The sequence below is a fragment of the Actinobaculum sp. oral taxon 183 str. F0552 genome, assembly GCF_000466165.1.
Classification (GTDB): domain Bacteria; phylum Actinomycetota; class Actinomycetes; order Actinomycetales; family Actinomycetaceae; genus Peptidiphaga.
In genome coordinates this window covers 1-56903 of sequence record NZ_KE951439.1, presented here as the reverse complement: position 1 = coordinate 56903, position 56903 = coordinate 1, and the positions used below count along the sequence as shown (strand labels likewise).

The window sequence follows — 56903 nt, the reverse complement described above, 5'->3', positions numbered from 1 at the left end:
CCCTCCCTTGACGGGGAACATGTGGGGATAGCCGACTGCGACGACCGCGGCCTTGGGGGCGCGTGAACGGATGTCGGCCATGATCGCGTCGTAGCTGTGGATGCCTTCTTGCGTGCTTTTGCCGCGCAGGGCGTCCAGGGCGGCGTCGACCGGGTCGGTGATCTTCTTGTCGCCGCTGCACGTGACGAAGGGGAATATCCTCGCGCCCCCGATGCAGTCGGTGAGGGTCTTGCGGAAACCTGCGTCGTTGCCTCCGATGGAGAACGTCACCAGGCCGGTGGACGAGCCGACGCGGTCGAGTTGGGCGGGCTCGCCCCAGGCGGTGTTGGCCTGGTAGAAGTCCTTGGTGCGGGCCTCGGCGCAGGCGTGGAAATCCAGCGCCCTGTCGATGCGCTTGCCCACCTTGTGAGCGTAGGCGCCCTCGGAGCGCTTGCACCTGTTGCCGCCGACGACGTCGGTGCCTTTGGCATACGGGAGTACGCCGAAGCCTGAAGCGTAGGAGTCGCCGAGGGCCACGTAGCGGCCGGTCGGCACAGCAGCCGGCCGTTGAGCGGAGTGGGCCGTGGCACCGACGTCGGCCACGGTCAGGATCATCGCGATCGCTGAGAGAAGGCCGAGCCGGGAGGATCGAGGACGCGGGAAACGCCGACGCCGCCGAGCCCGCTGGAGGATTCGGATTCCTCCCAGGCCCCGGGCCTGTTGAAGGTGCTGGCCGACCGGGCGGACGGACGGGATCGGGGAGTGCGAATTGTTGAACACGGTGGATTCCTCAGGTTGTTCTGGCTGTGCGAAATGAGCGCTGGAAGTGGCTGCCAACAGGATGCGATCCGGAAGCCCCGCAGGTCAACCCCTCATACCCATTCAGAGTTACCCATACACATCTAATCCCCGTTCAGCTATGCGAGCCGCCGAAGGGGGTGCGCTCGCCGCGCCATCCGGTGGCGCGCAGGAACTGCTCCCAAGTGAGGGTGCCCGGGGTTAGGCGGCGGCTCCATTCCAAGTCGCGTCCCGGCCTGAAATACCCGTAGTTCACCGTGTAGTTGACCATGCCCAGGATCTCCTTCGCCTGCGATTCGGCGGCGAGTTCGGGGAAGTAGTGGAGCAGACCCTCGCGCGTGAACGCATCGCCGTACTCGGCCTTCACGCCGGTGACCCGCTGGAAGGTCTCGATCATCTCGCGGGGCGAGACGATGTCGCCGACGAGCGGGAGCGTTCGGCCCCGGTAGGCCTCGGGGTGGGAGAGGATTTCGAGTACCGCCGGGCCGGTGGCCGTCAGCGGGTCCACGAAGGGCGCCCGGAAATCCTCGGGAAGGTAGACGGGCAGAATGAGCGAGTCGCCTTCCCTGCGTGGCACGTAGTACTCCAGCAGATTGGTGAAGAAGAAGGAGAGCATGACGAAGGCGCAGGTCACGGGCAGCGTGCGGATGTAGTCGGCGATCCGGGCCTTATCGGTGAAGTGAGGGGCGAACCATTGCCCGCCTGAGATCTCGTCGACGTTTTCGAGGGTGCTGAACACGAGGCGTCCGACGCCCGCCCGCACGGCGGCGTCCGCCAGGCGGCACCCCAGTTCGTATTCGCGCGAGCCTTCCGGCGCGATGGGCGGGGTCATCAGGAAGGCGCCGTCCGCGCCGACGAAAGCGGCGAGCCACTCCTCGTCGTGCCCCAGCGCCAGCGGGGCGGAGACGACTTCCGCGCCGAGCCGGGCGAGGTTCTGCGCCTGAGAGGAGGAGGGATCGCGGGTGAGGGCGCGCACTCTGAAGCGTCCGTCGTCTATCAGCGTCCTGACGACGCTGCGACCTTGCTTGCTGGTGCCGCCGGCGACGGCTATGAGCGGTTCAGCGGGCATTGCGGCATTCTCCTTGAACTTCAGGGGGTTATGATCGTGTGCAAACGCCAGTATGGAACCGCGAGTCGACTGGAACAAGAACTATCCTTTCGGATAGGTACCCTGGGAAGGCAGGCGCAGGCCATGAGAACAGAATGCATCAGCGATTTCGTGAGTCTGGGTGGGAAAACCTACCCGTGTCCCATCAGCGTCGCCATGGATTTGGTGGGCGGCAAGTGGAAGGCGGTCATCCTCTACCACCTGCAGCACGGGCCCAAACGTTTCGGCGAGCTGCGGCGCGCCCTCATCTCGCCGACGGAGGCGGTGCTGAGCAACCAGCTCAGGCAGCTGGAGCGGGACGGGCTGGTCTCACGGGAAGTCTTCGGGAGCAAGCCGCCTGTGAAGACGGTCTATTCGCTCACCGAATTCGGGCGCACTTTCCTTCCCGCCTTGGCCGCCCTGACCGAGTGGGGCAATCGAGTGGTCTGCGAGCGGGGGCGCTTCGAATGAAGTTCGAATGAAGGCGATGACTGCCGGCCGGGGCCGGCTCCTTGTCAGCCGCCATCGTCCCTCGCCTCCGCCGGACAGGCGTTCAAGACAGTCGCCGGATGGCCGTTGACCAGCACCGGAACCAGCCGTGGCCCTTCGAATCCTGCACGTATCAGTTCATCTGCCACAAGCTGCTCCATCTTCCGTGAGACCAGTAGCACCAGCCGTCCCGTCCGCGGGTCGAGTACGCGGCGGAAGCTCGCCGCCATGGCCGCGTAGAACTCCTGGGCCGACCCGGCGAAAGACTCGAACTCCCCCCACGGCGGGTCCGTCGCCACCACGCTTGCCGAACCCGACTCCACCGAGGGCAGTTCGAGCGCGTCCTCGCGCAGGAACTCGATCGGCGCGCGGGCCCTCGGGCTGTCGAAACGAGGCTCGGCGTACAGGTCGACCCCGATGACCCGCCTGGCCGGCCATTCCGCGCGCGCCCTGCAAAGCGCTCCACTTCCAGCGAACGGATCCAGGAACACATCCCCGCCCTGCGGCTTCGACATCCGCACTAGCAACCGACTCAGCTCGGGGCTCAGCGACCCGGCCGGCCCCGGCTTGGCCGCTCGTGAAAGGCGACGCCCCAGCACGATGGTCCCCAAGGCGCGCCTCCCGATGAGCCATAGCTCGTCCCCGCCGCCGCGGGACATCACCCGCGCCCTTGTAGCAGACATCACGGCACGCTCCAGCGTCCCTTTCGCATGGCGATCCAACGGCTCCAACTGGCCATCTATCTGCGCCATGATCCGGAAACCGGACATGCGTTCCAAGCCAGGCGAGACGGATCGCCGTAGCCGTTGGGCGATAGCCTTGGCCGCACCGCTCAAAGAAGTCCGGGGCACTTCCAGAACCAGCTGAAAGGCATTCTTGACGTAGAGCAGCTTGGCCACCGACTCGGCCGGAGCCGACGTCGAAAAGAGCAGGGCGCTATCGTCCCTGTGAGACACTGAAACCAGGCGCAGATCGGCCCGAAGGCACTCCTCGACCAAAGCGGCGAGCCCCGCCGGGAAGGTCACAAGGTAGCGTTGGCGCTGGGGGCCGTCGCTCTGACCGCTCTGGATCCGGCGAGGGCCGCCTGTGGTTATCCTTCGACGCCCTCCAACACTGGACGTCCGAGCAGCGCTAGCCGCCTTGCGCGGATTTGCCATGCCTTGCACTCCCAATCTGACAGGAGCCTTCCGTCATCGGGGATTCTACCTGACTCGGTTCATGCCATACGCCGCGATGAGGCTCGCGGGCGGTGGCCGCCGAGATAGCCGTGCTCATCGGCACCCAGTTGAAGGGCGGTCCTCGCGAACGCCTCGCCTCGCGCAGATGCTGAAGGGCTTCGCTATGGTCGCGAGGCGCTCCACATGCGCGCATACTTGCCGCCGCGCGCGAGCAGCTCCTCGTGCGTGCCCTGCTCGGCGACCGCCCCGCCGTCGATGACCGCGATGCTGTCTGCCTTGCGGATGACGGAGAGCGTGTGCGCCACCATGACCACGGTCTTGCGCGAGGAGAGCAGGTTGGCGACGGCCTTGCGTACCGCCAGCTCGTTCTCCACGTCCAGGTTGGAGGTGGCCTCGTCGAGCAGGACGATCGGCGCGTCACGGAGAATGGCGCGGGCGATCGAGATGCGTTGGCGCTCGCCGCCCGACAGGAACCCGCCGTTCTCCCCGATCCGCGTCGCGTAGCCTTCGGGCAGCGCGCTGACGAAGCCGTCGGCGTTGGCCAGCCGGCACGCCTCGCGCACCTCCTCGTCGCTCGCTCCGGGCCGCGCGTACCTCACGTTGTCCATAACCGAGTCGTCGAAGAGGAACACGTCCTGGTCCACGAGCGCCACGTTGCGCAGCACGCTCTCGGGCGCGTAGGCGGCGGTGTCGGCGCCGCCGAAGGCGATGGTCCCGCGATCCGAGCGGTACAGCTGGGCGATCAGGCTGAGCACCGTGGACTTGCCGCAGCCCGACTCGCCCACGAGCGCCGTCAGCCTCCCCTCCGGCACGCGAAGGCTGAAGTCGGAGAGCACGCGCGGCCCCCGCCCGTAGGAGAAGTCCACATGGGAGAGGCTGATCGCCGCTCCCTCCATGGGCACGGCGTCGAAGCTGCCCTCCTCCTGAGGCTCAGCGAGCACGGCGGCGACGTTGTTCCTCGCGATCCTGAGGTTCCGGTAGGCGGTCAGGTCGATGAATATGCCGTTGACGAGCCTCAACGTCAACAGCGGCATCATGGAGATGAGCAGGAAGGAAGAGGCGGCGACGGCATCCGCCTTCCACGCCTGGTAGCACAGCACGACGAGTAGGGGCTGGCTCAGGCCCGCCAGGATCGCCAGAGCCACCCCCACGGGTATGACGGCCCGCTCGTAGACGTAGCTGACGCGCGAGAACTCCCGCATGCTGTCCACGATCGCATCGTTGCGCACGCCCGCCATGCCGTAGGCGCGCAGGGCCTGCATGCCGTCGACGTGCTCCATGATGGCGCTGGAGTTGCTCGCGCGCACTTCGTCCTTGTGGGGGCCGTGGACCTTGACCTGGCGCCATGACAGGGCGACGGCGGGGACGAGGAGGAGGAAGGACAGCAGCACGACCGCTCCGGCCGGGGCGTACAAGAATGCGACGAAGACGGTGATCACGCTCGCCAGGGAGACGTTCTTGAGGATGTCGCCCGTCCTGTGGGTGAGGATCTGCTCGTAGTCGTTGACGTTCACGGTGAGGGCCTGCAGGTATTCCCCGCTGGAGCGCTCGGTGAAGCGGGAGAGGGGGATCCGTTTGATGGAGTCGCCCAAGGCCACGCGCAGGTTTCGGCTGATGCGCGAGCCGCCGATCTGCCCGCGGACGTAGCCGAAGGAGTAGACGGCTAGGCGGAGGGCGAACACCCCGACGAGCGCGCCCGTGACCCCGAACAACGCCGCAAGGCTGACGGAATCGGAGAAGACCTGCTGTATCACCAGGTAGACGAGCACGAAGTTGAAGCCGCCCAGCATGCCCTCGACGACCGTGCACGCGCACGAGACGTAGAAGTCCCGGCCCTTCGCGAAGGGAGCCGCCTCAGCCGGCGCCGCATCCGCTGACGTCGCCGTCGTCGAAGCCGCCTTCGGGGCCGCTTCCGCGAGCGCCTCCCGCTTCCCGCGGGCGTCCATCGCATCGGAGTCCGCTGCTCCGACGCGATAGTTCATGGAACGGGACTGGTTGTAGTCCTCCCAGACCGTGCGGTAGTAGGGGCTGGACGCGAGCAGCTCGTCGTGGGTTCCCACGGCGGTGAGCGATCCGTCTTCGATCACGGCGACGCGGTCGCAGCCGGGTACCACGTCGAGCCGGTGGGCGACGATCAGCACCGTCTTGCCCTCGCACAGGCTGGCGATCGCCTCGTCGATGAAGGCCTGGTTCTCCGGGTCGGCCGAGCTCGTGGCCTCGTCCAACACGAGGATGGGCGCGTCCTTGAGGATGGCGCGGGCGATGGCGATGCGCTGACGCTCGCCGCCTGAGAGCCGTGCGCCCAGAGTGCCGATGACCGTGTCGTATCCGTCGGGGAGCGCCGCGATGAAGGCGTCGGCCTGCGCGAGGCGCGCTGCCGCGCGCACTTCCTCGAGCGTGGCGTCGGAGCCCATGCGGATGTTCTCCGCGATCGTCCCGCTGGTGAGGAAGGTCTTCTGGAACACCACGGATACGTGCGCCAGCAGGTCGTCGTAGTCGATGTCGCGCACATCCCTCCCGCCGATGGTCACGGCGCCCGAGGTTACGTCGTAGAAGCGCCCCACCAGCTCGACGAGAGTCGACTTCCCCGAACCGGAGGGCCCGACGAGGGCCAGCCGCTCGCCCGCCCCCACGGTGAGCGAGACGTCGTGCAGGACCTCGGGGGCGTCGTCGCCGTATGCGAAGGACACGCCGTCGAAGCGAATCGACGCGTCCTCGGGAAAGGCCTGGCCAGCCCCGAAGGCGGGAACGTCGAGGAGCTCCTGGACGCGTTGGGCGCCCGCCGAGGCTTGGGAGAGTTTGTTGGAGAAGTCCTGCAGCAGCCTGATCTCAGTCAGGTAGAGAGACCCCGCGAAGGCGAAGAGAAGATAGGTCGACCCGTCGACGGCGCCGTGGGTCAGCATCAGGGCGCCCAGGGGGACCATGAGGAGGAGGCCCGCCTCGATGACGACGACGTAGGCCGCGAACCCGGGGCCGGTCCGGCGCGACATCTCGCCCCACACTTCGTGCTCCTCGTCCACGGCGGCGCGGAACCGCCTGAACGAGCGGGCGCCCATGTCGAGCGCCTTGATCACGCGCATGCCGCTGACGTACTCCACCATGACCGAGTTCATGTCCTCCAGGGACTTCATGGCTCGGGGCATGACGGCTCGGGCGATCTTGAACAGGCGGACGAGCACCGCGAACGCGGCGATCGCGGGGACGAGCGTGACCAGCGCCAGCGGCGCGTTCGCGGTCAGGAGGAAGACGAATGCGGCGGCGGGCCCCGAGACGTACATGAAGGCCTCCGGCAGGTTGTGCGCGAGCAGGAGTTCGAGCTTCTCGACGTCGTCGGAGAGGACGGTCTTGATCCGGCCGGTGCTGCGGTCGTCCAGTTCGCCCAGCGGCGCCTTCGACAGGCGGTCGAGGACGCTGCAGCGCACGTCGAGCAGGGCGCCGTACGCGCCTTTGTGCGCGAGGGCGTTCGACACGCCGAACAGGATGTGGCGCAGCAGCGTGCCCGCCACTAGGACGGCGGCGTCGACGGCGACCACCCGGGTCGTGCACCTGCCCTCGTAGACGGCGCGCATCATGTCGAACACGGCGAAATAGGGCACCGCAACCATCAATCCCGACAGTGTCGCGCAGACGATGGAGGCCACCAAGTACTTCCTGTTCCTGCCCGCCCATCGGAGCACGAGGGCGACCGGGTTGCTCGTCTTGTTCACGGGTGCTTCTCCTCCCTCTCCGTTTGCACGGACGCGGACGCGCCCGTCATCGCCCGGACCGCGTCGAAGTCGTCGCGGACTGAGGCCTGGCCGACGACGCGCCCGCCGTCCATGTGCAGGACGCGGTCGCAGGCGCACGCTATGAGCTCCAGGTCATGGGTGACGACGAGGATCGCGCGGCCTTGGCCCGCCAATCGGCCCAGCAGGCGGGCGACGCGGCGCATCCCGTCCAGGTCGATCCCGCTGGTCGGCTCGTCGAACACGAGGAGCCGTTTGTCGGCCGCCAGGCACGCCGCTACGGCCAGGCGCTGCTTCTGGCCGCCGGACAGCGTGGCCGGGTGCCTGGCGGCCGCCTCGCTCAGCGCGAGTTCGCGCAGGACGGCGTCGACGTCCACGGCGGCGGCTTCGCGGCGCGGCAGGCCGAAGGTCACCTCGGCCGCGGCGGACTCGGCGAAGAGCTGGTAGTCGACGTCTTGGAACACCATGGAGGAGGCGCGCACCCGGCGTTTGCGCGCAGCGCGCCTCCCGTCGAGGCTGACCGCCCCCTTCGCCTTGCGCTCGAAGCCGCACAGGGCGCGGCACAGCGTGGTCTTCCCCGCGCCGTTGCGGCCGGCGAGGGCGACGACTTCGCCGGAGCGCAGGTCCACGTCGGCCTCGCGCACCACTGGGCCCCGGCCGTAGTCGACCGACAGTCCCCGTGCCGAGAGCGCGACGCCGCGGCGCCCTGGCGGGGCGACGGCGTCGTTCGCGGGCGCGACGTCGTCGAGGTCGCGCGTGCGCAGTCCCATGGAAACCAGCTCCTGCGGACTGAGCGCCGCGAACTCGCGGGCCTCCATGACGCGTGAGACGCGGCCTTCCTCGAGGTAGACGTAGGCGTCGGCGATGCCCGTGAGCCAGGCCAGCCTGTGCTCGGCCACCAGGATCGAACGGCCCGCGGCTTTCCCGTGCACGACGAAGGCCGCGATGTCCGCGATGGACGGCATGTCCAGGTTGCTCGTCGGCTCGTCCAGCAACAGGTTCGACGGCCGCAGGGCCCAGATGCTCGCGTAGGCGACCTTCTGGCGCTGCCCGCCGGAGAGGCGGAAGACGCTGCGTCCGGCCAAGTCCTCCAGGCCCAGCTCGCGGAAGGTCTCGCCGACGCGGGCGCGGATCTCCTCTCCCGGCCATCCGGCGCTCTCCAAGGCGAAGGCCGCTTCCCCGGTGGCGTCGACGTTGAAGAACTGAGTGCGGGGGTTCTGGAACAGTGTCCCCGCGCGCTCGGCGATCCGCCAGGTGGCCAGGTCGCCGACCTCCTCGCCGTCGAGTAGGACGCGTCCGGTTCTCTCTCCCGGGAAGAAGCGCGGGGCGAGCCCGTTGGCCATGCGCAGCAGGGTGGATTTGCCGCATCCGGAGCGCCCGCACAGGACCACCACTTGGCCGGAGCCCACGTGGAGGGAGACGTCGCGAACCCCGGCCTCGGCCGCGGCGCCTGAACGGTAGGCGAAGGATGCGTGCTCGAAGCGGATCATCCGATGGCCCCGCAGATGGGAGCGCCCGCCACGGCGCACAGGCCCAGGGCGAGCATGGCGTAGTCCACCGGGCGCATCGCGATGGGCAGGTAGCAAGTGCGCTCGGCGGGGTTCTCGATGCCGCGCACGATGGCGGCCATCGACAGGTCGTCGCAGACGCGGCTGGCGCTCATGAGCAGCGGAGCGTAGACGCAGTCGACGGTGCGCGCCGGAGCCTTGAGGAGGCTCATGGGGCTGGGAGAGATGCCGCGCATGCGCATGGCGTCCCTGATGAAGCTCCAGTCCTCGCTCACGGCGGGCGCGTAGCGCATGGCCACGGCCAGGGGGATGCTCAGCTGGCGTGGCGCGCGGACCCGCGCCAGGGAGCTCATGAGCTCGTTGACATGGGTGGTGGTCACGGTCGCGTAGGCCATGAGACCGCAGGCGAAGACCTTTCGCACGAGCAGGAAGAAGGATCCGAAGGCGGTGCGCAGGGCCACGCTGTCCAGGTACGGGACGAGCTGGGTGCCGGCGACCGCCGCCGCGTACAGGACGAGCATGACCGCGGAGGCCTTGGGCCTTCCCAGCATGACGCCGAAGCCGAAGGCCAGCGCCATGAGGAGCGTCTCGTAGGCGAGGTTCGGCGCGAGGGCCACCGCCGTGGCCGTGGCCGCGATGAGGATCAGCTTGGTGCGCGGATCCAGGTGGACGCCCCGCCCCGCGTGCCCGGCCTGCACAGGCAGGCCGAGGCTATGCGTCTGCGTCATCGGCGGCGGTCAGGCGGTAACGCCGGCGCGCTCGAACTGCCTGCGCAGCAGGCGCATGCCCACCAGGCCGCTGACGAGGGCGCAGACCACGGTCGCGAGGATCATGGCGGGCAGCATCCAGTCGACGGCCGTGTCCAGCATGGTGTCCATGTACGCCCGTTCGGTGCCCTTGCCGGTCAGGTACGCCGTGTAGGCGTCCGGGTCCACCCACAGCATGATGTAGGAGCCCATGGGGGCCAGCGAGTAGACGACGAAGGCGGTCAGGTTGAGCGGTTTGACCCTGAACCGGCCGAAGCCGGCGATGATGTCGGCCACGACGCCCAGGAGGGCGGAGCTCACCGCCCACCCCCAGTACATCCCGGTGACGAACATGATCGCGCCGATGACGACGCCCAGGATGGCCAGCGGGCCGTGCTTGGGGACCTTCGCGACGAGCAGCAGGTAGACGGGGCCGGTGAGCAGGGCCGACGCGGCGGGCATCCAGAACGTGAGGACGGGGTTGGGCGCGAAGAGGGCGCTCCCGATCATCATGAACACGAGGAAGACCGCGGTGAAGACGCCGGTCGTGATGAGGTCGCGCGCGGTGAGCCCGGCGAAGCCCCTCGTCGGCACCTGCTCGGTGGAGTTCGCCTCGGCCGGGCCCCTGTCACCGGATTCCTTCTCTCCGGGTCCTCCCTTCTGTCCGGTCCCTCCGTCGCCGGTCGACATCGCTGCTGCCTTGCCCACTTCCCGTCCTTTCCCAACTCAGGTATTGCTAACCTATCCGAGTGTATGGATGGGACGCCGGCCGCAGGCCGTCCGCTGGGCATTCCAGTCTCATCGGCGCATAATCGCGTCTCATCGTCATAGGCCGGGAGGACGTCGGCGTGAGGAAGTCATTGCAGAATCCGCTCTTGGAGAGCGAAGGTTTCGTGGAGGCGCCGCCGCAGGCGGGCTTCGGCGGGCTCTGGCGCTCGTACCGGTCCGAGGGTTGGGAGTGCACCGGCTGGTTTCACTTCCTCTCCCCCGAGAGGGCGCTGTGGAGCATCAGCATCCACGACTTCACGATGCGCCGCGACTTCATCATGGATGTCGAGCCGCCCAGCTATCTCACGGTCACGTGGTTCAAGTCGATCGCCGGGGAGGAGTTCAGCCCGTATCGCAGGCTCAGGCCCAACAGCGTGTGGGGGCAGAGCATCGGGGGCGGCCCGTGGAAGGGCGTGGCGCACGGCGGCATCCCCGTGCAGAGCGTCGCCATCGAGATCACGCCGGAGTTCTCGGCGCAGTTCCTGGACAGGGAATATGCGGGCGAGTTCCAGGACGTCGAGCGGGCCTTCGTCTCGCTCGGCTCGGACGGCGAATTCCCCGAGATGAAGACGCTGCTGTCCCGGCTCTGGCCGCGTCCGGGCGACCCCGAGCACTCCGAGCTCTACTACGAAGGCAAGGTCCTCCAGGCGATGGGGCTCATCGTGGAGCGTTCCCGACTGGGCTCGGCGGCCGGCGGCGTCAAGCACGTGAACTCGGCCGACCGCGAGCGCATGCACGACATCGTGTGCTACATCGACGACCACTGTTCGGCGGACCTGCGCATCGGCGATCTGGCCAGGATCGCGTGCATGAGCCCCACGAAGTTCAAGGAGACCTTCAAGCTGCTCAACGGGCAGACGGTCACCCAGTACGTGCAGGGGCGCCGGATGAGCCAGGCCGAGCTTCTGCTGCGCCAGCCCGATCTCACCATCGAGCAAGTGGGGCGGTCCGTGGGCTACGCGTCCGCCAGCCGCTTCTCCGCGCTGTTCAAGCGCGAAGTCGGCATGCTGCCCAGAGAGTACCGCAGGATGCTCGGCGTTTGAGACCCGCCCGCGTCGACGCTTCGGGCCGGACCTTCACGCAACGGTGCCGCCACCGGCATCGAGGCGGAGCTCGGCCCTCGGGCAAGCCTCAACCACGTCTCATCTCTTGTCGTGGACGCAGTTCTCCACTTCTGTGCACAGGAGAGAGAATGACGGGCAGATGTCCCCGTTCGACGTAGGCGGTGCTCCACTTCTACGCACAGGAGGGAGAATGGCTTTCATGGCAGAGAAGGATATTGACAGTGCGCGGACATCACAGCAAGACGCGGATCCCAAGGCAGCGAAAGGGAATGCTCGGCAGCCGCTCATCGTTCGCATGGGAGGCATACGGGCGGTTCTGGCCTTCGCCTTCAACGTCACGATGAGTCTGGCTCTCATCGCCGTTTTCCCCATCGTCGCGTTGTGGCCTTTCGGCAAGACTCACCATCCCACGGTGGAGATCCACGACGAGGCGGACGTCCTCCAGACCGAGCCCTTGGCCGACGAGCTCCAACGCCTGACGTTCCGTCGGAAGGTGCACGTCGCGGTGCTCACCGTACGCGGCTCCGATATCGTCAATCTCAACGACGAGGTGCTCAAGTACGCCCGCAAGCACAGCGACACCGACGTTCCGTGGATCTCTCAGTCGAATTCCAACTACTGGAGTGATGGTCTGGTGATCTTCGCCGTCGCCCCCGACGGGAGGAAAGTGGGCTGCTACTTCGGCGAGGACATCACGATTCCTCTCCGCCAGCAGGCCGCCGTCCAGAATGCGGCGAAGGATCAGTACCGCATCGGCGACTGGTATGGGGGCACGGTGTCGATGGCGAAGAAGACCGCGGACCTCATGGGCCGTCCCGGCAGCGGAGACGTGGGGACGACCTATGCCATGCCGGGCGTCGTCGCCATCGCGGGCCTGGCGTGGCTCTGCTGCTACCTATATCGCGGGTTGGCGGCCCGACGCCGCGCGCGGGAGGCGTTGCGCCACTACTCCCAGGTCACTCACGACTACGACACCACCGAGCTGCATGCCAGCACGATTCCCGAGGATGAGCCCCACGGCGCTCAGGTGATGGCGCGCTACCGATGGTTCCGCGGGGAGTACGCGAAGTTCACGCGGGAGTGGCAGGACTTCGGCGACCCCGTGGGCGCCCAGTGGTTCAACTTGAAGATGCTGGGACGGGTCAGCGATCTCAAGAAGCGTTCCGCCGCGTTGGATTCGCTCGACGACGTCATCGCCAACACCGCCACGCTCCTGACCATGTCCTCCGGCTGGGAGGGCGTCTGGGTCAACGAGCAGGGGCCGGTGATGGAGGACCTGCAGTCGCTCAACCGCCTGTGCGAACAGGTCGACGATTCGCAGGCGACGGTCGACACCGAGGAGACGCGGGCATGGGTCCGCTCTCAGCGCCAACGGCTGAACGCGATGACCTCCGAGCTGGAGGCCGGCGAGCTCAAGCCCTCGACAGCGCTCGACGAGCTGGACGGGATCGCCGACGAGACCGAGACCCGGGCCAGGCGGCTGGCGCGCCGAGCCATCGACTCCGACACCTCACGGTATGCCGATGAACGCCGTCGCCGCTTCAACGACTCGCTGTCCTCAAGCAACAACGCGTCCTACAGCGGCTACTGGCTCTTCAGCGGCACGCACGGATACTACGACCCGCATTCGACGATCCGCCTCAACCCCGACTCCCCCGCGCTCTCAGCCGTCAGCTCGGGCGACGGCGGGGGAAGCCTATCCGACGACAGCGGGTCGTTCAGCTCCTTCACCTCGATCTCCGACCTGGTGGTGGGCTATTCCTCCGCGTCGTCCTACGTTCCGGGCAGCTCCAGCGGGGGTGGCAGTTCCTCCGGCGGCTCCTCCTCCAGCGGAGGGTACAGCGGGGGCGGTTTCTCCGGCTCCGGCTCCTCATCGAGCTTCTGATCCCACCGACGTCGACGCTCCTAGAACGGGAGAGTCCATGCACTCCGCCAGCATCGGAGCCGGTGCCGAGGCCGCCCGGGAGCAGATCAATCCACCGCCGCTCGCGCGGCGCGATCGACGCTTCGGAGTGGTCAGTGCCCTGCTTTCGTGAGGATCCTTGTGGAGATGAGGGAATCGAGACGCCGAACGTCAATGCCTCGGCCGAGCTTGACCTTGATATGCCCGGCGTGCGTCCACAGCTCGAGTTCGGAGTTGAAGTCGATCATCCCCGCATTCTCCGACGACCACATGATGATCGAGGAGTACGGCAGGGAATAGATCTCGACTTTCTTCCCTGTCATCCCCTGTGCATCGCGCACGATCAGACGCCGGTCCGTGAAGACGGCGGAGTCACGCAAGGTCTTATAAGCGGCGATCGGCTCCTCGCCGTCTATGAGAACCGGTCCAATGTCCCGGGGGATCGGGCACTCCGAGACGAATGTCCACATCGTCAGCACTGACAGTTCCTGCGGCATGGTGCTCCTTTGAAACGGCGATGACCAGATTATACAGCCCGCTGTCAGCCGGGCAGTCCGAGGAGGCGGCGGGTGTAGACGGCCTGGCCGGAGTGCTGGGCGGCGTCGTCGACGATCGAAACCAGCCGCGCGGCGAGGGTTACGGGCGGGTCCCAGGAATCGTCGACGACGGCGTCCACATCGTCTTCGCCCACGGTGCGAAGGTAGCCGGCGGCCATGGCGTAGGCGTCGTCGAGGTAAGCCGTGAGCACGGAGATGTCGCCGACCACCACTTTGGCCGCCTGCTCGGGGGTATGGCGCCAGTCCTCGGTGTCGTCGGGGAGGTCCAGGGCGAAGCGCTCCTTGTGGCGCCCGGTGATCCACACCGGCTCGACGCCCGCAAGCGGCGCGATCTGGAAGTCGATCTCCCGGGCGGTGTGCCAGGCGAGCCAGCTCAGCGAGTCCACGCGGGGCGCCTTTTTCGGGGTGGGCTGCGTGTTGGCCTGTTTCACGGTGACGCCGGAGAGCGCGCGGTCGAAACGCTCACGCGAGCGGGACAGGCCGTCGATGAGGAAATCGGAGAATGCCATGGCCGAAACGCTACCACCGCACGGTCGAATCCAGACTGTGGCCGGCGGTCGCCGACTATCGGCCACAAGAAAGGCCACACGCCGCACTTCGAAGAATCGAGTGACGACCTCGGCGCGCGCCAGCAGCCTCGAGCGGAATCCAAAGCACTCACGATTCGACTCACGCCGAATAATGCGCCCCGTATTCTGGGCGTATGAATATGCGACGCCCTGCCTACCGCGACGAGTCCCTCCCGGACATCGCGAGGGTCACGGCCGCGCTGGCGCATCCCTCGCGCACGGCCATGTGCAGCGCGCTCATGGACGGGCGCGCGTGGACCGTCGGCGAACTGTCCTCCTATGCGGGTATCACACGGTCGACGGGAAGCGAACACGTGAACGCACTCGCGGGAGCCGGGCTCGTCCGCAAGATCCGCCAGGGCAGGCACACCTATGTGGTGTTCTCCGGCGACGACGTCGTCCGCATCGTCGAGGGCCTCGGCGTGATCGCGGCGACCCAATCCCCTTCCGCGCGGAGTCTGCGGGCGTGGACGCAGAATCACAACCTGCGCGAAGCCCGCACGTGCTATCGCCATCTCGCCGGCCGTCTCGGGGTTCGCCTCGCGGATCGGATGCGCGCACGGGGATATCTGGATGGCGCCTGGCAGCTGTCGCCGCGGGGGCGGAAGCTGGTCACCTCGTGGGGTTTGACATTCGAGGTCGTGCCCCGAGGAGAGGCGTGCATGGATTCGATCGAACGTCGCTTCCATTTGGGCGGAAAGCTCGGCGCCGCGCTCACTGAGCTCTATCTCGAGCACAGGTGGATCGTGCGCAAGGGGCAGACCCGTGCGGTGGAACTCACCGAGTCGGGCGAGAAGGCGTTGGAAGGCGCTTCGCTCGCCGAGCGCTGGACCACCGCCCGCTGAAGAGGAGAACACCCACACAGGTCCTTGATAAACTTATCAAAGCCATAACCCGTTGATAAACTTATCGCCGTGAGGACCCCACTCGATTCGCCTTTCAGCCCGGGCTCCGACACCGTGCCCAAGGTGTGGGCTGGCCGCACCAGTCAGCTCAACGACTGGAGGGACGTCCTTCGCCCACGCCGTCTGGCGGGCATCCATGAGCGAGGCCGCACCATTCTCGGGGAGGCCGGCTCCGGCAAGTCCTCGCTCGTGCGAAGGATCGCACGCGAGGCCACCGAAGCCGGCGACTGGGCGACGCCGCAGCTTCGCATCCCCTCTGGCACGGATCCCATCAAGCGGGTCGCCTCCGCGCTCCTCGACCTGTCATCCACAGCCGGCCTTTCCTCTGCCCGGGAGAAACGCATCGGCGATCTCCTGCGCAGGGTCGAGACAGTCGCTGCCTCGGGCATCTCGCTCTCCGTGCGCGCGCAAGACGGACCCGAGCCCTACACCGCCCTCACCGAACTCCTCATCGAGATCGGGCGCGCGGCGATGCGGCGCCAGAACGTCATGGTCATGCTCCACATAGACGAGGTGCAGAACATCGCCGACGAGCATGCGCGCTCACAGCTGCTCATCGCCCTCGGCGACGCCTTGGCCTACGAAGAGACGGTCGCTCTCCCGGGTGGGCCGCAAGTCGACCTCGCCCTGCCCATAGCCGTATACCTGACGGGCCTGCCCGAGTTCGAGGGCATGGCCGGCGCACAGGCGGGCGCCGCTTTCGCGCGTCGATTCCAGACCGTCACTCTCGACGCCATCGACGACGCCGATCTCACGGCCGCACTTCAGACGTTCGTCACCGAAGGCTGGCCGGTCGCCACCGAAGCCGGCGGCGCCGAGCGGGTGTTCCTGGCGGCGGACGCTCAGCGGGCCATCGTCGAGAGGGCTCGCGGAGAGCCGTTCCTCTTCCAACTCGCCGGAGAACGCGCCTGGTACGCGGGAACGGACAACCTCATCACGGCCGAGCACGTCAAGGCCGGGTGGCGGAATGCCGCTCCCGAGGCCGAGGCACACGTGCAGCGCATCCTCGACCGGCTTCCGGCTCGCGAGCGCCAGTTCATCGAGGCCATGGCCGAGCTTGCGCCGGAAGAACGATCGCTGACGAACATCGCACGGAAAGCAGGCTGCGAGAAGGCTACAGACGCGGGGCCGACCGCGCAGCGCCTGGATCGCACCCGCAGGATCATCCACCGCGGCAGGCCCTATCGCTTCCAACACCGCGCCGTCGAGGCTCGCCTCACCTCGAACTGGCCCTGGTGAAGCGCGCATGCCGAGGGGATGCGCCAGCGCAATCCGGCCATCACTGACGGCTTACCCAGTCGAAAAGGGCAGTGGCCTCATCGTCGGCGAGAATGCTTTCACGCGCGCCGGCGACGAGGAGATGTACACACGTCTGGGCTCCGAGATCAAACAGATCCACGTCACCCCCGAGGCGACTCACTTCTCCATGTACGACCAGGAGCCCTACGTCAGTGAGAACACGGGGCGCCACACACAACAGTGAGGGTCGCCAACGCGGGAAGCAGCAGAAGGCGATTCACCGGTGACCAGCAGCACTCTCATCGCCGATGTCATCGGCAACCCGCTGCTAGAGGACTACGGCCGTTTTCTGTTCCCCATCGCCTTCAACCCACCCTGGCCCGGCGACACCTTGGCCGACGTGGCCGGCCTGCTCACCTGGTACTCCTTCGTCAACACGGACACCACGGTCGACGTCGTGGGCGACCTGCTCGGGCGGCGTGAGCGCGGCGAGGTCGTCTTCCACAGCATCTACACCGAGGCGGAGAAGGCCTCCGATCCCACGCTGAGGGACACCGGGATCTTCGTTTCCTCGGCTCAGGGGAGCACTGCGGGCGGGCGCCCGCGGGTGGCCGTGTGCAGCGCGGGCGGTGGTTTCGCCTACGTGGGCTCCATCCACGACTCGATGCCGCACGCCCTGTGGCTCTCCCGCCACGGCTACACGGCCTTCACACTGCAATACCGCCCGGATCTTCGCAGCGGTTGCGCGGACCTGGCCCGGGCCATCTCCTTCATCCACTCCCGCGCCGACGAGCTCGACGTGGACCCCGCCTGCTACTCGCTGTAGGGCGGCTCCGCGGGAGCGCGCCTGGCCGCAGCCCTCAGTTCCTACGGTCCCGCTCGATTCGGAGGTGGCGACGTGCCCGGTCCCGGCACCGTCGTCATGCAGTACACCGGGCACTCGGAGATCACCGGGACGGAACCTCCTAGCTACGCCTGCGTCGGCACGGCTGACGGGATCGTCTCCTGGCGCACCATGCAGGCGCGCACCGACGCCATCGCGGCCGCGAGGACGCCGTCGGAGTTCCACGCCTACGACGGTCTGCCCCACAGCTTCGGGCTCGGCATCGGCACCGCCGCCGAGGGCTGGATTGAAGACGCCGCCGCCTTCTGGCAGAAGCAGATCGACGCTGCCAGCCCAGCCACCGCCGATACCCCGCCGTGCGCGTGGGTGACCGACGGGGCCGTTGAGGCCGAGCTCGCTCAGCAGTGGGTGCGCCACCTGGCCTCCCGCTTCGGGGACACCGGCCTGTGGCCGATCGCGGTGACGGGGTACGACGACGGCTTCGGCGCGCTCCGCTCAGGGCCCCAGCGCCCCCAGCGGGAAGGTTACGGCGCCGTCGGAAAGCGGCATCGTGGGCCCGTCCGCGGTGACGACGGCGGTGAACGCCGGGGACGGCGTCCGCGCGGTGTCGACGTCGGCCACGAAGGCGGCGAGCGAGGCCTGCGCCGTCGGGATCTGGCGCCGGCCCAGCTTGACCTCGAAGGCGGCCCAACGGCCGTCGTCGAGTTCCACGATGACGTCCGCCTCCTTGCCGGCCTTATCGCGGTAGTGGTGGACGTGCCCGCCGAGAGCCTGGGCGAAGACCCTCAGGTGCTGCACCACCTGGGACTCGAACCACAGTCCGGCGGTCTCCAGGTCCTCCAGGAGCCGCTCGGCGGACGTGTCCGTCACCGCGGCGGCGAGCGCGGGGTCGACGAAGTGCAATTTCGAGGAGGTGCGCACCGCGTAGCGCGACCGCAGGTGGGGCGCCCAGGGAGGCTGCTCCTCGATGATGAACAGGCGTTTGAGGGCGTTCACGTAGGCGACGGCGGTCTGGGCGGTCAGGGACTGCCCAGACACGTCCTTGGCGATGGTGCTGAAAGACGCCTCCGTCCCCACGTGCCGGGCGAGGGAGCGCATGAGCGCACGCAGGCGCACGGGGTCCCTGCGCGGTTCGCCGTCCAGACGGCCGACGTCGATATTGATGACGTCCTCGACGTAGTCGCGCAAGTGGCGCTGCGCCTGGCGGGTCGTCAGGTCGTGGTCGCCCGGCCATCCGCCGTGCACCAGGTCGTCCAGGGCCTCGGGCACGTTGGTCCCCGAGTCGAGCACCGGTTCCGGAGCCCGGCCGTCGAACAGGCCCGCCAGGCTGACGCTGCCGTCGCCCCGGCCTCGTTCGAACAGGGTCATGGGCCGCATCCGGATCCGTGAGAGCCGGTGCGCGCCGGAGTGACGGGAGGCGTCCTCGGCCGGGACGGAGGAGCCGGTGAGGATGAACTGGCCCGGAAGACGGCGGGAGTCGATCTGCCTGCGCACGAGGTTCCACAGCGAGGGCTCGATCTGCCACTCATCTACGAGTCGCGGCACGCCGCCTCTCAGGAGGAGCGACGGATCGACCTCCAGGGCGGCGCGGATCTGCGGCAGCCCCGAGTCCAGTGCGACCTCGGAGGAGGCGTGCTGCCGCCCAGTCATGGTCTTGCCGCAAGCGCGGACGCCCTCGATGAGGATGCCGCCCGAGTAGCCGAGCGAGTCGTCGATGAGCCGGTCCACGACCCGCGGCAGATAACCCTTCTGCTCCATCTGCCTCTCCCCTCAGCATGGCCGCACGGCGCCGACCCGGCCCGCGGCACCTCCGCAGTCGTTCATCTGGCGCAGTTCCAGTCGTCCATCTGGCGTCATTGTAATCGTTCATCTGGCGTCGTTCCAGCCATTCATGTGGCGCCGTTCCAGTCGTTCATCTGGCGCCGGAGCCTCCGCTGCCTACCCGGCCCGCGCGGACCGGTAGTACGCCACCGCGACCTGGGTCCGGTTGCGCAGCCCCAGCTTGGCCAGGATCGAGCTGATGTGATTGCGCACCGTCCCCTCGCTCATGAAGAGCCGCCGCGCCACCCCGGCGTTGTCGAGGCCCTCCGCCACGGCCTCGACCACCTCGTACTCGCGCTCGGTCAGGGGCGCGAACACGACCCCGCGCGGCGCGCCCGACCACCCCAGACCCATGGCCGCGTTGCGAGAGAGCACCTCCCCTCCAGCACGCACACCCCGGCCATGACGCTGCGCAGCGCCGGGGCGTGGGTCCCCAGCGGCTGGCTGCCCGACGCCGTTGCCGCCGTCTCCCGCGTCACGCCCGGCTATTGGGCGGTGCGGGCGATCTCCGGGGCGGCCCGCCGCCGAGTTGACCGCCCCGGACTCCGGTCCCGGTCAGGCGAAGCGGGCGTCGAAGAAGCCGGTGAGCCGGTCCCACGGGATGGCGTTCTTGCCGCCGCCGTCGTACAGGTCGGTGTGGACGGCGCCGGGAATGGTCACGAACTCCTTGTTGTCGCCCGTGAGCCGGGCGAAGGCGTCCCTGCCCATGTAGTAGGAGTGGGCTGCCTCGCCGTGGACGATCATGACGGCGCCCTCGATCTCCTCGATGTAGCCCAGCAGGGTGGCGTTGGTCAGCGAGGACCCGCCGATGACGGTCCAGCCGGCGTTGGAGTTCAGGGACCGGGGGTGGTAGCCGCGCGGCTTCTTGTAGTAGTCGTAGTAGTCCTTGACGAGGGGGGCGCGTCCCCGGGCAGCGGGTCGACCACGCCGCCGGCCATGGCGTAGACGCCGGAGCGGTAGTCGGCGGTGCGCTGAGCGGCCACGGACGCCCGGGTCCGGTTGCGCTCCTGGACGGAGTCGGCGGAGTCGAAGTAGCCCTTGGCGGCCACGCGGCTCATGTCGTACATGGTGGAGGCGACCGTAGCCCTGATGCGCGGATCTGCGGCCGCGGCGGCCAGGGCCATGCCGCCCCAGCCGCAGATGCCGATGATGCCGATGCGCCCGGGGTCGACGTCGTCGCGCACGGACAGGAAGTCGACGGCGGCCTGGAAGTCCTCGATATTGATGTCCGGGGAGTTCATGTAGCGGGGCTCGCCGCCGGACTCGCCGGTGAAGCTGGGGTCGAAGGCGATGGTGAGGTAGCCGCGCTCCGCCATCGTCTGCGCGTACAGGCCGCTGCACTGCTCCTTGACGGCGCCGAAGGGGCCGGCCACGGCCAGGGCGGGCAGCTCGCCCTCCGCCCCCTTGGGCCTGTACAGGTCGGCGACCAGGGTGATGCCGAAGCGGGTGCGGAAGGCGACCTTCTCGCGGTCTACGGCGTCGGACCGCGGGAAGACCTTGTCCCACTCGGCGGTCGGTTCGGGAGTCTCATGAGTCATGTCAGTTGTCTCCTCGTTGTGCGTCCGGGCGCGGTTCACCGCGGTGAGACGTCCCGCCCGGCGGACGTCACCCGATCGGTCGTCGAGCCGGCCAGCGGAGCGTCCCCGGGCCGGGCCAGTGGGCCCACGAGCTCGTGGGCGCGGTAGGGCTCCTCGAGGAAGGCGATCTCCTCCTCGGTGAGCGTCAGGTTCAGGGCGCGCACGGCGTCGTCGACCCGACTGGGCCGCGAGCAGCCCACAATGGGGGCGGTCACGCCCCTGGCCCAGTGCCAGGCCAGGGCGACATCCGCCATCGCCACCCCGTGACGTCCGGCGAGCTCGGCGACGCGCTCGATGATGGGCATGTCGGTCTCGCGTTCGCGGTCGTACTTGCCGCGCATGGTGGCGTCGGTGGTGGCCCGCATGGAGTCGGAGTCCCATGTGGGTCGGGTCAGGTGCCCGGAGGCGAGCGGGCTGTAGCGCGTGAGCGACATGCCGTACTGGCGGCAGACGGGGATCGTCTCCCGCTCGTCCTCGCGGTAGAGCAGGTTGTAGTGGTTCTGCATAGAGGAGAACCTGGTCCAGCCGTGAGCGTCCGCGACCACCTGCATGGTGTGCAGCTGGTAGGCGTACATGGCGCTCGCCCCCAGGGCCCGCACCTTCCCGGCGCGCACGAGGGAGTCGAGGGCCTCCATGGTCTCCTCGATGGGGGTGGCGTAGTCGAAGCGGTGGATGATGTAGAGGTCGAGGTAGTCGGTGCCCAGCCGCTTCAGCGTGCCGTCGATCTCGCGCTCGATGGCCGCGCGCGACAGGTGCCCCTTGTTGAAGTAGACCTTGCTCGCCAGCACCACGTCCTCGCGCTTGATGCCGAGGTTCTTCAGCGAGGCCCCGATGAACTCCTCGCTTGTGCCGTGGGCGTAGACGTTGGCGGTGTCGATGAAGTTGACGCCCAGCTCCAGAGCGCGGGCGATGACCGCCTGGGTGGCCTCCTGGTCGATGACCCACTGGTGGAAGTCCGGGAAGACCTTCCCGAAGCTCATACCCCCGATGCACAGTCGAGGAATGGCAATGTCCGTGGCGCCGATGTCCTTTCAGGTTTCGGGCGGTTCCCGCGTCTGCACGCCGACGAATGGGCGACTGCCTCCGCGGGTCACAGCCAAGCCCGTCGTGTTGTGTTTATTAGTCATTGGCAACACTACCATGAGCCTCGCTAGGGAACTTGGCTCTTGTTTTCGAGTATGTTGCATGTTGATTAAGGCGTCACCCTGCTCCTCTCGACGATCAACACTCGCGGCCAGGCGGTCGGCGCCAATTCACTCCGGCATTCGGCGTGATCAGTCCCCGCTTCCCACCCGCAGCCGGTATTCCTCGGAGCCGTCGAGGATCGGCTTGGCCGCCTCGGGCACATAGACGCTCAGACCGCCGTCGCTCACGGGAAGCTCGGCCGTGCCGTCGTCGCCGACGGTGACCGGTTCGTGGCCGCCCAAGACGCAGACCCACCGCTCCCCCGCGTGGCGCGCTCCGACGTGGAGGCGCTTGGTTCCGGCTAGGCGGTCGGAGAGCACCACCGCGAGCCCGGAGCCGGGGTGGGCGGCGTCCCCCTCGCGTGCGAAGCCGACGACGTCGGGCGCGTCGAGGGCGTCGTGCTGCGGCCCGTGCGCCAGGGCGCGGCGCATGGTCATGAGCATCGGCAGTTCGGTGACGGCCGGCAGGTCGCCGGTTTCGGGAGTGCCGAACAGGTCGCCCCAGAAGACGCAGGGCGTTCCGGCGTCTCGCAGGAGGATGAGGGCGTAGGCCGAGGGCTTGAACCACGGCTGGATGGTGGAGGCCAGCGACTGGCCCGGCTGGGTGTCGTGGTTTTCGACGAAGGTGACAGCGCGTGCCGGATCGGCTTCGACGAGGGTGCCCTCGAAGAGGCGGGAGAGGTCCACGTCGCCGTTGGAGGTCGAGGCGGCGTGCAGGTGGAAGTGGAGGGGCACGTCAAACAGGCTCGTGGAGGGGACGGCCTGGAGGTATTCCTTCAGCTCGGCCACGTTCTGAGACCAGTATTCGCCGACGGCGGGGAGGGCCCGCCCGGTGGCGCGGCGCAGCTCGGGCAGCCAGCTGGCGAAGAAGTCCGCGCCGACGTGCTTGACGGCGTCCAGGCGCAGGCCGTCGACCCCGGTGGTCTCGACGTACCAGCGGCCCCACCGGTCGAGCTCGGCGCGCACCTTGGGGTCCGTGGCGTGGACGTCGGCGCCCATAAGATAGTCGTAGTTGCCGAGTTCGTCGTCGACGTTCTCGTTCCACTGTTTGCCCTCGAAGAGCCATACGCCGGCGAGCTGGCGGGCCTCGTCCCAGTCGATGCCGTGGAAGCAGGTCCAGTCCCAGGCGAAGTCCGAGTACGCCCCCGCCCGGCCCGGGAAGGTGAAGCGGGTCCAGGCGGTGATATCCTCGGGCTCGCCGATGGGGCGGCGCCGGTCCGCCGGGTCGACGGGGGTTGCGCGCACGGTCTCGGTGGCCTCGCCTCCCATCCGGTGGTTGAGAACGATATCGGCGACCACGGCGATGCCTGCGGCGTGCAGGGCCTCGATGGCGGCGAGGTATTCGTCCTTGGTGCCGTACTTGGTTGGCACGGTGCCCTTCTGGTCGAACTCGCCCAGGTCATAGGTGTCGTAGACGCCGTACCCGACGTCCTTGACCCCCGCCTGCCCCTTATAGGCGGGTGGGAGCCACATGGAGCTCACCCCGCAGGCGGCCAGGAAGGCGGCGTTTTCCGCCAGGAGCCGCCAGTGGCTGGAGTCCGCGTTCAGGTCCCAGGCGAAGGCCTGGAGCATGAGGGGGTTGGCGGCCTCGGGCGCCCGCTCGGCGCCCGTGCGATCGCGATTGTCCATGCCATCGGTCCTTTCAAAGTTCATCGATCGGTCCTTTCGAAACTCGCGCTGGCGATCCCATGCCGCCGATTGTCTCGAAGAATCCTTACAAACCGCTGGAGGACTCGGCAGGGGCGGTAAATCGGCATTGGCGAGGGGCCGCCCCACGGCTTCAGCCCATCGGCGACGGTGTGCGGGGTAAACCCGCCACAGGCGTGGAGCAGTCGGTGTAGCAAAATGCGGGCTTAAGACGGCATAGCGCTGGCTGTCGATGGCGGCTCGGCGTCGGGGGTTTCGCCGTTGCTCGAAAGGACCTTGTGCCATCGGCCTGCGATGGAGAATCGAGAAAAGCGTTCGGAACACCAACCGATTCCCTCAGGGCCCCGCGTTCCCTCAGGGCCCCGCGGCGCTGGCCTTCCTATGTGAGGAGCAGCGCGGCGGCGACCACAGCGTAGAGGGAGCCCAGAAGGATGTGGAGCGGCAGGTTCCATCGGAGATATGTGGCGATCTGGCGCTCGTCGTCGATAGGATGCCCCGAATTGACCTGCTCCTCGAGCTTCGCAAACCCGGTGGGTATGTGGGCGAGGGCTAAGTAGAGGGGAAAGAAGACGACGGCGAGCACCTGCGGCAGCAGGGCATGCCGGCCGTGGTTGGCGATCAGGGAGAGCACCGCCACAAGCAACGGCCCCACCGGAAGGAAGGCGAAGTAGGTCCTCCTGACTTTCAGCTTCCGCCTGAACGGCGCGTACTGCTCAGTGAAGAACTCCCAGTTTCGCCGGCGGATAGTCCATTGCAGGAAGGATCCGAAGACGACGACGTAGGAGAAGGCGAAACCGGCCGCAATGGCCTGCGAAAGGACGTTGACCGTCCAGAAAACCTGCGCTATCGAACTCACCATCTTGTCTAGTAGGCTGCCCATCTAGCTAGGCAGGCTGCGGTTTCAGCACGTCGTTCAGCGGATTGTCGCCGCGCCGTCCGCTGTCGCGAGGCTATGGCGCGACGACGGCGAAGTCAACGGTGCACCGGAATCGAACGCCATCGGCGCTTCCATGGGCGCTTCGTCGATCAGAATCGGCGGAGGGCCCCGCCCCTCCCCAAAACTGCAAAACCCCCACTTCGAGCCCTGTAAATCCCCCTTTTCAGATCCTGCAAATCCCTCATTTCAAGCCCTGCAAATCCCCCAACAAGGCCTCTGCGCGCCCCGGAATGCGTCTAGACTGGCCCCGTGGACACCAGCGAGATCACGGGCGTCAGCTATCTTCCGCGCGCCGTAGACCCTCTCATGGTTCGCGTGCTCGAGTCGACCGGCGCAGCCATTCTGGAAGGCCCTCGTGGTTGCGGCAAGACCATGACGGGTCTCGCGCACGCATCGTCCTACACGCTGCTCGACACGCCGGAGGCGCAAATGGCCGCCGAGGTCGATCCGCGTCTGCTGCTGGCCGGGGCGAGCCCTCGCCTCCTCGACGAGTGGCAGATCGTCCCCCAAATCTGGAACCTGGCACGCAGGGAGGTCGACTTTTCTCCAGAGCCCGGACGTTTCATCCTCACCGGCTCGGCCGTGCCGACCGCCGATCCCATCCGGCACACCGGCGCGGCGCGGTTCATCCGAGTCCGTCAGCGCACCATGACCTGGGCGGAGAAAGGCGGCTGTCTCAACGCCGACGGGGTCTCACTGAGAGCGCTGTTCGACGGCGCCATACCGCACCCCTCGATGTCCGCGGCTCCACTTGAGCAGATCGTCCACGGCATTCTGCATCCCGGCTTCCCCGGCCTGCTGAGCGCCCCATCGGACATCGCCGCCCGCAGCATGGAGAGCTATATCAAGGACATCGCGACCACCGATCTCAACCGGCTCGCGAGCCTGCGCTCCGAACCGGCAGTCGTCGAGCAGCTCATCGCCTCGCTGGCCCGTTCCACCGCGAGCGAGGTTTCCCAGGCGACGCTGCGCAAGGACATGTCGCGGACGCTCCCTGCGCCTTCGGAGGGCACAACCGCTAAGCTCCTCGAGCTGTTGGAGCGCGTCTTCCTCCTTGAGACGATCCAGCCCTGGGCCGTTTCCCTGCGGTCCAAGGCTCGCTTGCGCCGTTCGTCCAAATACCATTTGGCGGATCCCGCGCTGGCCGCCGCGGCGCTGCACGCCGACGCCAACCGTCTAAGCACGGACCTGGCGACGCTCGGTTTCCTGTTCGAGTCCGCCGTTGTCCACGACCTGCTCGTCTACGCGGAGGCCCTGGGCGGGCATGTGTACCACTACCGCGACTCCAACGGGCATGAGATCGATGCGGTTCTGACGATGCCCAACGGAAACTGGGCGGCGATCGAGGTCAAGCTCGGCGGCGCGCAGGCGCAGCGAGGCGCCGGGAGCCTGACCTCCGCCGTCGCCCAGATCGACACCGCACCACCAACCTTCAAAGCGGTGATCACAGGAACCGGCTTCACGGCAACCCTGCCCGACGGCACGATCACCTTCCCGCTGCACGCGCTCCGGCCATGAATGCAACCGCATCGTCTAACTTTCCGTAAAAAGTATTATGCTCACTTAAATCTATCAAATTTCCTTAATCGACAAATTAATCTTAAACTTGATTCAGTAGTCATCTTGATTGAGACGAATTCGTAAAACTGTTCGATTTTGAGGATTAGATAGGCACAATTTTAGACAAAATGTGTTATATACAACTATAATGAAGTCTTCCGATTTATAGACAAATATCTAGATTTTTAACAATCTAAATTTCCGTAAATGGATTATTTGTAAGTTAACGACATTAGATTAAATTAACATTAATATTTCTCCATAGTAAGGAAAGAATTCGTTGTTTCCAAGGAAGAAATGTTAGAAAACCCGTAACACCAATGCGAGTACTTTTCTATCGGACAGCTATCTAACTACCGAGGCACTTTCTAGGTCGACGACACTATCCGTTCCATATTAACCATTAACGCTCGCCATTCGCTGCATGTTCGTCTCTATCAAATCCCTACCCTGAGCACACATACGAAGGACTTCGACAAACACGGAACCCCACACACTCTTGCACTAGCTTGAAGGAAGACCAAGTTTGTCGAAAAAGGCACGATTTCGCTCTACAGCAGCGTTTAGCAGCCTGTCGAAACTAATGACCTCAATATAGGCTTTGTGTGGTTCAATGAAACCAAAATAACCCATTCCGTCATGTGTCATGGTTAAATTGGACAGTTTACACCGGTTGACCATTGTCGGCGTGAGGTCAGCGATGACGTAGCAGAAAGCTGGGGACTCATCCGTCCTCGGAATAGGTCTTCCCCTGGCGGTTTTCGCGTTTCCCGCCCGCACCCGCCCGACGTAGTTCAAGCATTGCTCAATGGGGTTCTTATCCTCAGTCGCGTCATCGCGCATCGGCCGCTTGAGTTCCACTACAACGATCGATTGCAACGGTAACTTCTTGCCCTCCGCAGTGAGCACAGGGGAATCCGGCTCAATAACGCGTGTAGCGAGAACGTCAGGCCTGTTCAGGGAGTCGTCGTCGACAATGTCGATCTTCCTGAAAGGCTTGTCCGAGGCGAGGTAATCATGGAACACAAGCCGCTCGTCCAGGATCCAGAGGTTTGAGGCGTCACGGTCGACCTCGTTCGAATCCTTTCGCATTGGGAAAAGCAGCTTGTGAATATCCTCCTCGCGAGCATAGTTACTGTCGCCGTCAGACTGAATCAGTTTATCGAGAATGTCGAGCGTCATCCGCCGCCGGAAGACGTAGTTCGCCAAGTCCGACTGATTGAACTCTGTGACCGTCTCCAAGTACTTGGTGAGACGCTCGTCGTACCCCTCGAGCCTCTCCCCGGTAGACTCCGCAAAGATAGCCTGGCCTTCGGCTAGCATTTCGGCTTCAATCTTCTGACTGTAGCGATGAAGCTCGAGTTCCAGATCCTGATCCTTGATCGAGGGGTCTATGGTGATACCGCACGACTCGATCTTATTTATTAGCGGGCGATACTTCGGGGCCTTGGCGCTGACGAATTGCTGAATCCGTTCGCGGCCTGCCTGTTGAGCGGACGCGAGCGGCCCGGCGAGGCTCCGGGAGATCTCCGCGAACACTCCCTGTCTAATGTCGTCTAGCGACGGCTCATCAATCAGAGCTTCCCCAGGAACCCGCTCAGGAAGATCGAACTCTGTACGGTCGGAACGAACGTGATCGTCGAGAAACTGAGAAGACAAATAGCAAACATACCTGAATTCAGTCGAATCTTCATCCTTCAGTCGCCCATACAGCCCTGGTATCTTACCGGAAATGCTCTCATCCTTGACAACACGGTTCGCAGCGCACCAGTGCAAGCGGGGACTCAAGTTGCGCGCCGATGACTTTAGCCTAAGACCAAGCAGATCGAACTGCTTCCCTTTGATGTCCAGTGTCGCTCGCGTCGTCTTCGAGTAGCCCGAGTCGTCAAGCAGGCCCCTGAGAGAAATCGAGTCGTCGTCATCCGAGACGATCACGTCCGGCGCGCCGCCAGGACGAAGAAAATACCAGATGCAGTGTTCGAAGACTTCGCGTGCGATTGCCTCCACAGTTTTCGCAGCGCTCTGTTGATAATACTCCTTAAACCCGATCAATCTCACAATCGAACCAGTATCGGAGACGTTCTCGGGAGCCGCATCCTGCTCGACCTCGCGCATCACCGAGAAACTGAACTTACGCCCTTGGAGCGACCCATCGTCATTGCGATACGCGCTCGTGACCTCGACACGGTCGAAAGCTTTGAGCCATAGGAGCCTTCCAACCCCGCGGCATCCAAGCTTAGACTTAAAGTCGCTATCGAGCGTTTCAAAAGAAGACATATTTTCAGGAGTGAAACCCACACCATTGTCTTGGATAGCAAAACCAATGATTGGTCTCAGTGGAGAGCGTCCCCTACCCACCTCCAAGATAGCCAACTCTTCCTGAAGCGATCTATTTATCAAGATTTTCAGAGAACCGCGACCTACATCATCACCGTAGAGAGCATCGATCGCCTGAATACCATTGACGACCGCCTCTAGGAGAGGTAGCAGAGCATGAGTCTTGGGCAACGACGTATTCTGCACACGACCAGCCAGTGATGTTCTCAGCACCGTTTTCCTCCTAAATTGCACTGCCTCAAAAATGGCAAGCTGCTGCCATCTGGGTGTGTATGGAAATGATTACCCTACCTCTTACCGCCGGACGTAAGCCCTGTCCGGAACTCCACGACGTCGCCGTCAGCCATGACGTAGTCCTTGCCCTCCATGCGGACACGGCCGTGAGCGCGGGCCTCGGCGATGCTGCCGTACTCGACCAGGTCGTCGTAGCTGACGATCTCGGCTTTGATGAAGCCGCGCTCGAAGTCGGTGTGGATGACGCCGGCGGCCTGAGGCGCGGTCCAGCCCTTGTGGATCGTCCAGGCGCGCGCCTCCTTCTCCCCCGCCGTCAGATAGGTCTGCAGGCCGAGGGTGTCGAAGCCGACCCGCGCCAACTTGTCGAGCCCGGCCTCGTCCTGCCCGGAGGCCTCCAGCATCTCGCGGGCCTCATCGGGCTCCAGTTCTGCGAGCTCGGCCTCGAACTTCGCGTCGAGGAAAATCGCCTCGGCCGGAGCCACGAAATTGCGCAGCTCGGCCTGCATGGCCTCGTCGGCCAGGCCGGCGTCGTCGGTGTTGAAGACGTAGATGAAGGGCTTGGTGGTCATCAGGCCGAAGCTCTTGAGGACCGCCGGGTCGAGGTCCGCCCCGCCCGAGGAGAGCACCCTGCCCTTCTCCAAGAGGGTCAGCGCGGCCTGCGCGGTCTCCAGAACGTCCTTGGGCGTCTTCTTTCCCGTCACCTCCTTGACCAGACGCGGAACCTGCTTCTCCAACGTCTGCATGTCCGCCAGAATGAGCTCGGTCGTGACGGTTTCGATGTCCCCCTTCGGATCGACGCGGCCCTCGACGTGCACGATATCCGGGTCGGAGAACGCGCGGGTGACCACGCAGATCGCGTCCGCCTCGCGAATGTTGGCCAGGAACTGGTTGCCCAGGCCCTCCCCTTGGGAGGCGCCGCGCACTATTCCCGCGATGTCCACGAAGCTCACGGTTGCGGGGACGACCTTGCGTGAGTTGAACAACCGTGCCAGCACGTCCAGGCGCGGATCGGGCAAGGGAACGACACCCACATTCGGCTCGATCGTGGCGAACGGATAGTTTTCGGCCAGCACAGTGGCGCGCGTCAAAGCGTTGAACAGAGTCGACTTGCCGACGTTGGGCAGGCCTGCGATTCCGATAGTGAGTGACACACTGCCATTCTAGCGACCCGGGGACGGGGGAACGTTACCCCTCGATTCTGTTGGAAATCTAGCACGCACCGCCCCGATAATAACGGCGGACATCCAGACCGACAGGAAGGCGCCATGGGATTCTTCTCCCGTTCCCGCACGCACACAGACCCCTCGACAGCACGCACACCCAGGGAACTCGGCGAAGCCGGAGGATACCTGGCCGACCACGGGTACCATCCGCAGGCCATCCAGGCGTGGTCCCGTGCACTCCACATGCTTCCGGCGGACGACGAGACGGCGTGGTGGTACTTTTCGTGCATCGCCGACAGCGCCGGGGAACTCGGCGACTGGGTCACGGAGGAGAACTGCGCGCAGCATGCGATCGCCCTGGGCGCCACCGACAATCCGCTCGTCTGGTACCGGCTGGGCCAGGCCCGTTTCGAGACGGGCCGCCACGCCGAGGCCGTGGACCCGTTCATGAGCGCCTATATGATCAACGGCACGGATGTCTTCGAAGGCGGTGAGAAGTATCTGACGTTCCTCGGCGCGCACATGCCCCTGGGATCCGAGGCGCTCCTTCACCAGGCGTAGGCGGGCAGCGAGGCGACCAACCAGACATCACATCCTTCGCCAGGCGTAGCGGGCAGACCTCGGCCAGTGCAGAGGTCCGCTAATGGTTCGTGGCCTTCACATGTCCGCGATGGCCTCCGGGGACTCCGGCAGGATTTGGCCGCCGTCCACCACGATCGCCTGGCCCGTGATGTAGCGGGCGCCGTCGGAGGCGAGGAAGGCGACGGCCTCGCCGATGTCGCGTGGCTCGCCGAGGTATCCGAGCGGAACCGCGGCGGCCATCCGCTGCATGTACTCCTCTCCCAGCGCGGTGAGCCCCGGTGTGACCACGTTGCCCGGCATGACGGCGTTGATCGTGATGCCGTCCTTGGCCAGCTCCATCGCCGCCGATCGCACGAAGCCCATCTGCGCGGCCTTAGTCGCCCCGTAGTGCGACCAGCCGGGGTATCCCGTGACGTTGCCCGTGATCGAGGAAGTCACCACCACGCGTCCGCGCCCGGACTCCCTCAAGGCCGGCGTCGCCGCTTGGACCATGTGGATCGTGCCCGTGACGTTGACGCCGAAGATCGCGGCGATGTCCTCGTCGGCCATGTCCGAGATGCGAGTCTGGGGGTAGACGCCGGCGTTGGAGGCGAGCACGGACAGCCCGCCCAGGTCGCTCACGGCGCGTGCGACGGCTTCGTTGCAGGCCTGCCGGTCCCGCACGTCCAGGCGATAGGCGGGGAAGCCGGCCGCGCGGGCGTCCTCGCATCTAGCCTCGGTCGCCCCGGTGACGGCGACTGCCGCTCCGCGCATTCGCAGGACCTCGGCGATGCCCCGCCCGATTCCGCTCGTGCCGCCCGTCACCAGGGCCGTGCGGCCTTCCAGTAATTCGCTCATGCTTCCTCCTCGTCGAGTCGCTGATCCGAGTCTAGCCAGTGCGCCCTGACCAGTGTGTCTCTGTGAGCCCGAATCGGGGATCTGAGCCGGCGTCTGGGAGGGCGCGCCTGGCCGTGCTGGACAGGTACGCCTGGGCCGACGCATCTCGGCGATGCGTCTCAACCGGTGCAGCCTGAGTCAGTGCTGACCGAATGGGCGTTGCCTGAATCATTGCTGCCTTGAACGGGTACCGATCAAACGGGTACTGATCAAATGGAGGCTGGCCGAGCCGGTGAAACCTCGATGAAACCAGATTTCACCGGTCAAATACCCGGTGAAATCTTGAATTGACCTGAGTTTCACCGCCAGTCGGGCTTCCTCACTCCCCCTCTGCCGCTCGCTTCTCCTCCGCCGCTTGTTTCCCCTCCGCTGCGTCGAAGCGCGAGAAGAAGAAACAGGCCGCCCCGCCGAGGGCGAACGGCAGGAGGATGCCGATGCGCAGGCCGACGGCGTCGGAGATCGTCCCGATGAGCGGGCTCGTGACCACCGCACCCGTTCTCATGATCCAGCCGACCACCGTGAGCGCCGTGCCGTCCCGGAAGCCTGGGGCGGCGTCCGCCACCGCGAAGGCGGCGGGAACGATGGTCGCACTCCCGAACCCCGCCAGGGCGAACCCGGGGATGACCGCCCAGGAGTAGGGGAAGGCCGCTGCGATGGACAGGCCGGCGGCAGCCATGGCCATGCCCGCTCGCGCAACCCGACCTCTCCCTCGCCTGTCCGTCATTGAGTCGCCGGCTATCCGGCCTACGACCTGCGCGACCATGGTCACCACGTAGACGACCCCGGCCTCGGCGCTGGGCCAGCCAACTCTGTCGTTGAGATAGTTGGCGCTCCAGTCCATGCCGACGATCTCCACCTGCATGCCCGCTATGCCGACGATCGCGATCGGGAGAAGGCTGATGAGCCTGGCGGTTCCACCCCCATTCGCCGCACTCCCCGATGCCTCCGCGTGTGGCGGCCGGGAGGCGGCCGCCGGCAGGCGCGAGAGGCGTGTGGCGAGTGCGGCGAGGCCGAAGCACACCGCCGACATCGCCGGAAGGTGAACGGCCAACGGAACCCCATGCGTGGCGGCCAGGGCTCCGACGGCGCCGCCGGCCACCGAACCGACGCTCCACAGGGCGTGCAGGGAGTTGATGATGGAACGTCCGCAGGCCTCCTGGACTCGCATCGCATGGGAATTCTGCGCGGTGTCGACGATCGCGTCGCACACACCGCCGAGAAAGAGGGCCACCATGAACAACCGCGTGTAGCCGGCGTTCGCGGCGACACCGGCCACACCCATGGCGAGCGCCAGGGCCGCGGTCCACCACAGCGACGTCGCCCGAGCGCCCAGCCTCCGGATGAAGAGCGAAGGCAGGATCGTCGCGGACATCGCGCCTATCGAAAAGGCGACGACGGTCAGGCCGAATGCCCCGTCGGACATGCCCAAGCGGTGCTTGATCTCCGGATAGCGGGCGACCATCCCCGCGAAGACGGCCCCATTCGTGAAGAAGAACAGCGAGATGCCGAACCGGGCCCGCAAGGCGGAGTGCATGGGCGGCGGAGCCGACGACGAGGTGACCACCGGGCCATCCTAATCGCACCCGCCCCGACCGCGGCGATGATGCACTCGCGCGGAAAACAGGCGCGCCTCGCGGAGCCGGCTCCATACGGGATGACGACGCCTACACCGGAGGGCGCCGGGCCTCCACCCGACGCACGATCCCCGATCCCGAAAACCGTCGGAGGCCGGGACGACAATGGTTGGCATGGAGATACCGACGCTTCTGCTGCTCATTCTGCTGGCTCTGTGCCTCTTCGTGGGTTTCGTCCTCGGGTACGCGAGGGCGATCCTGCGGTCCACCGAACGCGAGCGCTCGGGGCAGGCCCAATCCCAGGCCGCCGAATGGCAGGCCAAGGCGGCCGAAGCCTCCGGCCGCGCGGACGTCCTCGAGCGCGAGAACGCCGAGTTGGCCGAACGCGCCCGCTCGGATCAATCCCTGGCCCAGATGATCACGCCGCTGTCAGCCCAGTTGAGGAGTATGACGGAACAGGTCACGGCGATGCAGACCCGGCAGGCCTCCCACGACGCCGCGATACGCGAGCAACTGTCCCACGCGGCGCAGACCAGCGAGAAGCTCGCTCACGAAACGGCCTCGCTCAGCAGGGCGCTCACATCCGTCTCGGCCCGCGGCACGTGGGGGGAGGTCGAGCTGCGTCGGATCGTCGAGGCCTCGGGCATGCTCCCCCACGTGGACTTCTCCGAACAGCAGCGGGTTTCGACCACGACACGAGGGTCCTCCCACGTATCCGACTCCGCCTCGCGGCCCGATCTGACGATCCACCTTCCAGGCGGGGCGCACATCGCCGTGGACGCGAAAGTCCCGTTGTCCGCTCTGCTCGAAGCCTACGAAATCGAAGGCATCGGCGAACAGGATCTGGCCAAGCGCAGCGAACTCGTGCAAAAGCACGCCGACGCCTTGCGCACCCACGTCAAGGAGCTCGCCAAACGTAACTATCCCGGTGAATTCGCCGGTTCGCCGGAGATCACCGTCCTCTTCCTCCCCGCGGAGTCCCTGCTCTCAGAGGCTTTGACGAATGACCCCTCCCTGCTGGAAGACGCGCTCCGCCAGAAGGTGGCCCTGGCCACCCCGAGCTCTCTGCTCGCACTCCTGCGCTCGGTGGCCGCTGTATGGTCCTCGACCCAGATCACCCAGGAGGCCCAGGCGATTCTCGAGCTCGGCAGAACGCTCGCCGAACGGCTGGGGAAAGTGGCCGAGCACCTGGACAGCCTCGGCTCGTCGCTGCGGACCACGGTCGACCGGTACAACAAGACCGTCGGCTCGCTGGAGAAGCGCGTCCTCGTGACGGCCCGGGACCTGACCTCGCTCGACGCCAAACTGGATCCGCCCCGCCCGATCGAGGGCGACGCCGCCCAGGTCAGGAAGATCGCGGCGCCCCAGCTGCAGTTCGACGCCTCTCAGGAGCCCCTGTAGAGAGGAGCATCCCTTGAGAGATGTTCGAAGACGCCTTTCGTGTGAGAGTAGAGAGGCCTTGCCGGATGCGCGGCGAGTCGAGCCCGAATGATTTAGCCTGAATCTTTGGATCAGTCCGGCCCGAACATGGCTGAGTCCGAGCCCAGTTGAGCCTGAGTCTCGAGACCGGTTGAGCCCGGCCCTTGAACGCGCGATGCCTGCGCCTAGAGGTATTTGCTCGCCTCGCGGATCGACAGCGCCGACATCCGTCCGCGGTGGTCCTCGATGAAGCCGCGGACCCATTCGGGAGACGTCTTCGAATAGTCGCGGAGCGCCCAGCCTATGGCCTTGTCGATGAAGAATTCCCCGGATCCGAAATTGGCTTGAAGGATGTCGGCGAGCAGCTCCGTGTCGGTGTCGCCCTTGCGGAGCAGCTGATGGTCGATCGCTATCCGCCGCACCCACATGTTCTTATCGCGCGCCCATTCGAGAATGGTCGGCCGCGCATCGGGAAACCTGCGGATCACGTCGCCGACGGTACGGTCCAGGGAGTCGACGGTGTCCCACCACGATTTGGACGTCGCCAGGGCTTTCAGCCGCGGCAGGTCGCCGGGGACCAAATGCCTGCGCACGATCCGCAGGTAGTCTGCGCCCACGTACTGGAACTCCCGTTCCTCGCACTGCCAACAGGCATCGACGAACGGCCAGTCGATGCGCCCCTCCTTTTTAACCCCGGCGAAATGCGGCTTGCACACATCGCGCCTCCGCGTGGCCGAGATCCCCAGGAAGGGAAACTGATTGCGCATGTAGGAGGACATCGGCCCGGCCCTGCCGGGATCCGACGCCTCACGGAGATCGCGGAAGAGCGCATCCGCGTCGATCATGTTTCCTCCTCGCCTTCCCTGACTGAAGTCCCTTTCCCCTGCCGGAGCCCCTCGAGCTCAGCTGGCTGGGCCCTCGATCTCGACCACCGGTTGAGATCGACGGCTGGGCCCTCGATCCCAATCACCGGCTGACGCCTCAGGCTCAACCGGATGACAACCGGATCCTCACGCGGCGCCCTAACCGGGATCTTACGCGGTGTCCTGTATCGGGCCCTCACGCGGTGTCCGCACGCCGACGGCCGGAGGCAGGCTCAGCGCGTTCGGTTTGTGCGCCGCCGTCGAATACCCTCCTGTTGCGGGCGCCGGCGTTGCGCACCCGCCTGCCAGGCGACCTCTCCGCGGCCGTGCCGGCCCCGCCGGCCTTTTGTTCCCGGACTTTGTGGGGCCTGTCAGGCTGGATCCCGGTTGCCTTGAGGTCCGCCCGGAGGTTCTTCGGCAGGGTGAACCGGATGTCCTCCGACACCGTCTCGACGCGTTCGACCTGCGTGTATCCGAAAGACCTCAGACGTTCGACGACGTCGCGAACGAGGATCTCGGGCACGGATGCGCCAGAGGTCAGGCCCACCGTCGTCACACCTTCCAGCCAGGCGGGGTCGACCTCCTCGGCGCGATCCACCCGGTAGGCGGTTCCCGCACCGGCCTCCAGCGCGACCTCGACCAGGCGCACCGAGTTGGACGAATTCGCCGATCCCACCACGATGACGGCGTCGCACTCGGGAGCCATCGTCTTGACCGCGCCTTGGCGATTCTGAGTCGCGTAGCAGATGTCGTCGGACGGCGGGTCGATGAGGTTCGGGAACCGCTGCCTGAGCAGCTCGACGATCTTGAGGGTCTCGTCGACCGAGAGCGTGGTCTGGGAGATCCACACGACCTTGTTCGGATCGCGGACCTGGACCGCGTCGATCTCCTCGGGGCCGTTGACGACCTGGATGTGCTCGGGCGCCTCTCCCTGCGTGCCCTCGACTTCCTCGTGCCCGGCGTGCCCGATCAGGAGGATGTCGTAATCTCCCTTGGCGAAGCGCACCGCCTGCTTGTGCACCTTCGTCACCAGGGGGCAGGTCGCGTCGATCGTGAGCAGGTTCCTGGCGGCCGCTTCGGCGTGGACGGCGGGCGACACGCCGTGCGCGGAGAACACCACTCGCGCACCCTCGGGGACTTCCTCGGTTTCGGAGACGAAGATCGCCCCGCGCCTCGTCAGAGTTTCGACGACGAACTTGTTGTGGACGATCTCTTTGCGCACGTACACGGGCGCCCCGTACAGCGCGAGGGCCTTCTCCACGGCGTCGACCGCGCGATCCACGCCCGCACAGTACCCGCGCGGCGTGGCCACGAGGATCCTGCGCCCGTCGGGAGAGGGAGCCGACGGGATCTCAGACGGGAACGCCGAAGCCCCGGCGAGGGAGGCGGCCGGCCCGTTTGATCTTTCAGTCACCCTCCAAGCCTAGTCGGCGGGTCACAGCCGCGCGAGAGTGAGCCCGGACTCCCCCGGGCACCGCGGGACGCCGGACGAAGACCTCGACAGCCCCACTCGTCGCGCCCGCCCGGGCGACGGCTCTCAAACGCGCGGTCCCGGGCGAAAACGCGCGCAATCGCGACGGCCTGCCGGGGAAAGGACACGTCTCACTAGGTAAAAGGGCACATCACCCGGGAAAGCGCGTGTGGAAGCATGTACGCATGGCGCAGAAAATCCCGGTGCCGCCGGAGCTGCCCCAACTCGCGGCACAGACGAGTCCGCAGCGGCCGTGGCCGCTGCGGGTCCTGTCGATGAAGATCCGCGAATACGTGGCCGCCATGTCGCGTCTGTGGGTCGAGGGAGAAGTCATCACCCTGCAACGCCGCCCAGGCGCGAGGGTTCAGTTCTTCACCCTTCGCGATTTGGAGGCCAAGGCGTCGATGTCGGTGAAGATCTCGACGCACCTGCTTCCCCTGGGAGTCGAGTCGGGCACGAGGGTCGTCGTCTGCGCCAAGCCGGATTTCTACGAGGCCAACGGCTCCCTGTCCCTGTGGGCCGACGAGGTCCGCCCCGTGGGAGTCGGGGACATCCTTGCACGGCTGGAGCAGCTGAGGGCGCGGCTGGCGGCGGAGGGCCTGTTCGCCGCGGAGCGCAAGAAGCGGCTTCCGTTCCTTCCGCGGACGATCGGGCTCATCTGCGGGCGCAACACGAAGGCCAAGGAGGACGTGGTCGTCAATGCGCGAACCCGGTGGCCCGCTGTGGGCTTCGATGTACGGGAGGTGCAGGTTCAGGGCTCGGGGGCCGTCGACGCCATGCTCCAGGCCCTGTCCGAGCTCGAAGCGGCTCCCGGCGTCGACGTGATCGTGCTGGCTCGCGGAGGCGGCAGCGTGGAGGACCTCCTTCCCTTCTCCGATGAGCGGCTGGTGCGCGCCGTCGCGGACGCCGTCACTCCCGTCGTCTCGGCCATCGGCCATGAAGGCGACAGCCCGATTCTCGACCTGGTCGCCGACCTGCGCGCCTCCACGCCCACGGACGCGGCCAAGCGAATCGTCCCCGACGTCGCCGAGGAGGAGGCGGGCCTCATGCAAGCCCTGCGACGGGGACGGGCGGCCGTCTCCTCGATGCTCGACCGCGCCCGAGCCGACCTGGAGGCTCTGCTGGCCCGCCCCCCGCTGGCCCGCCCGTCGACCATGATCGACGTCCGCGAATCCGACCTCGCCTCTCTGACACAGTGGCTTCACGCGCATGCGTCGCGCGCTCTCGACCGCGAGGAGGGGACGCTCTCAACCGTCGTGGCCAACCTGAGTGCGCTGTCCCCCAAGCTGACTCTCGAGCGCGGATACTCGATTCTTCTCGACGCCGATGGCGCCGTCCTGTCCGACGCCTCGAACACCGGCCGCGGAAAGCGCCTTCGGGCAGTCCTGTCACGCGGCCGGCTCGACCTGGAGGTGACGTCCCCAACACCACGAGGAGGCGAGAGTGGGAGGAAGAACAACGGACGAGGATGACGTCGACCCGGGCGTGGAAGGCCTCTCCTACGAGGACGCGCGTTCGCGCCTGGTCGAAATCGTCACCCGGCTCGAACAGGGGTCCATCCCTTTGGAAGAGGCCCTGCGGCTGTGGGAGGCGGGCGAAAGGCTGGCCCGGCACTGCCAAGCCTGGCTGGACGGCGCCCGCGAACGCCTCGCCGCCGCCCAAGCGGAGACGGACGGCCAGCGGTCTCAGACCCGGGCGTCCGGACCGAGCGGCGGATCGCGGGCGGACGGCGAGGAACCGGAAGAGGACGCCCTCGGGGAGCTGACATGAGTACGCTCGTCATCGGCGAAGCGCTCATCGACGAAGTCGCCTTCGCCGACGGATCGTGCCTGCGCGGACCGGGAGGCTCCATGCTGAACGTGGCGATCGGGTTGAGGCGACTGGGCCGGACGGTCCGTCTGGTCACCGACTTCGGGCTGGACCCCGACGGAGAGATCCTCGCCGAGTACACGGCCAGCAACGGTTTGGAACTGTGGCTTCGCGCCGACGCCGAGCGGACCAACCCGACGTCCGTATCCCGCACGGTCATCGGCGAGGACGGCGTCTCATCCCAGTCTCTGACCTTCACCTGGGACATCCAGGACATCCCCGAATCGGGCGCCTGCAAGCTGGACCTCCAAGTCCTGGCACCCACCTGCCTCGCCTTCGGCTCGGCCGCCTGCCACGTCGAGCCGGGCGCGAGCAAAGTCCGGAACTGGGTGAGCCACCTGCGCGACTCGGCGACGATCGTCTACGATCCGAACGTCAGCGCCTGCCTGATCGACGACCGCGCGAATGCGCGCGACAGGGTCGAGGACTTCGTCGCACTCGCCGACATCGTCAAGGCCTCCGACGAGGACGTCGCCCGCCTGTACGGCGCGCGGGCGGACAGCGGGGACATCGCGGCCGGATGGCTCAGCCTGGGCCCGTCCCTCGTCATCGTCACTCGCGGCACTGCAGACACGCTCCTCTACCCCCGCTCCGGCAGTCCCATCCGCATACCGTCCCAGCAAGTCGACGTGATCGACACCGCCGGAGCGGGCGATTCGTTCTTCGCGGCGCTCATCGACGGGCTGACGCGGATCTCACTGGACGGAGCCGCCCATCGCGACAACCTCAACCATATCTCGCGCACCCATCTGCAGAGCCTGGGGGCGTACGCGTCCACCGCCGCTTCCCTGACGGCCTCGCGGAGAGGGGCCGTTCCGCCCACGCGGGAAGAGCTGGCCGCGGTGAACGGCAGGTACCGCGCCATGTGACCGGCGCGAAGCTGCCTGCCTTGACCGTCTCCGTCAAGAGGCAGGCAGCTCGGTTACACCTGGTATAAACGGTAAGGACACACGAAGGCAAGGCCTGTCCATTCGGCGTGGGGTCCGGACTTTTCCTTGCCGCATCAATGCTTTACGGATTTTCCGATTATGCAATGGGGAATATGACCCCAAAATCCGAGGCGCCGGGAATTGACTGAAAGATAAAATAACAATATGATAACAATGTGGTTGCAGTCACAAGACATGTGACTGCCGACCGGAAAGGAACCACGGTGTTGTCGCGCCTCTCAATGGCAGGAAAGCCACTTCGGCTTCCCATGGTAGTCGCTCCGACTGCCTTTGCGCCAGGGGATGTGCGCTTGCCGACGCCCCGTCGAGGCGGCCGCGAATGCCGCCGCGCGACAACTCAATATCTGCGCTGCGGGACCTGAGCTGGCACTCCCGTCCCGTGGTGACGCTCCGAGAAGGAGCGGGCACCGCAGAGCAACCGAATATCACACACGCATGGCGTGGGTCACGATTTCATCCTCGTGGCCCACGCCGTCTTTTCAGATGGATTCAGATGGCGCCGACGGCGGTGCCCGGCCCTACGCCAGACCCGGCGTCACCGTCCCAGCCGGCGTTCGCGCTGGGTGTAGTCGCGAAGCGCGCGCAGGAAGTCGGTGCGGCGGAAATCCGGCCAGTACGCTTCGCAGAAGTAGAGCTCGGTGTGAACCGTCTGCCACAGCATGAAACCGCTCATCCGCTGTTCGCCCGACGTTCGGATGACGAGGTCGGGGTCGGGCTGGCCTTTCGTGTACAGGTGCCTGGCGATGCCGTCGACGCTGATCGACTGGGCGACGTCTTCGAGCGATCGGCCGCAGGCCGCCTCCTCCCTCAGGAGGGAGCGGACCGCGTCGGCTATCTCCTGGCGTCCGCCGTAGCCCACGGCGATGTTGACTTCCACGCCCCCGGCCTTCGCCGTGGCGGCCTCGGCGGCGCGCAGCCGCCTGGACAGACTCTCCGGGAGCATGTCGAGGTTGCCGACCATCCGCAGGCGCCAGTATCCGCTCGCCGCAAGGGTTTCGACGGCGCCCGCGATGATCTCGGCGAGCTGCCCGATCTCCTCGGCGGAGCGCTTGAGGTTGTCCGTCGACAGCAGCCAGAGGGTGACGACTTGGATCCCGACTTCGTCGCACCATCCGAGGAACTCGCTGATCTTGTCGGCCCCCTTGCGATGCCCGAAGGAGGCCGTCTGGCCGAGTTCGCGAGCCCAGCGGCGATTGCCGTCGAGCATGACGCCTATGTGCCGGGGCAGAGCTGTGGCGCCGAGCTCTCGCATGAGGCGACGCTCGTAGAGCTTGTACAGGAATGCCGGTGCGGCCAATGAACACCTCCTCGGGTCTCGGATACTAGGTTAACCCGGTGAGAACGATCCCACCTGCCGCAGGGGCCTGTGAGCCGGTGGACCTCGCACCTAGAATCGGTGGGGAACAAGGAGGACGAATGACCACAGTGATATCCCAGCGCAAGCTGCGCCTCAACGCAATGCCGAAGCCCAAGGCGCGAGGCTGGATCCACGCCGCCACAGCGCCCCTCGCGCTGGCCAATGCGATCGTGCTCCTCGTGCTCGCCCCGACGGCGCAGGCCAAACTCGCCTGCCTCGTCTTCGGGATCTCCTCCGTCGTCCTCTTCGGCCATTCGGCGGTCTACCACCTGGGCACGTGGTCGCCGAAGGTCGAGACGGTGCTGCGCCGGCTGGACCATTCCAACATCTTCTTGCTCATCGCGGGCACGTACACTCCCCTGGCCGTCTCGCTCCTGCCCGGCCGAACGGCCATCTTCGTCCTCAGCGTCGTCTGGGTGGCCGCTCTGGGCGGCATATACCTCGCGGTCGCCAAGCCGGGCGCCCCGCGTTGGCTCACCACGGGGCTGTACGTGGCCCTGGGATGGTTCTCCGTCTGGTACCTCCCCTACTTCTGGGAGACGGGCGGGCCGGCCATCGTCTCGCTGATCCTCACCGGCGGCATCGCCTACACCGTCGGGGCGCTCTTCTACGGCCTGCGCTGGCCCAATCCCTGGCCGCGGGTGTGGGGTTTCCACGAGTTCTTCCACGTGGGGACGCTGATCGGCTACACCTGCCAGGCCATCGCCGTGTGGCTCACGGTCATATGGCTGCCTTGAGGGGAAACGCCGGCATGGGGCATTGTGCGCCCATCGCTGGTAGTCTTACCGAAGAAACACCATGCCTGCGGCAGCGGGCATGGATTTTTTACTCGCGCACACACGGTCCCCTAAGGAGATGAACATGGCTGATGAGCGCAAAGGCGCCTGGCTGTCCCCCGAAAGCTACGAGCGCCTGAGATCCGAACTCGAAGAGATGACCACAACCGGACGCGCGGAGATCGCCCGCAAGATCGAGGCCGCACGCTCCGAAGGAGACCTGCGCGAGAACGGCGGATACCAGGCCGCCCGCGAAGAGCAGTCGAAGATGGAGGGCCGTATCGCCGAGCTGACGCATCTGCTGGAAAATGCGACGGTCTCCGAGCCTCCCACGGCTGCCGAGGTCGCCGCCGGCACGGTGGTCACGGCGTTGATTTCCGGGGAAGAGGAGCGCTTCCTCCTGGGCTCGCGAGAGGCCGCGGACCTGGTCGGCATCGAGGTCTATCCGGAGAATGCGCCCCTGGGCAAGGCGATCCTCGGCTTGAAGAAGGGTGATACGACGTCGTTCGCCACCCGCACGGGCAGGAAGATCAGCGTCGAGATCCTCGACATCGAACCCTTCCAAGGATAGGCGGGTACCGCATGTTCATCTGGGAGTCTTCCGGCGATCAGGCCGTGGTCGACCCATCGCAAGCCCTTCCGGGACGCAGCGAGCCGATACTCGCCGACCCCATGCCCCACGCCGTGCTGGGGACGCCGATCCTCGGCGAGCCCGGCGACGGCCAAGAGGTCATCTATCTGGCCTCGGGATGCTTCTGGGGAGCGGAGAAGGCGGCGTGGGAGCTGGGCGCCGATGCGACGGCCGTGGGCTACATGGGGGGCTCCACTCCGAACCCCACCTACGAGGAGGTGGGCACCGGGCAGACGGGGCACGCCGAAACGGTCCGCGTCCTCTACTCGCCGGCCGTGCTGCCCACCGAACGCCTCCTCCAGGCTTTCTTCGAATCGCACGACCCCACGAGTCTCAACCGCCAGGGAGGCGACGTCGGCACCCAGTACCGGTCCGCCGTCTTCCCGACGACGGCCGCCCAGGAGCCTCTGGCACGCGAGATGATCAAGACGTACCAGAAGGTCCTGACCGAAGGCGGATACGGCGATATCGTCACCGAGATCGTCCCGGCCCCCGCCGCGGGAGCCTTCTATCCGGCAGAGGACTACCATCAGCAATACTTGGCGAAGAACCCAGGCGGCTACCAATGCCACGCGCGCACCGGCATGGCCTGCCCGCTCCCGCAATCCGGCCCTCTCCGGCCCGGGCCCGCAGACGATTCGCCGTCCCGCGGCCGCGACGACGCCTGATCTTCACCTGCGCCTTATCCGGCCTCTCCAGTTGGCGAGGTTGGAGGTGCCGCTGGACGTCGCCTTCTTGACCGGCGACCTGCGCGTGCGCCTAGGGGACGGCACGGGGGGCGCAGCGTCCGGCGCCTGCGGCATCGACAGCGCGCGCATGTCGATGCGTCGGAGCACCTGATCGACGACCGCGACGTCCACCATGGGATCGCGCCTGGCCTCCAGTATTTCGCCGCGCGCGGCCTCCAACGCCACAGACTGTGCGCCGACGACCATGTCGTGGATGTCGGAGGCTCTCCTGATCGCCGTGTCCGTCAAAGCCGTGCCGCCGATGTGATCCCAGTGGTGGTCCACTTCGAGCCGCGTCTTCAAGCGCTTGGCCCATGAACGCAATTCGTGGCGTTCGGGCTCGGGAAGGTCGAGATTCTCGAAGTAGACTTCAAGAGCGTGGCATGCGGCGTACTGTGCGCGGCCGGCGAGCTCGGAGACCTCCTCGGCTTCCACACTCCCGTCCTCGGTCAGCCTGAGGGTGCGGATGAGCCAGGGAAGGAGCAGACCGGTGGGGACGAGGGTGACGAGGAGCACGAGTGCCGCCACAACGACGACCAGTCTCCGGTATTCGGCCATGTGACTCTCGCTCCACGTCGGCAGGGACAGGGCGAGGGCGAGTGTCGCCAGACCTCGCATGCCGCACCAGGCGATGACCAGGCAGTCCCGCCACGATCGCGGCACGGCCCCGCTGTGCCTCCTGATCTCTACGAAGCGCAGGAGAAGTGTGGCGGCGAAGCGGACGAGAATGCTCACCGCGACGACGGCGGCCGCCACGCCTAAGTAGCCGGCGATCTGCCGCCACCCCTCGGCGTCGACGATGTTGCGGATCTCCAAACCCATCAGGCCGAACGCTGTGCCGGTGACGAGCAAGTCGACCACTTCCCAGAACGAGGCCGTCATGAGCCGGTCGCGCACCGCCTCGGGATCGATCCGGCGGTTGATCTCCAGGGCGGTGACCACGACTGCGATCACGCCGGAGGCGTGCACCTCCTCGGCCACGAGGTAGGCGACGAAGGGGACGATGATCGTCACGGCGCCGGTGGCGGCCACGTTCCGAATGGTTCTGCTCGCCGCGCTTGCCAGCCAGCCGATGACGTAGCCGATGGCGACGGCGAGGACCGCCCCGACGAGGAAGTTGAGGAAGACGTGGCTGAATTCGCCCTCCCCGTCGAGGGATCTGATGGACGTGGAGAAGACGACGATGGCGACGGCGTCGTTGAAGAGACCTTCGGTCTGCAGCGTCCGCATGATTCCACGCGGAACCTTGGCCGGCTCGGCGACCGACTCGACCGCGACCGGATCGGGAGGGGCGACCATGGCCCCCAGCGCGAAGGCGAGGGGGACTTCGATGCCCGGGACGAGAAGGAGGACGACCCCCGCGGCCGAGACGGTGGTCACCGCGGTCAGGACGAAGGCCATGATGAGCAGGGTACGCCAGCGACGCCGGAACACCGACCAGGAGGCACGCCTGGCCATCGCGAAAAGCAGAGGCGGCAGGAAGAGCGGGAGGATGATCTCCGGATCGATCGCGAACCGGGGAAGCACGGGAAGGAAGGACAGGCCTGCGACCGCCAGCAGCAGAAGGATGGGATAGGGAAGTTGGGTGCGCTCCCCCACCACCACTGCAAGGATCGTCACCGCGAAGAGACCCAAGACCATGACGAGACCGGACACGAACGCACTCCCTTTCCCAGCGTGAACATCGATTCCCCGACGCGACGTTTCGGGACCGACCGTGGCGCCGTAGCCCTCCTCGATTATCCCCCATGAGTGCGCTCTTCCCGTTCACGCGTGGGCAATGGCGCGTTCGCCTATGGCGTCGCGCCCATGGAGATCCCGCCTCTGCTCAGTGCCGGAGGGGTCGAACCTCATTAGACTGGGAACGGCGGGTGCCGCCGACCCGGGCGGCACGTCGCCGCGTCCGTCGAAGCGGTGCCACGGCGTGGTCCCCATGACGGCTCGGCATGATTGCGACAGAGAGGACACCATGGACGTCACCCTTCCCACCGTCGTAGGAAGCTTCGGCGAGACCCCCGAACTCGTCTTCCCCGAATCCGATGCGCCTCGCGGACTTCACGCGGTCGTGCTGGAAGAAGGGACCGGCCCCGCCGTTCAGGCCGGGCGTGAAATCGAGGTCGACTACCTCGGCCAGATCTGGAACGGCAGGGTCTTCGACTCGTCCTTCCGACGCGGGCATTCGGTTTCCTTCCCAATCGGGGTCCGAATGGTCCTGGAAGGATGGGACCAGGCGATCGTCGGCAAGAGCGTCGGCTCCCGCCTTCTGCTATCGATCCCGCCGGAGAAGGGCTACGGCAAGGCCGGAAACCCACGGGCGGGCATCCGCGGAACGGACACCCTGGTATTCGTCGTCGACATCCTCGGGGTTCGTTGAAAGGTCGGGAAGCCGACGATCGAAGGGAATCAGGGACGGGGAACGGCGCCCCTGAAGCGGTCCGCTAGCGGCCGGCAGCATGAACGAGGGGCGTGGACGGAACCGTGAAGTTCCGCTCACGCCCCTGACGTTCGGTTACCGAACAGGATGCGATGGTCGGCGCACAGCACCGAGAGCCATGCCGTCATCTCCGTCCGCACGGGAAAGCCGGGAACTGGAGCGCCGAGAAGAACGCGCGCGCCACCCGTCCCCGGCCGTGCGGGAGACCGGACTCAGCGGTCGCCGGCCAAGACGGCGAGAATCCGCAGCACCTGCCAGTAGATGAAGATGACCGTGGAGACGATGCCGAAAGCGGTCATCCACGCGAACTTCTTGGGCGCGCCGTTGGCCACGGCGTAGTGCACGAGTTCGAGGTCGCCGATCAGCATGTATCCGCCGATGAAGATCAAGAGCAGGCCGAGGATGATCCCGAGCGGAATGCCGCCGACTTTCATCGAATCGAGTCCGAACATGCCGTCTACGGCGTTGGTCGAGACCAAGATGATGTTCACGATGCCGTAGACGAAAGCCGCGATGAGAATCGTCAGGACGATCTTGTTTCCCTTGCTGGTCGTGCGGACGGCCCCGCTCATGTGCAATCCGACGGCCACGGCGACCACGACCAGAGTGCCGATGATCGCCTGGAGGGCGATCCCCGGGTAGAGGTCCTCCAATGCGGCCGTGACCACACCCATGGCGAAACCCTGGACCGTCGCGTAGGCGATCGACAGGCCCGGCCCGACCATCGGGCGGAAGGCGCAGAAGATGGCGATGCCCAGGGTTACAGGGATCGTCAGGGCCACCAGCGGCATCGCCGCCTTGCTGGGCATGAACGCGCCGAGCATCGCCGTGATGATCGTGAACGCCAGCAGTACGGTGGTCTTGACCATCGCATCGTCGTAGGTCATGGTCGCCGAAGCGGACGATCCCGGGGTGAAGACCCCGCCGCCCGCAGCCTGAGGAGCGTAGGCCTGCTGACCGGCGAATTGGTTCACGCCGGGCTGCTGGCCGTACACGGGCTGACCGTAGGCGTCGTACTGCTGTCCGTATTGAGTCTGCGAGGGGTAGCCGTTCGGCATCGTCGGCCCCCTGAAATATGGATTACGGTCCATCACCGGATTGTTGGCCACGTTTCCTCCTTGTGGGCAAGCATTCGCTTGTCATGTCGAGCCCATTCTATGCGACTCCGACGCCTCCACTCGCCTTTGTGGCTCCGCTCTCAGCGCAGAGGCAGGATAGAACTTCCCCTCGAGGCGGCGGGGAAGCCTCATACGTAAGAGAAGTTACATCGGAGCATCCCCGACGCGACCCTCGATTTCGGCGGAATCGCAGCAAGGCAGCCGAATCCCGCCTCTGAACGCCTTACCGGCCAGGAGGCCGACGGGGCCGGCTCGCGTCCCAACATGCGGAACGCACGAGCAGCGGACGTCGGATCCGTGAAATAAACTGGGGCAGGGGGTTAAAGGGTTGAAAGGGTATCTATGATAAAAGTCGACAATCTGACTAAGCGATACGGCTCGAAAGTCGCCGTCAACCAGTTAAGTTTCGAACTCCGGTCCGGGCGCGTCACCGGATTCCTCGGTCCGAACGGCTCGGGGAAGTCGACGACCATGCGATGCATCGTCGGCCTGGACCGTCCCACGGGAGGTCGCTGCACCATTCGCGGAGTCGAGTATGGAAAGCTCCCCTCCCCCTTGACGCAGGTCGGCGCCCTTCTGGACGGGCGCGCGTTCCATCCCAACCGCACAGCCCGCCAGCATCTGCGAGTCGTCGCCGACACCCACGGCTTTCCGAGGAGACGCGTCGAAGAAGTGCTCGAGCTGACAGGCATCGCTTCGGTGGCGAACAAGCGGCTCAAAGGCTTTTCCCTGGGCATGGGCCAGCGCCTGGGGATCGCCAACGCCCTTCTCGGAGATCCGGAGGTCCTGCTTTTCGACGAACCCGTCAACGGACTGGATCCCGACGGCGTGCGCTGGGTCCGCGACCTTATGCGCGACCTGGCCGCACAGGGGCGGACCATCCTCGTCTCCTCGCATCTCATGAGCGAGATGTCACTCACGGCCGACGACCTCGTGGTGATCGGACGCGGGCGCCTGCTCGCCCAAGGCGACATCAAGCAGTTCACCGAATCGGCCTCCCACAAGACCGTTCACGTCTCCGGCCCCGACGTCAGAGCGATCGCCGACACCCTGGCCAAAGCCGGGATGCAGCCGCAAGTCCAACCCGGCTCGGAGAACAATCCGCACGGCGTCGTCGACATCGCCGCCGGAGATCGAGCGCAGATCGGCCACATCCTTCACACAGCCGGGCTCGAGCTCCACGAGCTCTCCGAATCGCATTCATCCCTGGAGGACGTCTTCATGGAGCTGACGGCGAACGAAGTCGAATACGGCGTAGGAGCGCCCGCCCCAGGGCTGCCGGGGCAATCGCCCGACCAGGTACGCGGAGGTGCACGATGAGCATGGACAACGACTACAACGGCAACCGCACTCCCGGGGCGCATTCCCAGCGTCCGCCGGCCGGCACGGCTCCAGCGTCCGCCGGCACGGTCCCGCCTACCGCACCGCAGGGCCCAGAGGGACGGGAATTCGCCCAGCGCGCATTCGACCCGCGCCGGTACCGCAGCACCTTCGCAGGATCGGTCCGATCCGAGCTGCGCAAGATGACGAGCCTCCGCTCGACATGGATCGTCTTCGTCGTCCTCGCCGCATTCACCACCCTCGTCACGTGGGCGGTGGCGGCCGACTCCTCGGGGAAGGGGAAGTCCGCAGACGCCCAGATCGTCACGGCGCAAACGCCGTTCTTCATGATCTTCATGCTCGTGGTCGGAGTCCTAGCGGTGACCGGCGAGTATTCGTCGAACACGATGAGGACCACGGCGCTGTCGACTTCGAACCGAATCACCGCGTTCACAGCCAAGACCACTGCCGTCTGCTTGATGATCGGAGCGGCGACCTTCCTCCTCCTCCTGTGGCTGATGGGACTTGGCCAAACGATCTCCAGTTCCGGCCTCGAGATGGGCGGCAACAACTTCAGGCACCTGTTCTCCTCGTGGTTCGCGACGACGACCTGGGCTCTCATGGGGCTCGGCGTGGGGTACGCCATCCGGTCCACCGCGGGCTCGATCATAACGATGGTCTTCTTCCTGTGGATCACCCCGCTGCTCGCGCTCCTCCCGATCGATTTCTTCGAGCACACCTTCAAAAAGATCATCCCGAACACTCTGATCACCACGATGGCCTACCCGTCAGGGAACAGCGGCGCTAACGGCTTCGACGCGCCTACATATGGAGCCGCGTTGATCACGTGGATCGTCTATTTGGTCGTGCTCGTCCTCCTCGGCCTGTTCCGCTACAGGAAGAGTGACATCTAGGCGACGCCATCCGCAATATTCTTCTATGGGAGTGCCAGTATCAGGTAGCGCCCGGGCCGTCGTAGACGGTCCGGGCGCCGCCCCTTCCTCCGCCCGGCCGCTGCCCAACGGGCAGACCACAGCGCCCAGCTGCATTCCCGCCAGCCAAGGGGAAAGCCATGAACCACGCCAAGGATGAAGAAACCGCACTCATGCGGCGTCTGACCAGTGCACAGGTCTCGATGATAGGCCTGTCGGGCGCACTGGGGACGGGCCTGTTCCTCGGATCGGGCTCGACGATCGCGCTCGGCGGCCCGGCGACGGTCGTCTCCTATGCGATCGCCGGCCTGCTCGCCCTCGCCGTCGTGTGGGCGCTGGCCGAGATGGTCTCGACCCACCCGGTGCCCGGCGGGCACGGGGCCGTGACCGCCTCGTACCTGGGGCGGCTGGGCGGGTACGTCGCCCGCTGGAACTATGCCGTCACCATGCTCATCGCGGTCGGCGCGGAGGTCACGGCCACCGCCACGTACCTGCGCTTCTGGTTCCCCGGCCTGCGGCTGGGGCTCGGGACCGCGCTGTGCTCGCTGTTCATCGTGTCGCTCAACCTGGCGACCGTGCGCCTCTACGGGAGCAGCGAGTACTGGTTCTCCATGGTCAAGGTGACGGCGATCGTCGTCTTCATCGTCATGGGGGCCGTGATCGTCTTCTTCGGCCTGCCGGGCAGGCCCGCCACCGGCCTGACGAACCTCACTGCCCACGGCGGCTTCGCGCCCAACGGCGTGACCGGGATCCTGGCGGCCGCGTGCATGGCCGTCTTCTCCTTCGGCGGCGTCGAGAACGTCTCGGTGGGCGCCGCCGAGTCCGAGAACCCCGAGCGGGACGTCCCCCGGGCCGCCAGCACCATGATCTGGCGCCTGCTCCTGTTCTACGTCTTCGCGATGTTCATCGTCATCGCGCTCCAGCCGTGGACCGCCACGGCCCAATCGGGCGACTCGGCCACCGAGTCCCCCTTCGTCAAAGTGCTGAGCATCGCCGGCATCCCCGCCGGCGCGCATATCATGAACGCGGTCCTCATCGTCGCGGCGCTCTCGGCCGCCAACGGCTGCCTCTACTCGTCGAGTCGCATGATCCACTCGTTGGCCATCGACGGCATGGCCCCTCGGTTCGCAGCCCGGACGTCCGCTCACGGCTCGCCCCGCAGAGCGGTGGCGATCGCCACCCTCGGCATGCTGATCGCCGCAGTGCTCGCCCTGGTCAGCGAGGATCGCGCTTTCATGTACCTCTTCGGCTGTGCGACCATCGGCGTGCTCGTCACGTGGGGCGTGACGATGTGCGCCCATCTGGCCTTCAGGAAGAAGCGCGCCGCCGCCGGGCTCCCCCTGCCGCGACGGCGCCTGGCGGGAAGCCCCTACGTCGACTGGATCGTCATCGCCGCGACGCTGGCGATCTTCGTCGGGCTGTACTGGCTCCTGCCCGTCGTCTGGTACGCGGGCGTGCCCTACGTCATCGGGCTCCTGGCCTCCTACGCGGTGCTCAAGCGGACGCTCACCGAGCCGACCGACCTCCTGGCCGAAGAGATCGCACGCACGCCGAGTTCGACTTCCGCGCCGAGTTCGACTTCCGCGAACCGGGAACCCTGAACCCGCGAAGAAGAGAGCATCGCCCGCCTCCGGAATTCCACTGAACACCGAGCGCTCAAGAACGCTAAAGCCGCTGGGATCGGATCGTCCATCCTCGGGGCCGCCCTGCCCACGGCGCCGCCGACTTCGCCTCATTTCCGCCGTCCTTCTGCCGCCCGCCGGAACGGGAACAGCGGGGTCCCAGAACCGACGGCGCCGTCCCCGCTACAGACTGTGTGAAGGCGACGGTCGAATTCTCCGGCCGCGTCGGAAAGGCGCCGGCAATACGGCGCGACGAACTCGGAAGCCTCTCCCGGGTCCGGCATCGCCGGAAGCGCCCCGCGCCGACCCGAGGACGGATACATGGCTCTCGCGACTCTCTAGGAGGATTCATGACCACGATTCACGCCGCGGCCCACGCCGACGAGCCGGCGAACCGCCCGTCCGCTCACCGGCGTCGGCGCGCATCCGCGACGGCGGCCGCGGGCCTGCTCGCCTTGGGGCTGAGCGCCTGCAACGGGCTCCGGCACCCCGAAGACTTCCCCACCGACGGGCCGTCTCTCAAAGCCACCAGCAATCCTGCGCAGGTCAAAGCCTCTGACTTCGGGCATGCGTGGAATCTGAAAGTAGACCATGGAACCGTCACCTGCAAGATGAATAGCAAGGGAGACCCCGCCCTCACCTTCACCGCCCCGAACGGCACCGTCTACGCGATCAACTACGTGGACGCCAACAAAGGGCTGCCCGACATCGAAAAGATCTCCACGGGCTCCGTGGGCGTGCTGCGGTCCTTCGCCTTCACCGTGTGCGACGCGAAGTGAATCCGCGCCCGCAGGCCCGCCGTACGACGGAGATTCGACAGAGAGCGGATGCTTGAGGGCGGTATCGCAATGAGCCCACGGGCGATGGGCCGCCGATCGTCCCTCTAGACCGGCGACGTTCAGCCGCTAGCGCACACACTGGGCCCGAATCCGAACCCTCGACTTTCCGGCTCGCCACCGGGGGAGCCGGAAAGCCGAGGGGCAGACTCAGCGCGACAGCGCGTCGGAGGCGGCCTTGACGTTCCCGGAGACCGGGACGAGGCGCGTCAGCTGCGTGACGTGGCGGGGTTCGAGCTCCTCGATGCTCGAGACCCCGAGCAGCTTCATGGTGCGCACGATCTCGCTGGACAGGATCTCGATGACCTTGTCCACGCCTTGACGCCCGCCGGCCATCAAACCGTAGAGATAGGCCCGCCCGATCAGCGTGAAGTCAGCGCCGAGGGCCATCGACGCCACGATATCCGCCCCGTTCATGATGCCGGTGTCGATCATCACCGTCGTGTCACGGCCGACTTCGCGGAGGACCTCGGGCAGGAGGCGGAAGGGAACGGGAGCCCGATCGAGCTGGCGCCCACCGTGATTGGACAGGAGGACGCCGTCGACGCCCAGATCGACCAGGCGCTTGGCGTCGGTCACATTCTGCACCCCCTTGATGATGATCTTGCCCTTCCACATGGAGCGGATGACGTCCAGGTCCTCGTGGCTGATGGTCGGATCCATCGCCGCATCGAGCAGCTCGCCCACGGTTCCCCCGGTGGAGTGCAGGGAGGCGAACTCGAGCTTGGGGGTGGTCAGGAAGTCGAACCACCACCAGGGGCGTGGGATGGCGTTGAGCACGGTCCCCAGGGTGATCTGGGGAGGGATGGAGAAACCGTTGCGCTTGTCGCGGAGCCGAGCGCCGGCCACCGGCGTGTCCACCGTGAACATCAGAGTGTCGAAACCTGCGGCGGCGGCCCGTTCGACCAGCCTGTAGGAGATTTCACGACGCCGCATGACGTAGAGCTGGAACCAGTTGCGCCCGGTGGGGTTGACGGCTTGGACGTCCTCGATGGACGCGGTGCCCAGGGTGGAGAGCGTGAAGGGGATGCCGGCGGCATTGGCCGCCCCGGCTCCGGCGATCTCGCCCTCGGTCTGCATGAGACGGGTGAACCCCGTGGGGGCGATGCCGAAGGGCAGCGCGGACGGCCCGCCGAGGATCTGGCAGGATGTGTCCACGTCCTCGGCCGGCCGGAGGATGTCGGGGTGAAACTCGACGTCCTCGAAGGCCTTCCGGGCCCGGCCGAGCGAGATCTCCCCCTCCGCTGCGCCGTCGGTGTAGTCGAAGGCGGCCTTCGGAGTGCGGCGTTTCGCGATGGTCCGCAGGTCCCAGGTCGTCAGCGCGGCGTCCAGGCGGCGGCGCTTGGGGTTCAATTCGGGCTTCTTGAACTTCAGAAGGTCGAATACTTCGCTGGGCTTGGGAAATTGGCGTTTTACCATGGGCTTCCTCATCCTTGAGAACGGTGATCGGGTTGGCGTTATCTTATTTTTATGCTTCGGACTCGGGTTTGTCCACCCTGGCGCGCGCCGACGGCGAACCGTCCGGGCGGACTGACGCAGAAGAATGCGAATCCATTCGCGGTGCCCCCAGTCGGACTCGAACCGACACTGCGCCGATTTTAAGTCGGCTGCCTCTGCCAATTGGGCTATGGGGGCGCGGTCGCCGACCGCCGTCGGAGGCCAGCAGGTCCGTGGAAGCGGAGCGGTCGCCTCGATTCTAACCCGGAACGTCCGGTGGAATCCGCCAGTTTCACTGCCTACTGCGCGCTCCCTCGGCCGCCGTGCGATGGACGCCGACCCCGGCTCCCCCGCTGGCGGAGTCTCCGACCCGGAGCCTGCGCCTTCGCTCTGGAGACTCCGACCCTGGATCTTCCGATTTCAGCGTATCCGCCCGAACCCGCCCCGGTATAGTGAACAGGGTCTGTGCCATGGAGATCGATCGAAGAGGCAAAAGAAGAGCCAAAAGGAGGAACATGACGAAACGCCCCGGACTGCTCGCCCGCTACCGCAGGGTGCTCAAGAACGACGCCGCGGCCGGAATAGTCCTGATGATCGCGGCGGCCGCCGCCCTCGTGTGGTCGAATTCGCCGTGGCGCGAGGCCTACGAGCGCTTGGCGACGACGGTCGTCGGACCCGGGTCCGTCCACCTGGCCCTGCCGATCGAACACTGGGCGTCCGACGGGATCCTCACGGTCTTCTTCTTCGTGGTGGGACTGGAGCTCAAACAGGAGTTCACGCTCGGCTCCCTGCGCGATCCTCGCAAGGCGGCGGTGCCGATCATCGCGGCCGCCTGCGGGATGGCGGGTCCCTCGGCGTTCTACGCGCTGACGCAGGTCGCCGCCGGTTCCGGCGAGTACGGCGGCTGGGCCGTCCCCGTGGCGACGGACATCGCCTTCGCGCTGGCGATCCTCGCGATCTTCGGACGCGGCCTTCCGCCGGCGGCGCGCACCTTCCTCATGACCCTGGCGGTGGCCGACGATCTGGGCGGCATCATCGTCATCGCCGTCTTCTTCGCCGGAGGCGTCAACTTCGGCTGGCTGGGGGGAGCCATCGCCCTGGTGGCCGCCTTCGGGTTCCTGACCGCCAAGAGAATCACCCACTGGTGGTTCCTCTGGCCTCTGGCCGTCCTCGCCTGGTACTGCATGCACATGTCGGGCGTCCACGCCACGATCGCCGGGGTCGCCCTCGGCATGGTCGTGCCGACCGGGCAGAGGAAGTCCGAGCCCGAGCCGATGACGCACCGTTTCACCGAAAAGCTCAGCTTCGCCAGCAACGGCGCCGTCCTGCCGATCTTCGCGTTCTTCGCGGCCGGCGTGGACATCGTCGACTCCGGCGGTTTCAGGAAGATGCTCACCGACCCCGTCTCGGTGGGCATCTACCTCGGCCTGCCCATAGGCAAGTGCATCGGCATCTTCGGCGGCGTGTGGATCATGACGCGCTTCCTCAGGCTGCGCTTGGGGGCGGGAGTCGACCTCGCCGACATCTTCCCGATCTCGTTGGTGGCCGGCATCGGCTTCACCGTCTCGCTGCTCATCGCCCAACTGTCGTTCCCGGCGGACAGCCCGCACGAGCCGCATTCCAGGGTCGCCGTCATCTTCGGCACCCTGCTGTCGATCCTATTGGGCGCGATCGCGCTGCGCCGTCGTCTGAGTCATCCAGTCCGCGGCCCGAAGGGGCAGCCCGGCATGCGCCACGACGACCAGATGCGCCACTCCCCCGACCAGGGCCGCCGCTCCAGCTTCCACGGCGACATGCGCGGGCGTCACAACCCCGACGGCTCGCGCAGCTCGGCCGGTCCGCGGGAGGCCCGCGGCGCGGCGGATCCGCACGGCTCGCCCCATGCGGACGGCTCGAGCGACGCACCCCACGGGCCGGACAAGCGCGGCCCGGCAGGCTCCGGCGGGCACGGGCGACGGCCGCGGCGACCTTCCGACACCGACGTCTGAAGCGCGGGCGATAGCCGGGAGGCGAGACGGGATGCGGGCGGTGAGGTTGGGCCCCGGTTTTCCGCCCGTCAATCCTATCGGCTCCGGCTGCTCCGGCTAGGCTCGACGGCCTGTCACCGGCGCCTGGGGTTCGCGCGCGGCCCACAGGGCGAGCCCGTCGAGGATGTCGTGCTCGGACGTCGTGATGCCCGCGAGCATCCTGCCCGCCGCGGCCATGCGCTCTTCGACCCGTCGCACCACTTCGCCCCAGACCAACGCGCCCGCGGTGATGACGTCGATCCGGCCGGGATGGATGAACCCCAGCGCCGCCCGCTCGGCGTGGCGAGAGGCGAGGAACCACTCGCAAGCGTCGAGCGTCTGCCGGACGCTGAGCACTGCGCCGTGGATGCGCGCCGGATCGTAGGCTTCCAGGCCGAGCGCAGCCGCGGTGACCGTGGTGACGGTTCCCGCGAGCCCGACGAGACCATTGGCGGCGGACAGGTCGACGCGCCGCTCGGCCAGGTCGAGCGCCGCCCGGACGTCGGCCCTCGCGGCGGCGATCTGCTCCGAGGCGGGAGGATCGCCGGCCATGTGGCGTTCGTACATGCGCACGGCGCCGACGTCCATCGAACAGGTGCCGAGTATCCCGCCGCCGACGCTTCCCAGGACGATCTCGGTCGACCCGCCGCCCAAGTCGACGGTGAGGACGGGATCCGGCCCGCCGGCGGGCAGAGCCGACGACGCCCCCTCGAAGCTCATCCGGGCCTCCTCGCCCCCGCTGAGAATGCTGGGGGCGACGCCGATCCTGGCGGCGATCCCGTCGACGAAGGCGTCGCGGTTGCGGGCGTCCCGGGCGGCCGAGGTCGCCGCGAAGCGGATCGACTCGACCGCGTGCCGGCGGCACAGCGCGGCGTACTCCTCCGTGCGGGCGAAAGCCCGCGCCAGGGAGGCGTCGGCGATCCTCCCCGTCCTGTCCACTCCCTGCCCGAGGCGCACGATCTCCATGCGCCGGACGACGTCGCGCACAGTCCCGCCGTCGACGTCGGCGATCAGGAGTCGGATCGAATTCGTCCCGCAGTCGATTCCCGCGACCCTCACGCGTTCGCCCTTTCGTCGCAGCGGCACCGGTCCGGGTCCCAGGAGACGGCCGCGAGCGCGATGTCCCCCACGGGGCACACGCCCCGCCCGGCGCTCATCGCGAAGCCCGCCAGAGCGTGCAGGCATTTGACCCGGCCGGGCATTCCGCCGGCGCTGACCGCCTCGATCTCGGGGACCCTGCCCAGGAGTGCGCGCCTGGCCAGATAGCTGGCGTGCGCGGCGGCGTGCCCCGCCGCCAGTTCGCCGTCCTCGGCGAGGCGGGCGTTGAGCCGGGCCATGAAGCCCGTCGCCTCCAGTCGGGACATGTCGCGCACCAAGCGGGGGTGGGTGAGGTAGAAGAGGGTCGGGAAGGGCGTCCCGTCGGGCAGGCGGGGCCTGGTGATCGTGACGGCGGGGGCGCCGCAGGCGCATCGGGCCCCGACCGCCGCCAGGCCCCGCGGCTCGCGTCCGATCTGTGCGCGGATCGTCTCCGCGTCGCCGTCGCGCAGCGGGGACGCGTTGGCCGCGATGCGCGTGAGGTCCACGCCGACGTCCACGGGGTTACCGTCCATTCGCGGTCTCCCTGACGATGGGCGCCTTGTCGGAGCCGCCGCCGGCCTTCCCCGACTGCCCGGCGACCTTCACCGAGTCCCACATGGTCGAGTACCAGGGGGTCGCCGCTCGCTTGTCGCGGTCGACCGAGGCGACCTTCCTCTCCAGCTGCTCCTGGGCGGTTCCCTTGGAGGAGTCGGTGACGACGTGGAGGGTCTGCCCCGGCAAGACGTAGCCGAGGCGTTCGCGTGCCTGGGAGCGGACGTAGTCGTCGTTCTTCCACAGGTCGAGTTCGCGCTGGAGGTCCTTGTTGTGCTGTTGGACGGAGCCCAGCCGGGCTTTGACGTCGCGCAGTTCGCGCTGCTTATCGAGGTAGTTCGAGAGCGTGGGAGTCACAACGATCACCGCGATGACGGCGAAGAGGACGATGGACATGAGGCGCAGCGAAATGTGCTTGGGGCCGCCCGCGGCGTCGACGACGACGGCGCGGCGGGTGGAGAAGCGCCGCCTGGCCGTGCGCGGACGGCGGTTCTCCTTACGGCGCGAGCCGGCGCGGGTTCCGTGGCGTTCGCTCGGGCTGGCGCCTCGGCCGTCTCCGGCGGGTTGCCCGCCCGAAACGGCCCGTTCGCGGCCGAGGAGCTTCTTGCCGGGGCGGCGGCGCTCGGCCGGCTCCTGCGGCGCGGCCGGTCGAGC

50 protein-coding genes, 1 tRNA gene and 1 pseudogene (1 of these 52 running past the window's edge) are annotated in these 56903 nt (G+C 66.7%); 22 read left to right on the top strand and 30 right to left on the bottom strand.

All coding sequences use genetic code 11. From position 1 onward, the window contains the following. Together HMPREF0043_RS06755 and HMPREF0043_RS06750 are read right to left on the bottom strand one after the other, a co-directional pair. Positions 1-759: the 5' portion of an SGNH/GDSL hydrolase family protein gene (locus tag HMPREF0043_RS06755; RefSeq protein ID WP_269528607.1), read on the bottom strand. The gene continues 609 nt to the left of window position 1, outside the view; the window shows 759 of its 1368 coding nt (coding positions 1-759); it begins with the start codon at positions 757-759; its stop codon lies beyond the left edge, outside the window. 133 nt (positions 760-892) lie between these two features. Continuing rightward, positions 893-1846 carry an NmrA/HSCARG family protein gene (locus tag HMPREF0043_RS06750; RefSeq protein WP_021602236.1) on the bottom strand — a complete coding sequence of 318 codons (954 nt, stop codon included), beginning with the start codon at positions 1844-1846 and terminating at the stop codon, positions 893-895. Between the two features lie 150 nt (positions 1847-1996). On the opposite strand from HMPREF0043_RS06750, the gene HMPREF0043_RS06745 reads away from it, so the two are divergent. Then, complete coding sequence (locus HMPREF0043_RS06745) at positions 1997-2335, top strand: winged helix-turn-helix transcriptional regulator (RefSeq protein WP_232206070.1); 339 nt, start codon at positions 1997-1999, stop codon at positions 2333-2335. 44 nt (positions 2336-2379) lie between these two features. Here the strand turns inward: HMPREF0043_RS06745 and HMPREF0043_RS06740 are convergent, their stop codons facing one another. The 5 genes from HMPREF0043_RS06740 to HMPREF0043_RS06720 form a co-directional block, all read right to left on the bottom strand. Next, the gene (locus HMPREF0043_RS06740) at positions 2380-3252 is read right to left on the bottom strand and encodes a TRM11 family SAM-dependent methyltransferase (RefSeq protein WP_198010298.1); all 873 of its coding nucleotides are present in this window, start codon (positions 3250-3252) and stop codon (positions 2380-2382) included. 440 nt (positions 3253-3692) lie between these two features. Further along, positions 3693-7238 carry an ABC transporter ATP-binding protein gene (locus HMPREF0043_RS11740; RefSeq protein WP_021602233.1) on the bottom strand — a complete coding sequence of 1182 codons (3546 nt, stop codon included), beginning with the start codon at positions 7236-7238 and terminating at the stop codon, positions 3693-3695. Next, positions 7235-8746: an ABC transporter ATP-binding protein gene (locus tag HMPREF0043_RS06730; protein WP_021602232.1), complete on the bottom strand. Its 1512-nt coding sequence runs from the start codon at positions 8744-8746 to the stop codon at positions 7235-7237. Before HMPREF0043_RS06730 ends, HMPREF0043_RS11740 begins: the two co-directional genes overlap by 4 nt. Beyond that, complete coding sequence (locus HMPREF0043_RS06725) at positions 8743-9492, bottom strand: energy-coupling factor transporter transmembrane component T (protein WP_021602231.1); 750 nt, start codon at positions 9490-9492, stop codon at positions 8743-8745. The genes HMPREF0043_RS06730 and HMPREF0043_RS06725 overlap by 4 nt, the downstream gene beginning before the upstream one ends. A gap of 9 nt (positions 9493-9501) precedes the next feature. Next, a complete protein-coding gene (locus HMPREF0043_RS06720; protein WP_232206069.1) occupies positions 9502-10218 on the bottom strand; it encodes an MptD family putative ECF transporter S component in 717 nt (238 codons plus the stop codon). Positions 10219-10358: 140 nt separating this feature from the next. On the opposite strand from HMPREF0043_RS06720, the gene HMPREF0043_RS06715 reads away from it, so the two are divergent. Beyond that, positions 10359-11321 (top strand): helix-turn-helix transcriptional regulator, encoded by a 963-nt coding sequence (locus HMPREF0043_RS06715; RefSeq protein ID WP_040318039.1) that lies wholly within the window; start codon positions 10359-10361, stop codon positions 11319-11321. A gap of 316 nt (positions 11322-11637) precedes the next feature. Next, a complete protein-coding gene (locus HMPREF0043_RS06710; protein ID WP_040318038.1) occupies positions 11638-13227 on the top strand; it encodes a DUF5129 domain-containing protein in 1590 nt (529 codons plus the stop codon). A gap of 131 nt (positions 13228-13358) precedes the next feature. Here the strand turns inward: HMPREF0043_RS06710 and HMPREF0043_RS06705 are convergent, their stop codons facing one another. Together HMPREF0043_RS06705 and HMPREF0043_RS06700 are read right to left on the bottom strand one after the other, a co-directional pair. Beyond that, positions 13359-13742 (bottom strand): PH domain-containing protein, encoded by a 384-nt coding sequence (locus HMPREF0043_RS06705; protein WP_021602226.1) that lies wholly within the window; start codon positions 13740-13742, stop codon positions 13359-13361. A 44-nt stretch (positions 13743-13786) separates the two neighbouring features. Beyond that, positions 13787-14311: a mycothiol transferase gene (locus HMPREF0043_RS06700; RefSeq protein ID WP_021602225.1), complete on the bottom strand. Its 525-nt coding sequence runs from the start codon at positions 14309-14311 to the stop codon at positions 13787-13789. Positions 14312-14505: 194 nt separating this feature from the next. Between HMPREF0043_RS06700 and HMPREF0043_RS06695 the strand changes: the two genes are divergently transcribed. From HMPREF0043_RS06695 to HMPREF0043_RS10245, 4 genes are all read left to right on the top strand, one after another. Further along, positions 14506-15216 (top strand): ArsR/SmtB family transcription factor, encoded by a 711-nt coding sequence (locus tag HMPREF0043_RS06695; RefSeq protein WP_021602224.1) that lies wholly within the window; start codon positions 14506-14508, stop codon positions 15214-15216. Between the two features lie 69 nt (positions 15217-15285). After that, the gene (locus HMPREF0043_RS06690) at positions 15286-16515 is read left to right on the top strand and encodes an ATP-binding protein (RefSeq protein WP_021602223.1); all 1230 of its coding nucleotides are present in this window, start codon (positions 15286-15288) and stop codon (positions 16513-16515) included. A 121-nt stretch (positions 16516-16636) separates the two neighbouring features. Next, positions 16637-16759 (top strand): hypothetical protein, encoded by a 123-nt coding sequence (locus HMPREF0043_RS11875; protein WP_269528605.1) that lies wholly within the window; start codon positions 16637-16639, stop codon positions 16757-16759. Between the two features lie 39 nt (positions 16760-16798). Beyond that, positions 16799-17341 carry a hypothetical protein gene (locus HMPREF0043_RS10245; RefSeq protein ID WP_021602221.1) on the top strand — a complete coding sequence of 181 codons (543 nt, stop codon included), beginning with the start codon at positions 16799-16801 and terminating at the stop codon, positions 17339-17341. 513 nt (positions 17342-17854) lie between these two features. Here HMPREF0043_RS10245 and HMPREF0043_RS06675 read toward each other — a convergent pair. The 7 genes and pseudogenes from HMPREF0043_RS06675 to HMPREF0043_RS06650 form a co-directional block, all read right to left on the bottom strand. After that, positions 17855-19117 (bottom strand): ATP-binding protein, encoded by a 1263-nt coding sequence (locus HMPREF0043_RS06675; RefSeq protein WP_021602220.1) that lies wholly within the window; start codon positions 19115-19117, stop codon positions 17855-17857. A gap of 180 nt (positions 19118-19297) precedes the next feature. Continuing rightward, positions 19298-19623 (bottom strand): annotated as a pseudogene (locus HMPREF0043_RS06670) (helix-turn-helix domain-containing protein); the annotation flags it as partial. Positions 19624-19735: 112 nt separating this feature from the next. Then, positions 19736-19924, bottom strand: a complete 189-nt coding sequence (locus tag HMPREF0043_RS11735) for an alpha/beta hydrolase (protein WP_021602218.1) — start codon at positions 19922-19924, stop codon at positions 19736-19738. Positions 19925-20013: 89 nt separating this feature from the next. Then, positions 20014-20718, bottom strand: coding sequence for an alpha/beta hydrolase (locus HMPREF0043_RS06665; protein WP_232206065.1), 705 nt, complete (start codon positions 20716-20718; stop codon positions 20014-20016). Positions 20719-20753: 35 nt separating this feature from the next. Beyond that, a complete protein-coding gene (locus HMPREF0043_RS06660; RefSeq protein ID WP_269528633.1) occupies positions 20754-21752 on the bottom strand; it encodes an aldo/keto reductase in 999 nt (332 codons plus the stop codon). A 279-nt stretch (positions 21753-22031) separates the two neighbouring features. Then, entirely contained in the window at positions 22032-23570 is a 1539-nt protein-coding gene (locus HMPREF0043_RS06655; RefSeq protein ID WP_040318035.1) for an alpha-amylase, read from the bottom strand. A 397-nt stretch (positions 23571-23967) separates the two neighbouring features. Continuing rightward, complete coding sequence (locus HMPREF0043_RS06650; RefSeq protein WP_021602214.1) at positions 23968-24468, bottom strand: hypothetical protein; 501 nt, start codon at positions 24466-24468, stop codon at positions 23968-23970. 306 nt (positions 24469-24774) lie between these two features. On the opposite strand from HMPREF0043_RS06650, the gene HMPREF0043_RS06645 reads away from it, so the two are divergent. Beyond that, entirely contained in the window at positions 24775-26043 is a 1269-nt protein-coding gene (locus tag HMPREF0043_RS06645) for an ATP-binding protein (protein ID WP_021602212.1), read from the top strand. Positions 26044-26589: 546 nt separating this feature from the next. On the opposite strand, the gene HMPREF0043_RS06640 is transcribed toward HMPREF0043_RS06645, so the two are convergent. Then, positions 26590-28593, bottom strand: coding sequence for a hypothetical protein (locus HMPREF0043_RS06640; protein ID WP_198010297.1), 2004 nt, complete (start codon positions 28591-28593; stop codon positions 26590-26592). A gap of 116 nt (positions 28594-28709) precedes the next feature. Then, positions 28710-29807 carry a redox-regulated ATPase YchF gene (gene ychF / locus HMPREF0043_RS06635; RefSeq protein WP_021602208.1) on the bottom strand — a complete coding sequence of 366 codons (1098 nt, stop codon included), beginning with the start codon at positions 29805-29807 and terminating at the stop codon, positions 28710-28712. 114 nt (positions 29808-29921) lie between these two features. On the opposite strand from ychF, the gene HMPREF0043_RS06630 reads away from it, so the two are divergent. After that, on the top strand, positions 29922-30380 hold the full coding sequence (locus HMPREF0043_RS06630; protein ID WP_040318033.1) for a tetratricopeptide repeat protein: 459 nt from the start codon (positions 29922-29924) through the stop codon (positions 30378-30380). Between the two features lie 96 nt (positions 30381-30476). Here HMPREF0043_RS06630 and fabG read toward each other — a convergent pair whose 3' ends face one another. Together fabG and HMPREF0043_RS06620 are read right to left on the bottom strand one after the other, a co-directional pair. Further along, positions 30477-31238 (bottom strand): 3-oxoacyl-ACP reductase FabG, encoded by a 762-nt coding sequence (gene fabG, locus HMPREF0043_RS06625; RefSeq protein ID WP_021602206.1) that lies wholly within the window; start codon positions 31236-31238, stop codon positions 30477-30479. 358 nt (positions 31239-31596) lie between these two features. Continuing rightward, positions 31597-32841, bottom strand: a complete 1245-nt coding sequence (locus HMPREF0043_RS06620; RefSeq protein WP_051317480.1) for an MFS transporter — start codon at positions 32839-32841, stop codon at positions 31597-31599. Between the two features lie 184 nt (positions 32842-33025). Between HMPREF0043_RS06620 and HMPREF0043_RS06615 the strand changes: the two genes are divergently transcribed. Continuing rightward, on the top strand, positions 33026-34252 hold the full coding sequence (locus HMPREF0043_RS06615) for a DNA recombination protein RmuC (RefSeq protein WP_051317479.1): 1227 nt from the start codon (positions 33026-33028) through the stop codon (positions 34250-34252). Between the two features lie 203 nt (positions 34253-34455). Here the strand turns inward: HMPREF0043_RS06615 and HMPREF0043_RS06610 are convergent, their stop codons facing one another. After that, positions 34456-35115, bottom strand: a complete 660-nt coding sequence (locus tag HMPREF0043_RS06610; protein ID WP_021602202.1) for a DNA alkylation repair protein — start codon at positions 35113-35115, stop codon at positions 34456-34458. Positions 35116-35329: 214 nt separating this feature from the next. Beyond that, complete coding sequence (locus HMPREF0043_RS06605; protein WP_156897548.1) at positions 35330-36484, bottom strand: 4-hydroxy-3-methylbut-2-enyl diphosphate reductase; 1155 nt, start codon at positions 36482-36484, stop codon at positions 35330-35332. A 305-nt stretch (positions 36485-36789) separates the two neighbouring features. Between HMPREF0043_RS06605 and xseA the strand changes: the two genes are divergently transcribed. The 3 genes from xseA to HMPREF0043_RS06590 are packed head-to-tail and all read left to right on the top strand — an operon-like array spanning position 36790 to position 39342. Beyond that, a complete protein-coding gene (gene xseA, locus HMPREF0043_RS06600; RefSeq protein WP_021602200.1) occupies positions 36790-38076 on the top strand; it encodes an exodeoxyribonuclease VII large subunit in 1287 nt (428 codons plus the stop codon). After that, a complete protein-coding gene (locus HMPREF0043_RS06595) occupies positions 38048-38374 on the top strand; it encodes an exodeoxyribonuclease VII small subunit (RefSeq protein ID WP_084432354.1) in 327 nt (108 codons plus the stop codon). The genes xseA and HMPREF0043_RS06595 overlap by 29 nt, the downstream gene beginning before the upstream one ends. Then, a complete protein-coding gene (locus tag HMPREF0043_RS06590) occupies positions 38371-39342 on the top strand; it encodes a PfkB family carbohydrate kinase (protein ID WP_021602198.1) in 972 nt (323 codons plus the stop codon). Before HMPREF0043_RS06595 ends, HMPREF0043_RS06590 begins: the two co-directional genes overlap by 4 nt. Before the next feature lie 616 nt (positions 39343-39958). On the opposite strand, the gene HMPREF0043_RS06585 is transcribed toward HMPREF0043_RS06590, so the two are convergent. After that, a complete protein-coding gene (locus HMPREF0043_RS06585; RefSeq protein ID WP_021602196.1) occupies positions 39959-40720 on the bottom strand; it encodes an isoprenyl transferase in 762 nt (253 codons plus the stop codon). A gap of 119 nt (positions 40721-40839) precedes the next feature. On the opposite strand from HMPREF0043_RS06585, the gene trhA reads away from it, so the two are divergent. The 3 genes from trhA to msrA all read left to right on the top strand — a co-directional run bounded on the left by trhA (position 40840) and on the right by msrA (position 42855). After that, positions 40840-41517 carry a PAQR family membrane homeostasis protein TrhA gene (gene trhA / locus HMPREF0043_RS06580; RefSeq protein ID WP_021602195.1) on the top strand — a complete coding sequence of 226 codons (678 nt, stop codon included), beginning with the start codon at positions 40840-40842 and terminating at the stop codon, positions 41515-41517. Positions 41518-41641: 124 nt separating this feature from the next. Next, entirely contained in the window at positions 41642-42127 is a 486-nt protein-coding gene (greA, locus tag HMPREF0043_RS06575; RefSeq protein ID WP_040318032.1) for a transcription elongation factor GreA, read from the top strand. A gap of 11 nt (positions 42128-42138) precedes the next feature. Further along, positions 42139-42855, top strand: coding sequence for a peptide-methionine (S)-S-oxide reductase MsrA (gene msrA, locus HMPREF0043_RS06570; RefSeq protein ID WP_021602193.1), 717 nt, complete (start codon positions 42139-42141; stop codon positions 42853-42855). A 3-nt stretch (positions 42856-42858) separates the two neighbouring features. On the opposite strand, the gene HMPREF0043_RS06565 is transcribed toward msrA, so the two are convergent. Then, positions 42859-44571 (bottom strand): cation:proton antiporter, encoded by a 1713-nt coding sequence (locus HMPREF0043_RS06565; RefSeq protein WP_051317478.1) that lies wholly within the window; start codon positions 44569-44571, stop codon positions 42859-42861. A gap of 277 nt (positions 44572-44848) precedes the next feature. Between HMPREF0043_RS06565 and HMPREF0043_RS06560 the strand changes: the two genes are divergently transcribed. Then, positions 44849-45289: an FKBP-type peptidyl-prolyl cis-trans isomerase gene (locus tag HMPREF0043_RS06560; RefSeq protein WP_021602190.1), complete on the top strand. Its 441-nt coding sequence runs from the start codon at positions 44849-44851 to the stop codon at positions 45287-45289. A gap of 272 nt (positions 45290-45561) precedes the next feature. On the opposite strand, the gene HMPREF0043_RS06555 is transcribed toward HMPREF0043_RS06560, so the two are convergent. Continuing rightward, the gene (locus tag HMPREF0043_RS06555; RefSeq protein WP_040318054.1) at positions 45562-46440 is read right to left on the bottom strand and encodes a Bax inhibitor-1/YccA family membrane protein; all 879 of its coding nucleotides are present in this window, start codon (positions 46438-46440) and stop codon (positions 45562-45564) included. Between the two features lie 369 nt (positions 46441-46809). Here HMPREF0043_RS06555 and HMPREF0043_RS06550 point away from each other — a divergent pair, with 369 nt between their 5' ends. From HMPREF0043_RS06550 to HMPREF0043_RS06535, 4 genes are all read left to right on the top strand, one after another. Further along, positions 46810-47787: an ABC transporter ATP-binding protein gene (locus HMPREF0043_RS06550; RefSeq protein ID WP_021602187.1), complete on the top strand. Its 978-nt coding sequence runs from the start codon at positions 46810-46812 to the stop codon at positions 47785-47787. Beyond that, on the top strand, positions 47784-48701 hold the full coding sequence (locus tag HMPREF0043_RS06545; RefSeq protein WP_040318030.1) for an ABC transporter permease: 918 nt from the start codon (positions 47784-47786) through the stop codon (positions 48699-48701). The genes HMPREF0043_RS06550 and HMPREF0043_RS06545 overlap by 4 nt, the downstream gene beginning before the upstream one ends. Positions 48702-48859: 158 nt before the next feature. Further along, on the top strand, positions 48860-50320 hold the full coding sequence (locus HMPREF0043_RS06540) for an amino acid permease (protein WP_021602184.1): 1461 nt from the start codon (positions 48860-48862) through the stop codon (positions 50318-50320). A 371-nt stretch (positions 50321-50691) separates the two neighbouring features. Beyond that, positions 50692-51120: a hypothetical protein gene (locus tag HMPREF0043_RS06535; protein WP_021602183.1), complete on the top strand. Its 429-nt coding sequence runs from the start codon at positions 50692-50694 to the stop codon at positions 51118-51120. Positions 51121-51327: 207 nt separating this feature from the next. On the opposite strand, the gene HMPREF0043_RS06530 is transcribed toward HMPREF0043_RS06535, so the two are convergent. Both HMPREF0043_RS06530 and HMPREF0043_RS06525 read right to left on the bottom strand, forming a co-directional pair. Further along, positions 51328-52596 (bottom strand): alpha-hydroxy acid oxidase, encoded by a 1269-nt coding sequence (locus tag HMPREF0043_RS06530; RefSeq protein WP_040318029.1) that lies wholly within the window; start codon positions 52594-52596, stop codon positions 51328-51330. A gap of 142 nt (positions 52597-52738) precedes the next feature. Continuing rightward, positions 52739-52812 (bottom strand) — tRNA-Leu (locus HMPREF0043_RS06525). 317 nt (positions 52813-53129) lie between these two features. Between HMPREF0043_RS06525 and nhaA the strand changes: the two genes are divergently transcribed. Further along, on the top strand, positions 53130-54602 hold the full coding sequence (nhaA, locus tag HMPREF0043_RS06520; RefSeq protein ID WP_021602180.1) for a Na+/H+ antiporter NhaA: 1473 nt from the start codon (positions 53130-53132) through the stop codon (positions 54600-54602). 96 nt (positions 54603-54698) lie between these two features. Here the strand turns inward: nhaA and HMPREF0043_RS06515 are convergent, their stop codons facing one another. The 3 genes from HMPREF0043_RS06515 to HMPREF0043_RS11730 form a co-directional block, all read right to left on the bottom strand. Then, on the bottom strand, positions 54699-55679 hold the full coding sequence (locus tag HMPREF0043_RS06515; protein WP_021602179.1) for a Ppx/GppA phosphatase family protein: 981 nt from the start codon (positions 55677-55679) through the stop codon (positions 54699-54701). Then, the gene (locus HMPREF0043_RS06510) at positions 55676-56230 is read right to left on the bottom strand and encodes a DUF501 domain-containing protein (RefSeq protein WP_021602178.1); all 555 of its coding nucleotides are present in this window, start codon (positions 56228-56230) and stop codon (positions 55676-55678) included. The genes HMPREF0043_RS06515 and HMPREF0043_RS06510 overlap by 4 nt, the downstream gene beginning before the upstream one ends. After that, on the bottom strand, positions 56220-56903 hold a 684-nt coding region (locus HMPREF0043_RS11730), incomplete at its 5' end, for an FtsB family cell division protein (protein WP_021602177.1). The genes HMPREF0043_RS06510 and HMPREF0043_RS11730, both read right to left, overlap by 11 nt.

Bases quoted from the DNA above. Each gene is read 5' to 3' on its own strand.
- trhA (WP_021602195.1), top strand. From the start codon at position 40,840: ATGACCACAGTGATATCCCAGCGCAAGCTGCGCCTCAACGCAATGCCG.
- HMPREF0043_RS06535 (WP_021602183.1), top strand. From the start codon at position 50,692: ATGACCACGATTCACGCCGCGGCCCACGCCGACGAGCCGGCGAACCGC.
- HMPREF0043_RS06700 (WP_021602225.1), bottom strand. From the start codon at position 14,311: ATGGCATTCTCCGATTTCCTCATCGACGGCCTGTCCCGCTCGCGTGAG.
- HMPREF0043_RS06615 (WP_051317479.1), top strand. From the start codon at position 33,026: ATGGAGATACCGACGCTTCTGCTGCTCATTCTGCTGGCTCTGTGCCTC.
- HMPREF0043_RS06590 (WP_021602198.1), top strand. From the start codon at position 38,371: ATGAGTACGCTCGTCATCGGCGAAGCGCTCATCGACGAAGTCGCCTTC.
- HMPREF0043_RS11875 (WP_269528605.1), top strand. From the start codon at position 16,637: ATGTACACACGTCTGGGCTCCGAGATCAAACAGATCCACGTCACCCCC.
- nhaA (WP_021602180.1), top strand. From the start codon at position 53,130: ATGACGAAACGCCCCGGACTGCTCGCCCGCTACCGCAGGGTGCTCAAG.
- HMPREF0043_RS11735 (WP_021602218.1), bottom strand. From the start codon at position 19,924: ATGATCGTCCACGGCGAGGCAGCCCACTCCTACTACATGGGCAGGGAC.
- HMPREF0043_RS06655 (WP_040318035.1), bottom strand. From the start codon at position 23,570: ATGGACAATCGCGATCGCACGGGCGCCGAGCGGGCGCCCGAGGCCGCC.
- HMPREF0043_RS06630 (WP_040318033.1), top strand. From the start codon at position 29,922: ATGGGATTCTTCTCCCGTTCCCGCACGCACACAGACCCCTCGACAGCA.
- HMPREF0043_RS06610 (WP_021602202.1), bottom strand. From the start codon at position 35,115: ATGATCGACGCGGATGCGCTCTTCCGCGATCTCCGTGAGGCGTCGGAT.
- HMPREF0043_RS06540 (WP_021602184.1), top strand. From the start codon at position 48,860: ATGAACCACGCCAAGGATGAAGAAACCGCACTCATGCGGCGTCTGACC.
- HMPREF0043_RS06665 (WP_232206065.1), bottom strand. From the start codon at position 20,718: ATGACTCATGAGACTCCCGAACCGACCGCCGAGTGGGACAAGGTCTTC.
- HMPREF0043_RS06560 (WP_021602190.1), top strand. From the start codon at position 44,849: ATGACGGCTCGGCATGATTGCGACAGAGAGGACACCATGGACGTCACC.
- HMPREF0043_RS06710 (WP_040318038.1), top strand. From the start codon at position 11,638: ATGGGAGGCATACGGGCGGTTCTGGCCTTCGCCTTCAACGTCACGATG.
- HMPREF0043_RS06545 (WP_040318030.1), top strand. From the start codon at position 47,784: ATGAGCATGGACAACGACTACAACGGCAACCGCACTCCCGGGGCGCAT.
- HMPREF0043_RS06510 (WP_021602178.1), bottom strand. From the start codon at position 56,230: ATGGACGGTAACCCCGTGGACGTCGGCGTGGACCTCACGCGCATCGCG.
- HMPREF0043_RS06730 (WP_021602232.1), bottom strand. From the start codon at position 8,746: ATGATCCGCTTCGAGCACGCATCCTTCGCCTACCGTTCAGGCGCCGCG.
- HMPREF0043_RS06725 (WP_021602231.1), bottom strand. From the start codon at position 9,492: ATGACGCAGACGCATAGCCTCGGCCTGCCTGTGCAGGCCGGGCACGCG.
- HMPREF0043_RS06750 (WP_021602236.1), bottom strand. From the start codon at position 1,846: ATGCCCGCTGAACCGCTCATAGCCGTCGCCGGCGGCACCAGCAAGCAA.
- greA (WP_040318032.1), top strand. From the start codon at position 41,642: ATGGCTGATGAGCGCAAAGGCGCCTGGCTGTCCCCCGAAAGCTACGAG.
- msrA (WP_021602193.1), top strand. From the start codon at position 42,139: ATGTTCATCTGGGAGTCTTCCGGCGATCAGGCCGTGGTCGACCCATCG.
- HMPREF0043_RS06650 (WP_021602214.1), bottom strand. From the start codon at position 24,468: ATGGGCAGCCTACTAGACAAGATGGTGAGTTCGATAGCGCAGGTTTTC.
- fabG (WP_021602206.1), bottom strand. From the start codon at position 31,238: ATGAGCGAATTACTGGAAGGCCGCACGGCCCTGGTGACGGGCGGCACG.
- HMPREF0043_RS06695 (WP_021602224.1), top strand. From the start codon at position 14,506: ATGAATATGCGACGCCCTGCCTACCGCGACGAGTCCCTCCCGGACATC.
- xseA (WP_021602200.1), top strand. From the start codon at position 36,790: ATGGCGCAGAAAATCCCGGTGCCGCCGGAGCTGCCCCAACTCGCGGCA.
- HMPREF0043_RS06530 (WP_040318029.1), bottom strand. From the start codon at position 52,596: ATGGTAAAACGCCAATTTCCCAAGCCCAGCGAAGTATTCGACCTTCTG.
- HMPREF0043_RS06550 (WP_021602187.1), top strand. From the start codon at position 46,810: ATGATAAAAGTCGACAATCTGACTAAGCGATACGGCTCGAAAGTCGCC.
- HMPREF0043_RS06675 (WP_021602220.1), bottom strand. From the start codon at position 19,117: ATGGAGCAGAAGGGTTATCTGCCGCGGGTCGTGGACCGGCTCATCGAC.
- HMPREF0043_RS06705 (WP_021602226.1), bottom strand. From the start codon at position 13,742: ATGCCGCAGGAACTGTCAGTGCTGACGATGTGGACATTCGTCTCGGAG.
- HMPREF0043_RS06555 (WP_040318054.1), bottom strand. From the start codon at position 46,440: ATGGACCGTAATCCATATTTCAGGGGGCCGACGATGCCGAACGGCTAC.